Source organism: Pigmentiphaga daeguensis (assembly GCF_039523035.1).
Classification (GTDB): Bacteria; Pseudomonadota; Gammaproteobacteria; order Burkholderiales; family Burkholderiaceae_B; genus Pigmentiphaga; species Pigmentiphaga daeguensis.
In genome coordinates this window covers 112448-168644 of record NZ_BAAAEN010000010.1, presented here as the reverse complement: position 1 = coordinate 168644, position 56197 = coordinate 112448, and the positions used below count along the sequence as shown (strand labels likewise).

The 56197-nt window shown below is 65.7% G+C and carries 53 protein-coding genes (2 of these 53 cut by a window edge); 27 read left to right on the top strand and 26 right to left on the bottom strand.

Annotation, left to right across the window (positions count from 1 at the left end; translation table 11 throughout):
• The 6 genes from ABD104_RS14765 to ABD104_RS14740 all read right to left on the bottom strand — a co-directional run.
• Positions 1-505, bottom strand: the 5' portion of a protein-coding gene (locus ABD104_RS14765) for an MFS transporter (RefSeq protein WP_343927748.1). 572 nt of this gene lie to the left of the window's left edge; only the first 505 of its 1077 coding nucleotides appear in the window; its start codon is at positions 503-505; its stop codon lies beyond the left edge, outside the window.
• A gap of 50 nt (positions 506-555) precedes the next feature.
• Positions 556-1854: a M24 family metallopeptidase gene (locus ABD104_RS14760; RefSeq protein ID WP_343927732.1), complete on the bottom strand. Its 1299-nt coding sequence runs from the start codon at positions 1852-1854 to the stop codon at positions 556-558.
• A gap of 21 nt (positions 1855-1875) precedes the next feature.
• The gene (locus ABD104_RS14755; protein ID WP_343927731.1) at positions 1876-2670 is read right to left on the bottom strand and encodes a zinc-binding dehydrogenase; all 795 of its coding nucleotides are present in this window, start codon (positions 2668-2670) and stop codon (positions 1876-1878) included.
• A gap of 27 nt (positions 2671-2697) precedes the next feature.
• Positions 2698-2979 carry an alcohol dehydrogenase catalytic domain-containing protein gene (locus ABD104_RS14750; RefSeq protein WP_343927730.1) on the bottom strand — a complete coding sequence of 94 codons (282 nt, stop codon included), beginning with the start codon at positions 2977-2979 and terminating at the stop codon, positions 2698-2700.
• A 30-nt stretch (positions 2980-3009) separates the two neighbouring features.
• Entirely contained in the window at positions 3010-3990 is a 981-nt protein-coding gene (locus ABD104_RS14745) for a cupin domain-containing protein (RefSeq protein ID WP_343927729.1), read from the bottom strand.
• Positions 3991-4249: 259 nt separating this feature from the next.
• Positions 4250-5500: a LysR family transcriptional regulator gene (locus ABD104_RS14740; RefSeq protein WP_343927728.1), complete on the bottom strand. Its 1251-nt coding sequence runs from the start codon at positions 5498-5500 to the stop codon at positions 4250-4252.
• Positions 5501-5781: 281 nt separating this feature from the next.
• Between ABD104_RS14740 and ABD104_RS14735 the strand changes: the two genes are divergently transcribed.
• Together ABD104_RS14735 and ABD104_RS14730 are read left to right on the top strand one after the other, a co-directional pair.
• Positions 5782-6786 carry a Bug family tripartite tricarboxylate transporter substrate binding protein gene (locus tag ABD104_RS14735; protein ID WP_343927727.1) on the top strand — a complete coding sequence of 335 codons (1005 nt, stop codon included), beginning with the start codon at positions 5782-5784 and terminating at the stop codon, positions 6784-6786.
• Between the two features lie 144 nt (positions 6787-6930).
• On the top strand, positions 6931-7971 hold the full coding sequence (locus ABD104_RS14730) for a porin (RefSeq protein ID WP_176400739.1): 1041 nt from the start codon (positions 6931-6933) through the stop codon (positions 7969-7971).
• Between the two features lie 3 nt (positions 7972-7974).
• Here ABD104_RS14730 and ABD104_RS14725 read toward each other — a convergent pair whose 3' ends face one another.
• The 4 genes from ABD104_RS14725 to ABD104_RS14710 all read right to left on the bottom strand — a co-directional run bounded on the left by ABD104_RS14725 (position 7975) and on the right by ABD104_RS14710 (position 11882).
• Positions 7975-8970, bottom strand: coding sequence for a Bug family tripartite tricarboxylate transporter substrate binding protein (locus ABD104_RS14725; protein ID WP_087839014.1), 996 nt, complete (start codon positions 8968-8970; stop codon positions 7975-7977).
• Positions 8971-9031: 61 nt separating this feature from the next.
• Positions 9032-10030 carry a 2Fe-2S iron-sulfur cluster-binding protein gene (locus ABD104_RS14720; protein ID WP_343927726.1) on the bottom strand — a complete coding sequence of 333 codons (999 nt, stop codon included), beginning with the start codon at positions 10028-10030 and terminating at the stop codon, positions 9032-9034.
• 11 nt (positions 10031-10041) lie between these two features.
• Positions 10042-10539 (bottom strand): aromatic-ring-hydroxylating dioxygenase subunit beta, encoded by a 498-nt coding sequence (locus tag ABD104_RS14715; RefSeq protein WP_176400740.1) that lies wholly within the window; start codon positions 10537-10539, stop codon positions 10042-10044.
• The gene (locus ABD104_RS14710; RefSeq protein ID WP_087839017.1) at positions 10539-11882 is read right to left on the bottom strand and encodes an aromatic ring-hydroxylating oxygenase subunit alpha; all 1344 of its coding nucleotides are present in this window, start codon (positions 11880-11882) and stop codon (positions 10539-10541) included. Before ABD104_RS14710 ends, ABD104_RS14715 begins: the two co-directional genes overlap by 1 nt.
• Positions 11883-11985: 103 nt before the next feature.
• On the opposite strand from ABD104_RS14710, the gene ABD104_RS14705 reads away from it, so the two are divergent.
• The gene (locus ABD104_RS14705) at positions 11986-12951 is read left to right on the top strand and encodes a LysR family transcriptional regulator (protein WP_176400741.1); all 966 of its coding nucleotides are present in this window, start codon (positions 11986-11988) and stop codon (positions 12949-12951) included.
• Here the strand turns inward: ABD104_RS14705 and ABD104_RS14700 are convergent.
• From ABD104_RS14700 to ABD104_RS14690, 3 genes are read right to left on the bottom strand one after another with little or no spacing between them, the layout of a single operon-like run.
• Positions 12940-15162, bottom strand: coding sequence for a xanthine dehydrogenase family protein molybdopterin-binding subunit (locus ABD104_RS14700; protein WP_343927725.1), 2223 nt, complete (start codon positions 15160-15162; stop codon positions 12940-12942). The two genes, ABD104_RS14705 and ABD104_RS14700, sit on opposite strands and share 12 nt — an antisense overlap.
• 11 nt (positions 15163-15173) lie before the next feature.
• The gene (locus tag ABD104_RS14695; protein ID WP_087839020.1) at positions 15174-16175 is read right to left on the bottom strand and encodes an FAD binding domain-containing protein; all 1002 of its coding nucleotides are present in this window, start codon (positions 16173-16175) and stop codon (positions 15174-15176) included.
• 10 nt (positions 16176-16185) lie between these two features.
• Positions 16186-16689, bottom strand: a complete 504-nt coding sequence (locus tag ABD104_RS14690) for a (2Fe-2S)-binding protein (protein ID WP_243724602.1) — start codon at positions 16687-16689, stop codon at positions 16186-16188.
• A gap of 198 nt (positions 16690-16887) precedes the next feature.
• On the opposite strand from ABD104_RS14690, the gene ABD104_RS14685 reads away from it, so the two are divergent.
• Genes ABD104_RS14685 through ABD104_RS14665 form a run of 5 tightly spaced genes read left to right on the top strand, consistent with a single transcriptional unit; the run spans position 16888 to position 20846 of the window.
• Positions 16888-17859 (top strand): dipeptidase, encoded by a 972-nt coding sequence (locus ABD104_RS14685; protein WP_279820142.1) that lies wholly within the window; start codon positions 16888-16890, stop codon positions 17857-17859.
• Between the two features lie 15 nt (positions 17860-17874).
• Positions 17875-18639 carry an RraA family protein gene (locus ABD104_RS14680; RefSeq protein WP_087839023.1) on the top strand — a complete coding sequence of 255 codons (765 nt, stop codon included), beginning with the start codon at positions 17875-17877 and terminating at the stop codon, positions 18637-18639.
• Entirely contained in the window at positions 18636-19001 is a 366-nt protein-coding gene (locus ABD104_RS14675; protein ID WP_087839024.1) for an NIPSNAP family protein, read from the top strand. The genes ABD104_RS14680 and ABD104_RS14675 overlap by 4 nt, the downstream gene beginning before the upstream one ends.
• A 46-nt stretch (positions 19002-19047) precedes the next feature.
• Positions 19048-20025, top strand: a complete 978-nt coding sequence (locus tag ABD104_RS14670; protein ID WP_176400742.1) for a Bug family tripartite tricarboxylate transporter substrate binding protein — start codon at positions 19048-19050, stop codon at positions 20023-20025.
• Between the two features lie 29 nt (positions 20026-20054).
• Positions 20055-20846 (top strand): IclR family transcriptional regulator, encoded by a 792-nt coding sequence (locus ABD104_RS14665; RefSeq protein WP_165963252.1) that lies wholly within the window; start codon positions 20055-20057, stop codon positions 20844-20846.
• A 12-nt stretch (positions 20847-20858) separates the two neighbouring features.
• Here ABD104_RS14665 and ABD104_RS14660 read toward each other — a convergent pair whose 3' ends face one another.
• Both ABD104_RS14660 and ABD104_RS14655 read right to left on the bottom strand, forming a co-directional pair.
• The gene (locus tag ABD104_RS14660; protein ID WP_343927724.1) at positions 20859-21587 is read right to left on the bottom strand and encodes an ABC transporter substrate-binding protein; all 729 of its coding nucleotides are present in this window, start codon (positions 21585-21587) and stop codon (positions 20859-20861) included.
• 43 nt (positions 21588-21630) lie between these two features.
• Positions 21631-22278 carry a GntR family transcriptional regulator gene (locus tag ABD104_RS14655; protein ID WP_087839113.1) on the bottom strand — a complete coding sequence of 216 codons (648 nt, stop codon included), beginning with the start codon at positions 22276-22278 and terminating at the stop codon, positions 21631-21633.
• A gap of 347 nt (positions 22279-22625) precedes the next feature.
• Between ABD104_RS14655 and ABD104_RS14650 the strand changes: the two genes are divergently transcribed.
• From ABD104_RS14650 to ABD104_RS14625, 6 genes are all read left to right on the top strand, one after another.
• Complete coding sequence (locus ABD104_RS14650; RefSeq protein ID WP_087839031.1) at positions 22626-23552, top strand: fumarylacetoacetate hydrolase family protein; 927 nt, start codon at positions 22626-22628, stop codon at positions 23550-23552.
• A 14-nt stretch (positions 23553-23566) separates the two neighbouring features.
• A complete protein-coding gene (locus ABD104_RS14645) occupies positions 23567-24151 on the top strand; it encodes a VOC family protein (RefSeq protein ID WP_254914602.1) in 585 nt (194 codons plus the stop codon).
• A 204-nt stretch (positions 24152-24355) separates the two neighbouring features.
• Complete coding sequence (locus tag ABD104_RS14640) at positions 24356-25345, top strand: Bug family tripartite tricarboxylate transporter substrate binding protein (protein ID WP_087839032.1); 990 nt, start codon at positions 24356-24358, stop codon at positions 25343-25345.
• A gap of 182 nt (positions 25346-25527) precedes the next feature.
• Positions 25528-26313 (top strand): enoyl-CoA hydratase/isomerase family protein, encoded by a 786-nt coding sequence (locus ABD104_RS14635; protein ID WP_176400743.1) that lies wholly within the window; start codon positions 25528-25530, stop codon positions 26311-26313.
• Positions 26314-26325: 12 nt separating this feature from the next.
• The gene (locus tag ABD104_RS14630; RefSeq protein WP_087839034.1) at positions 26326-27525 is read left to right on the top strand and encodes a CaiB/BaiF CoA transferase family protein; all 1200 of its coding nucleotides are present in this window, start codon (positions 26326-26328) and stop codon (positions 27523-27525) included.
• A gap of 48 nt (positions 27526-27573) precedes the next feature.
• The gene (locus tag ABD104_RS14625; protein ID WP_087839035.1) at positions 27574-28542 is read left to right on the top strand and encodes a Bug family tripartite tricarboxylate transporter substrate binding protein; all 969 of its coding nucleotides are present in this window, start codon (positions 27574-27576) and stop codon (positions 28540-28542) included.
• A 34-nt stretch (positions 28543-28576) separates the two neighbouring features.
• Here the strand turns inward: ABD104_RS14625 and ABD104_RS14620 are convergent, their stop codons facing one another.
• Positions 28577-29350 carry an IclR family transcriptional regulator gene (locus tag ABD104_RS14620; protein WP_132980230.1) on the bottom strand — a complete coding sequence of 258 codons (774 nt, stop codon included), beginning with the start codon at positions 29348-29350 and terminating at the stop codon, positions 28577-28579.
• 53 nt (positions 29351-29403) lie between these two features.
• On the opposite strand from ABD104_RS14620, the gene ABD104_RS14615 reads away from it, so the two are divergent.
• Positions 29404-30333 (top strand): fumarylacetoacetate hydrolase family protein, encoded by a 930-nt coding sequence (locus tag ABD104_RS14615; protein WP_343927723.1) that lies wholly within the window; start codon positions 29404-29406, stop codon positions 30331-30333.
• Positions 30334-30364: 31 nt separating this feature from the next.
• Complete coding sequence (locus ABD104_RS14610; protein ID WP_087839038.1) at positions 30365-30640, top strand: DUF2164 domain-containing protein; 276 nt, start codon at positions 30365-30367, stop codon at positions 30638-30640.
• A 9-nt stretch (positions 30641-30649) separates the two neighbouring features.
• On the opposite strand, the gene ABD104_RS14605 is transcribed toward ABD104_RS14610, so the two are convergent.
• The 3 genes from ABD104_RS14605 to ABD104_RS14595 all read right to left on the bottom strand — a co-directional run bounded on the left by ABD104_RS14605 (position 30650) and on the right by ABD104_RS14595 (position 33450).
• The gene (locus ABD104_RS14605) at positions 30650-30901 is read right to left on the bottom strand and encodes a hypothetical protein (RefSeq protein ID WP_087839039.1); all 252 of its coding nucleotides are present in this window, start codon (positions 30899-30901) and stop codon (positions 30650-30652) included.
• A 109-nt stretch (positions 30902-31010) separates the two neighbouring features.
• On the bottom strand, positions 31011-32456 hold the full coding sequence (locus tag ABD104_RS14600; protein ID WP_132980229.1) for a sulfatase family protein: 1446 nt from the start codon (positions 32454-32456) through the stop codon (positions 31011-31013).
• 1 nt (position 32457) lies between these two features.
• Entirely contained in the window at positions 32458-33450 is a 993-nt protein-coding gene (locus tag ABD104_RS14595) for a Bug family tripartite tricarboxylate transporter substrate binding protein (protein WP_343927722.1), read from the bottom strand.
• A gap of 133 nt (positions 33451-33583) precedes the next feature.
• Between ABD104_RS14595 and ABD104_RS14590 the strand changes: the two genes are divergently transcribed.
• Positions 33584-34498: a LysR family transcriptional regulator gene (locus ABD104_RS14590; protein ID WP_279817129.1), complete on the top strand. Its 915-nt coding sequence runs from the start codon at positions 33584-33586 to the stop codon at positions 34496-34498.
• Between the two features lie 41 nt (positions 34499-34539).
• Here ABD104_RS14590 and ABD104_RS14585 read toward each other — a convergent pair whose 3' ends face one another.
• The 5 genes from ABD104_RS14585 to dnaA all read right to left on the bottom strand — a co-directional run bounded on the left by ABD104_RS14585 (position 34540) and on the right by dnaA (position 41935).
• Positions 34540-35037, bottom strand: coding sequence for a DUF4411 family protein (locus ABD104_RS14585; protein ID WP_087839042.1), 498 nt, complete (start codon positions 35035-35037; stop codon positions 34540-34542).
• Positions 35037-36158, bottom strand: a complete 1122-nt coding sequence (locus tag ABD104_RS14580) for an ImmA/IrrE family metallo-endopeptidase (protein WP_343927721.1) — start codon at positions 36156-36158, stop codon at positions 35037-35039. Before ABD104_RS14580 ends, ABD104_RS14585 begins: the two co-directional genes overlap by 1 nt.
• A gap of 175 nt (positions 36159-36333) precedes the next feature.
• Positions 36334-38841 (bottom strand): DNA topoisomerase (ATP-hydrolyzing) subunit B, encoded by a 2508-nt coding sequence (gyrB, locus tag ABD104_RS14575; RefSeq protein ID WP_343927720.1) that lies wholly within the window; start codon positions 38839-38841, stop codon positions 36334-36336.
• A 222-nt stretch (positions 38842-39063) separates the two neighbouring features.
• Positions 39064-40170 carry a DNA polymerase III subunit beta gene (dnaN, locus tag ABD104_RS14570; RefSeq protein WP_087839045.1) on the bottom strand — a complete coding sequence of 369 codons (1107 nt, stop codon included), beginning with the start codon at positions 40168-40170 and terminating at the stop codon, positions 39064-39066.
• 241 nt (positions 40171-40411) lie between these two features.
• The gene (gene dnaA, locus ABD104_RS14565) at positions 40412-41935 is read right to left on the bottom strand and encodes a chromosomal replication initiator protein DnaA (protein ID WP_132980227.1); all 1524 of its coding nucleotides are present in this window, start codon (positions 41933-41935) and stop codon (positions 40412-40414) included.
• 368 nt (positions 41936-42303) lie between these two features.
• On the opposite strand from dnaA, the gene rpmH reads away from it, so the two are divergent.
• The 10 genes from rpmH to ABD104_RS14515 all read left to right on the top strand — a co-directional run bounded on the left by rpmH (position 42304) and on the right by ABD104_RS14515 (position 51879).
• Complete coding sequence (gene rpmH, locus ABD104_RS14560) at positions 42304-42438, top strand: 50S ribosomal protein L34 (protein WP_008650850.1); 135 nt, start codon at positions 42304-42306, stop codon at positions 42436-42438.
• 46 nt (positions 42439-42484) lie between these two features.
• On the top strand, positions 42485-42853 hold the full coding sequence (locus ABD104_RS14555; RefSeq protein ID WP_087839047.1) for a ribonuclease P protein component: 369 nt from the start codon (positions 42485-42487) through the stop codon (positions 42851-42853).
• Positions 42854-42927: 74 nt separating this feature from the next.
• Entirely contained in the window at positions 42928-43281 is a 354-nt protein-coding gene (yidD, locus tag ABD104_RS14550; RefSeq protein ID WP_132980269.1) for a membrane protein insertion efficiency factor YidD, read from the top strand.
• A gap of 228 nt (positions 43282-43509) precedes the next feature.
• Positions 43510-45171 (top strand): membrane protein insertase YidC, encoded by a 1662-nt coding sequence (yidC, locus tag ABD104_RS14545; RefSeq protein WP_132980226.1) that lies wholly within the window; start codon positions 43510-43512, stop codon positions 45169-45171.
• Positions 45172-45273: 102 nt separating this feature from the next.
• Positions 45274-46644 (top strand): tRNA uridine-5-carboxymethylaminomethyl(34) synthesis GTPase MnmE, encoded by a 1371-nt coding sequence (gene mnmE / locus ABD104_RS14540; protein WP_338619237.1) that lies wholly within the window; start codon positions 45274-45276, stop codon positions 46642-46644.
• A 183-nt stretch (positions 46645-46827) separates the two neighbouring features.
• Positions 46828-48018: a tyrosine-type recombinase/integrase gene (locus ABD104_RS14535; protein ID WP_343927719.1), complete on the top strand. Its 1191-nt coding sequence runs from the start codon at positions 46828-46830 to the stop codon at positions 48016-48018.
• Between the two features lie 172 nt (positions 48019-48190).
• On the top strand, positions 48191-48730 hold the full coding sequence (locus ABD104_RS14530) for a hypothetical protein (protein WP_343927718.1): 540 nt from the start codon (positions 48191-48193) through the stop codon (positions 48728-48730).
• A complete protein-coding gene (locus tag ABD104_RS14525) occupies positions 48727-50100 on the top strand; it encodes a hypothetical protein (RefSeq protein WP_343927717.1) in 1374 nt (457 codons plus the stop codon). Before ABD104_RS14530 ends, ABD104_RS14525 begins: the two co-directional genes overlap by 4 nt.
• Positions 50097-51266 (top strand): ImmA/IrrE family metallo-endopeptidase, encoded by a 1170-nt coding sequence (locus ABD104_RS14520; RefSeq protein WP_343927716.1) that lies wholly within the window; start codon positions 50097-50099, stop codon positions 51264-51266. Before ABD104_RS14525 ends, ABD104_RS14520 begins: the two co-directional genes overlap by 4 nt.
• The gene (locus tag ABD104_RS14515; RefSeq protein ID WP_343927715.1) at positions 51241-51879 is read left to right on the top strand and encodes a PIN domain-containing protein; all 639 of its coding nucleotides are present in this window, start codon (positions 51241-51243) and stop codon (positions 51877-51879) included. Before ABD104_RS14520 ends, ABD104_RS14515 begins: the two co-directional genes overlap by 26 nt.
• A gap of 8 nt (positions 51880-51887) precedes the next feature.
• On the opposite strand, the gene brxL is transcribed toward ABD104_RS14515, so the two are convergent.
• Both brxL and pglZ read right to left on the bottom strand, forming a co-directional pair.
• Positions 51888-53966, bottom strand: coding sequence for a BREX system Lon protease-like protein BrxL (gene brxL, locus ABD104_RS14510; protein WP_343927714.1), 2079 nt, complete (start codon positions 53964-53966; stop codon positions 51888-51890).
• Between the two features lie 12 nt (positions 53967-53978).
• On the bottom strand, positions 53979-56197 hold the 3' portion of the coding sequence (gene pglZ, locus ABD104_RS14505; RefSeq protein WP_343927713.1) for a BREX-1 system phosphatase PglZ type A. Its footprint extends 289 nt past the window's final position; the window shows 2219 of its 2508 coding nt (coding positions 290-2508); its start codon lies off the right edge, out of view; its stop codon occupies positions 53979-53981.

Below are 56197 nucleotides of genomic sequence, written 5' to 3'. Positions count from 1 at the left end.
CGCGGCGATCCACCAGGGCCGGCCACATGGCGTGGTGGCTGCGCCCCGAACCGGCCAGCCGGTCCCGCGCCAGGTCTGCCTCAACGATCTCGCGCTCGCGCGGCGACAGCCACCTGGCGGTGGCCGGCCTGTCCGGCAGCGCGAACAGGACCACGATGCCGAGCACGCACGAGGGCAGTCCTTCCAGGATGAACAGCCATTGCCAGCCCTTGAGCCCCATCACGTCGTCCATGCCGACCAGCAGGCCCGAGATGGGCGAGCCGATCGCGCTGGCCAGCGGCACCGCCGCCATGAACAGGGCGATGAACTTCGCCCGGTGACGGGCCGGGAACCAGTAGGTCAGGTAGAGCAGCATGCCGGGCAGGAAGCCCGCCTCGGCGACGCCGAGCAGGAAGCGCAATGTAAGGAAGCTCGCGGTGCCGGACACGAAGGCCATGGCCGCCGAGATCAGGCCCCAGGTCACCATGATCCGCGCGATCCACAGCCGCGCGCCAACCTTCTCCAGGATGACGTTGCTGGGAATCTCGAACAGGAAGTAGCCGATGAAGAAGATGCCTACGCCCCCCCGCTCAGCACCGTGACGTCGGTGGGCCAGTCGGTGAACGACCCGGGTTCCGAGACCTGTACGCCGTGGGGCATCCTGCCCATGCGCCGCGCGCCGCGCGCCGTGACACGCACGGTGTCGCCCCAGGCGAACTGGAACACGCCGTCGGCGGTCGAGATCGCCGGCTTGCAGATATAGACGCCGTCCTCGGGGAACACCGCCTCCATGGCGCGTTCGGTCGCGCCGTAGAAGGGATCGCCGCCGAGCTTGGTCAGCACCAGCGGCCGGTCGTCGCCCAATCCCCGTCCGTGCAGGATAAGCGAGGCCTTCAGCCCGGCCAGCGGGCCGCTGCGCGGCGCGATGCGGCGCGTGATGTCCACCGTCGCGGCGATCGCCTCGCGTACGGTGGCACCGGCGCGCAGCACCTCGAGCAGTTCGGCGTACATGTCGCCATGGATGACCGACAGGTCGCGGATGACGGGCGGACAGCGGTTCACCGCCACCACGGGCAGGCGCTGGGCGCGGTAGCCGATGACCGAGGCCTCGATCTCGCCCAGGATCAGGTCGCCCTCGCGCAGCGGCCGGGCGGTGGGCCGCGTGAGCGTGCGGCCGGGATTATCGCCGCTGATCCAGTTGAAATGAACCGACAGTTCCGAGCCGCGCCGAAACATGGCGTGCATGGTCTCGGCCCAGACGACATAGTCCGGCACCCCAGGCTGCGCCGCGGCCAGTTGCGCCTCCAGCGCGCGCTCGACCAGGTCGATGGAGCATTGCAGGACGTCGATCTCTTCCTGGCTCTTGACCTCGCGCACGTCCTGCATCAGTTCGCCTGCCTCGACGAAGCTCGCGTTCGGCACCGCGCGGACCAGCGCCTCATAGGTGCCGTGCATGATGGTGCCTTCGGGGGTGCGAGTCCCACCGACCAGCCCGCTGATGCCAATGCGCTGCCCGTCCAGCCCCAGTTCCCGCAGCCGCTCGCCCATGGCGGCGCCGAACTGCCGGTTGACGGTGCGCACGTCCGCCACCCAGTCCTGTACCAGCGGCCCCCACCGCTCCTGCGCGGAGGTTGCGACGACGGTGACCTCGCCTTCCAGCGGGAAGACCACGCCTATGGACGTGTCGGCTCCGCCCCCGCAATGGGACAGATAGCGGGCATCGGCCTGCCAGTCGGTGGAGTTGCCCGGATTCGGCGGGGCAATGATGGCGGCAAGGTTTTCCTCGGCCATGCGCTGGCGTACCGCCTTCCAACGGCGGTCGCGTTCGGCCAGAGAAAAGCGGCGGTAGGGGTGCATCGTCGGTGTATCGGTCATGACGGTCGAAGGAAAAAGGGGTCACGCGGCATCCGGATGCACGATGGCCATCCAGATCGGTTCCTTGCGGCTGCCGGTGACCACCATGGCCTCGGCCAGCCGCGACAACGGGAAGCGGTGAGTGATGAGATCGTCGGCGGTGACCTGCCCCGAGGCCAGCAGGTTCAGCACCAGGTCCGTGTCCTTCTTCGTGCAGGAACGCGTGCCGACGAAGCGCCAGCAGTGATGCATCATGTCCCGGATCGAGAAGGGCAGCATCGACGTGTTGCCACCCATGTGGACCAGGGCGCCGCCCGTGCCCAGGGCCGCCATGGCCTGCGCGCTGCCCGGGCCCGAGGGAAAGAAATCCAGCACCGCGTCCGCCCCCTGGGGCAGCAGTTCGACCAGGCGCCGCGTCAGGCTCCCGTCCTCTTCCCAGCCCGGCAGATCCTCCAGGGCCACCGTTTTCACGGGCAGGCCGCCGGCCAACGGCCGCAGGGCCTCCAGGCGCGAGTCGGAGCGCCCGACCAGCACCAGTTCCCGCGCGCCGAAGAAACGGGCGAACTTGATCGAGGCCGTGCCCATGGTGCCGGTGGCCGCAGTGATGACCAGCCGGCCGGAGGCCGGCATGCCGGTCTGCCGCAGCGCGCGCACGGCATTGCCCAGGTCGTGCAGCTTGGCGCCCACGTCGAAGCTGACGTTGTCCGGCAGCGGATCGACGTGGCTGGCGGGCACGCGCACGTATTCCGCCAGGCCGCCGTCGTGGTAGCGCTCGTACAGCGGCATGGGGCCGGTGCCGAAGGCCGCGTGGCCGATCATCGCGGTGGACGGGCACATGGGCTCGCGCCCGCTCAGGCAGTATTCTCAGCGTCCGCAGGTCAGATTGGGCGAGACGCGCACGCGCCGGCCGGCCAGGGCCGGATCGACGCCGGCGCCGGTCTCGGCCACCGTGCCGGCGATTTCATGGCCGAGCGTGGTCGGCAGGTGGCGAAAGCGCCCCTTGGCCAGCAGCTTGGTGATGCCCGGCGCGATGCCCGCGCTGGCCACCCGCACCAGCACCTCGCCCGCTTCCGGCACGGGCACGTCCACCGTTTCCAGCTTGAGTTCGCCCGATGCATGGGCGCGGGCGGCGATCATCTGCTTCATGTTTCCCTGTCCTGTCGTTCTTCTTGCGGCTTAGCGCGCGCGCAGCCGTTCCACCGCCGCGGCATCGAGCCTGCCGCCTTGCTTGGTGCCCTGGGCCGATTGCGGGATCTCGTGGCGGGATGCCAGCATCAGGTACTCGACGGGTTCGTGGTGGATGCTGGTGAAGGCCACGCCCTGCGGGATGCGCACGAAGTCGCCGGGCTCGATCTCCAGGCAGCCGCGCTGCGTGACCAGCGTGCGGCGCCCGCTCACCTGGTACTGCACTTCGTCGGCGTTCAGGTGGCGCTGGTAGACGCGGCCGTCACTGGCCGGGCGGCGCGTGCGGCCTATCCAGACGTGGGTCGAGCGGTAGATCCAGCAGGCCCCCGCCGCCTCGTCACCGGGGTCGAGCACGGCCAGCCGGCGCGGATCGTTCAGGGCGTGGTCCAGCAGCAGGCGTTCGTCGGCCGGCGCGAGCACCAGGCACTGCCCTGGGCCCGCCAGGTCCTTGGACACCATCTCGTTGACCACCGCAGGCTGCCATTCGGGAAACGGCGTCTGGCGATGTTCCGAGGTCCGGCGCGCGGGCAGCAGTTCGGCCGCCGGGTCCGACACGTACAACAGCAGGTGGATGTCCTGCCTGCCGTAGTTGTCGTGCGCCACGCCGTTGGGCAGCCGCACGAACTCGCCCGGCACCAGGTCGACCGAACCCAGCTCGGTCATCAGCAGGCGCTGGCCGTCCACCTGGTAGGAAATCTCGTCCGCGCCGGTATTGCGGTGATAGAAGCGCTGCCGCCCGTGCGCCATGGAGTGGCGTTCGATGCGCAGGTAAGGGCTTTCGTAGACGTTGCGTTGAGGCCCCTTCTGCTCGGAGTAGCGCGGCGCATAGTGGATGGCCTCGATGGGCGGCGGCTCCGGCGCCTTCACCGTGGACGGCACGGGGTCGTCCAGCAGCAGCGCCTCGCGCCGCGTCAGTATCACGGGCGGCGTGTCGAACGGAAAGATGTCGAGATGTTCCTGGACGGTGCTCATGCTTGGTCTCGCGTGGTCGATGGGATGGCCGTGGCCTCCGGTGCGCGCATCATGGCGGCAAGCGGTGGGAAAGACAAGACGACGATAAGTTTTTTCGGCAGGGCGGAAATGCGGTTTCTGGACTGAATCCGAGGGCTCGAAAACCCCGATTCTCCAGCGGCCGGGCGGAGCCCGGCGAACAGGTTTGGCAGACCCATGCCGATAAATAAAATAGATGCCATGGCGGGCCAGATTGATCGGCTGGACCGGCCGATCCGACTCAGGTGGCCGCGGCGGCCATCTCGGCGACGACGCCTCGTATCGCTTCGATCAGCGTCCGCGCCGCCGGAGACGGCTCTCCCGTGGTGCGCAGGGTCAGGCCGATGTCCCGTTCCGTGCCCGGCAGGGCGATGTCCAGCACCGCCAGGCTGCCTGTCTGGCACTCGTAGTGCAGCTGTTGGGCCGGCAGGATCGCCAGCATGTCCGTGCGCAGCAGCAACCCCCGGATCATCGCGAGATCGGCGGTCTCCACCGCGGGCTCGGGCGTGCGCACCCGCGCCCGCGCAAAGACGTCGTCCAGTATCGTGCGGGCGGGTGTGTGGGCGCGGGGCAGTATCCATTGCTGCCGGCCCAGCCGGGCCAGGGCCAGCCCCCTGCTGGCGGCCAGCGGATGGTCGCTGCGCGCCAGCACCACCATGGCCTCGGACATCAGCCTTTCGCTGCGGAACCCACTGGCCATGTCGGCGGCCCTCAGGCCGCCAAAGATGAAATCGACGTCGCCGGCGCGCAGGTCCGCGGCCAGGATCTCGTAGGCGCTTTCGTCGGTCACCACGCGCACGCCGGGGTGGGAACGGCTGACCCGGGCCACGGCCTCGGGCAGGATACGGGTGCGCGCGAAGGGCAGCCCGCCGACCACCACCTGGCCGCGTATGCTGCCCTTCACCGCGGCGATGTCGTCGGGAATGTGGCGCAGTTCGTTCAACGCCCGGCGCACCTGCAGCACGAACTGTTCCCCCGCCTCGGTCGGCTGCAGGCCGCTGGTCGTGCGATCGAACAGCGGGAAGCCCGCCCCGCTTTCCAGGATGCGTATGGCCGCGCTGACCGCTGGCTGGCTGATGCCCAGGGCATGCGCGGCGGTGGGCATGTGGCGATGCCGGGCCAGCGCCACCAGCAGTTGCAGGCGGCGCGTGTTGAGCAAGTAGCTCGGCACCGTCGGTACCACGGCCGTGCGGGCGCGCGGTTGCCCTGCCGCGCACCACGACGCCAGGTCCTCCAGTTCGCCGAACACCCGCGCGTTGCGGTCGAGCACCGCCCGTCCGACCGCGGTGGGAACCATGCCCGTGGCGCGCCGCTCCAGCAGGGGCTCACCCAGTGCCTGCTCGATCTCGCGTATGGACCGGGTGACGGCCGACTGCGCGCGGAATAGGGCCGCCGCCGCGCGGGTAGCGCTGCCGTGCTGGGCCACAGCGGCCAGTACCCGTAAATGGGCCAGGCTGGGCAGGGAAGCGAGACGCTTTGGGGAAGTAGCCACGTTGCGGGTCCGGAAAAGATCCAGGTTGGGGCACGGCGCGCCGCACCGGCATACAAGCTTGTTCAAATGCCATCTTATTTTTTTATCGGCATTATGGCAGCCGCATGGATAATTTCTCCTCCTGACGCCTCGCCTGCTGGCGTCTCCTGGCACACTGCGGCCCCTGAAAGGCGATCGGATTGCCTTATGCCGGGCGCCCAATCTGTCTCAGAATGCGAGAACGCGCTTTGACGGCGCCGCGGCGGGTTGCGGACCATGGCCGCCAGGATCGAGGAGACGACATGAAATCCATCCCCAACATTTCCGTCGTGGCGGCGCGCCACGGCCTTCGCGCCCTGCACGTACTGGCGGCGGCCGTCCCCTTGGCCTGCGCCGTGGCGCAGCCCTCGGGCTTTCCGAACGGTCCGGTCAGGATCGTCGTGCCGGGCCCTGCCGGCAGCTCCATGGACCAGTCTGCGCGCACGTTGTCCGAACCCCTGAGCAAGGCCTGGGGCGTACCGGTCGTGGTGGAGAACCGACCCGGGGCCGGCACCACCATAGGCAGCGACGCCGTCGCGCGAGCCGCCCCGGACGGCCACACGCTGCTTTTCACCTCGACCGCGTTCGTGCAGGCACCCTCGCTCTACCGCAACCTGACCTACGATCCCATCAGCAGCTTCGTGCCCGTGGCCCAGGCCGCGGACGCACCGCTATGGCTGGCTGTGAACGCCGGCATCCCGGCCAGGACCGTGCGCGAATTCATCGCCCTGGCCAAGGCGGCGCCCGGCAAGTACACCTATGCCTCGCCCGGCGCCGGCACGACGCCCCACCTGCTGGGTGGCCTGCTGGCCAAGGAAGGCGGCGCCGACATGCTGCATGTGCCCTACAAAGGCACGCCGCCCGCCGTCATGGACGTGGTGGGCGGTCGTGTCTCGGCCGTCTTCGCCAGTTACTCCACGCTGGCCCCGCAGGTCGAGGCGGGCAAGCTGCGCGTGCTGGCCAGTACCGGACCCACGCGTTCTGCGCTGACGCCCAACGTGCCAACCATGAAAGAGGCGGGTTTCTCGAACTTCGACCTCGTGGGCTTCGAGGGCCTGCTGGCCCCGGCGGGAACGCCGGGGCCGGTCGTCCACGCCATCGCCCGCGCGGTGGCGCAGGTCGGCGCAACGCCCGACGTGAAGACCAAGTACGCCTCCGTCGGCCTGGTCCCGGTAGAAAGCTCGCCCGAGGCCTTCTCGCAACTGGTCCGCAACCAGCTCCAGGCCTGGAAGGCCATCATCGCCAACGCCGGCCTGCAGCCAGAATAACCAGCCTTCCCTCTGGCACGACCGCATCGCGCGCCGTCCCGACGGACGGCGCCGGCCCGCTTTGCGTCCGCGCAGCCCGGGCCCGCCCTCATGCGCCCACGCTTCCCACAACGAGCCAGCCACGACTGGCAACGGAGACACCCGATGAAGACACTCAAGCCCCTGCTGGCCATCGCCACCGCCGCGCTGGCGCCCGGTCTGGCCCACGCCCAGAGCAACGTCACCCTGTATGGCATCGTCGATGCCTCGATCGAGTACATCAAGTCCGGCGACAACAAGGCCACGCGGCTCCAGTCCGGCGGGCTGACGCAATCGCGCTGGGGCCTGCGCGGCACCGAGGACCTCGGCAACGGCAACCAGGCGCTGTTCGTGCTGGAAGGCCGCTTCAACGTCGACGACGGCACCCAGGTGGGCGGCCAGTTGTTCGGCGGCCGTTCGGTGGTGGGCCTGTCCGGCAAGTGGGGCACGCTCACGGCCGGCCGCGAGTACAGCCCCATCTACGACCTGAAGATCCGCTCGAACGCCTTCAACGTCGCGCCGTACAGCACCACGCAGGTGCTGATGACCGCCGGCGCCTCGCGCACCGACAATGCCGTCCGCTACGACAGTCCCGTCTGGAAGGGTCTGCGCGCAGGCCTGTTCTACAGCCTGGGGGCGGAAAGCACGGCCCAGGGCAAGATGGGCCGCCATACCGGCGTGGCCGGACAGTACCAGCAGGGTCCGCTGTATCTGGGCCTGGCCTGGAACCGCGTGGACGTGCTGAACGCCGGCGTGCACGCCACCAACGAATGGATGGCTGGCGGCAGCTACGCTTTGGGCCGCGCCAAGCTCTACCTGAGCTATTGGCAGTTCCGCACCGACAACGGCGCGGCCCCCGACGCCCGCGTCAGCCTGTGGACGCTGGGCGCGAGCTTCACCGTCACGCCCAACGGCCGCCTGCTGGGCAGCCTGGGCCTGCTCGACGCGTCGCGGCCGGCTGCCGCCTCGGGCAACGACGCGCGCCAGATCACGCTGGGCTACGAGTACGACATGTCCAAGCGGACGACGCTGTATGCCCAGTATTCGCATGTCACCAACAAGGCGGCCGCCAACTATCAGCTGAGCCGCTTCGCCAACAGCGGCGTGGGCACCGGCAACGTCTCGGACCCGACCGCCTTCCAGGTCGGCATGCGGCATTCGTTCTAGGCGCTAGCGCGTGATGCCCTTGCTCTCGATCAAGGCGCCCAGCATGTCGTAGTCCTTCCGGAGATTCCGCTTGAATTCCTCGGGCGAGGTCATGTAGGGCTCGGCCGACAGCTCCTTCAGGCGCGCACGCACGTCGGGCGCGTCGGCCGCCTTGGCGAAGGCCTGGTGGATACGGGCCACCAGCGCCGGCGGCGTGCCCGCCGGCACGAACAGGCCGGTCCATTGGTGCGGGTTGAACGTGGGATAGCCCGCCTCGGCGAAGGTGGGCACGTCCGGCAGCGCGTCCATGCGCTGGTCGCTGGTGACCGCCAGCGCGCGCACCTTGCCGCCCTGCGCCTGGGGCACCGCCAGGGTGGCCGAGATCAGCAGCGCCTGCACGTGCCCGCCGACCAGGTCGGTCATGGCGGGGCTGCCGCCCTTGTACGGCGCGTGCACCATGTCCATCCGGGTCATGTCCTTGAACACCTCGAAGAAGAGATGGTTGCTGGTTCCCGCGCCGGGGCTCGCATAGGAATACTTGCCCGGCGCGGCGGCGGCGAACGAGACGAGTTCCTTGACCGATTTCACCGGCAGGGAGGGATTGACCAGCATGACCAGGGGTATGCGAACCAGCTGGCTGACCGGCTGCAGGTCCCGGAACATGTCGTAGGACAGCCCCTTGTAGAGATGCGGATTGGCCGGCACGCCGTCGGCGGTCATCAGCAGGGTGTAGCCGTCCGGCTCGGCCCGCGCCACGGCGCCTTCGGCCACGGTGCCGCCGGCCGCGGGGCGGTTCTCGATGATGACCGGCTGGCCGAAGATCTCGGCCAGGCGCGGCTGGAAGGCACGGGCGATGATGTCGGTCAGCCCGCCGGGCGCGAAGGCCACGATGACGCGGATGGGCTTGGCGGGCCACGCTTCCTCTTTCGCGCCGGCGGCGGCGTGGGCGGACAGCAGGCTGCCGGCCACGAGCAGACAGGCGGCGCGCCGGGTACGGACGGACGGAATGGACTTGGGCATGCTTGTCTCCAGTAGGTATGGCACTGCGTGACACTGCGGTCACTTGCGATCCGGCCGGCGTTCAGGCCGAGGGAAGAAACTTCTCGGCCCGCACCCGGTGGCGGTCCACACCCCGCGCCGCCAGCCAGCCGGCGCAGGACTCGATCATGGGCGGCGGGCCGCACAGATAGACATCGGGCGCATCCCGCAGCATGTCGTCGTGCAGCAGTTGCGTGACGTGGCCGGTGGCGCCGGTCCATCCTTCGCTGGAGACCGCGATGCGCTCGATCTCGACAGGCAGGATGCCGGCCAGTCCGGCCAGTTGCTCGTGGGCGAAGAATTCCGCCGCCGCGTTGGCGCCGACCAGCAGCCGGATCGGCGGCGCCGCGCGCGGCGCGCGGGCCAGGTGGCCCAGCATGGACAGGAAGGGCGCCAGCCCCGTCCCGCCGGCGACCAGCAGCAGCGGGCGGCCATTCTCGCGCAGGTAGAAATGGCCGGACGGCGGCGTCAGCGTCAGTGCCTCGCCCACCTTGGCGCGCTGGGAGAGGTAGGCGCTCATGGCACCGTCCGGGACCAGCTTGTGGAAGAACTCCAGTTCGTCGCGCCCCGGCAGGTTCGCGAACGAATAGGCCCGCGACACGCCGGCGCCGGGCACCGACAGGTTGGCGTACTGGCCTGGCAGGAAATCCAGCGGACGGTCGGCATGCAGCCGCGTCCGCACGACCGTGGACGAGACGCGCTCGACCGCGGCCAGCCGCGCCGCGATGGCCGCCGGCGCATCGCCGGCCTGGAAACTGGAAGGATAGGGCAGCTCCACCACGCACGACGAACGCGGCAGCATCTTGCACAGCAGCGTCTGCCCCTGGTCGCGCTCGTCGCGCGACAAGGCTTCGTCGCTGTAGTCGTCCAGTTCGAACTCGCCCGCCGTGCACCAGGCCTTGCATTCGCCGCAGGCGCCTTCCAGGCAGTCGTGGGCCAGTTGTAGCGAGGCGCGATAGGCGGCCTGGTAGACCACCTCGCCGGGGCGGGCGGGAAACCGGACCGTCCGGCCGTCCTCGAAGATCGCGGTGATGTCATGCATGGGGCGCCCGCCTAGATGTGATAGACATCGACCGTGCCCTCGATCTTCTCGTCGATCATCACGATGCGCTTGCGGGCGATCTTCAGGCCGCCGTCCGTGCGCCGCAGCGTGTAGTCGTAGCGGCCGCCGCGCGTGGCCTGGCCGCGCGGCCCCACGCAATGCACCAGCCAGGACGCGCTGACCTCGACCTCGTCGCCGGACTGGCCGGTGATGAGGATGTTGCTCGTCTGGTGCGCGGTCCGGTCCAATGGCAGCGACGCGAACGAATCGCGGCTGCGGATCCGGAACACGCGCTCCTCCAGGCCCAACCGGGAATCCATGTGCATCAGGCACAACTGCGTGCGCGGGTCGGTGGTCAGGGTGTCCTCCGACAGCCAGGCGGGCACGAAATACTCCACGTCCGGCGCGAACAGGTCCAGCCAGGCGTCCCAGTTCTTCTCGTCCAGGTAGGTGGCCTCGCGGGCCAGCAACGTGGATACCTGCACGTGCAGGTCGGTATCGACGACCATCAGCCCCGCTCCTCGTTCATCACCCGCAGCCAGTGGCGGTAATAGCCCTGGTAGAAGACCTCGTGGTCCCAGTTGTCGGAGGCCGCGACCGCCTCGCAGCCTATGTCCATCAGCGGCCGGCATTGCGCGCCGGGCCGCATGGCCCGCTCCCCGCGGCCGTAGTCGTTCCACCGGCTCAGCCGGGCCTCGCCGCCAATGGCGGTGTCCTCCAGCGCGGCAATGTCGTCCGAGGTGGCCATGCCCGTGGGCAGGTAGAAGTCCACGAACTTGCGCAGCCGCGACGCCCGCGCCTCGGCGCTTTCGCCGCGCGGCGCGATGCACTGGATGCGCACCTCGGTACGGTCGGCCGACAGCGGACGCAGGATGCGGATCTGCGTGGAAGGCTGGTCGAACAGCAGCATGTTGGGGAACAGATAGAGATTGCGGCCCATGCCGACCATCCAGTCCACCTTGCGCTCGTCGAACTCGCCCAGCAGCCGCTCGCGGGCCTCGTACAGCGGCGCGGCCTCGGGCGTCGAGCGACGCGCCCAGATGCCGATGTGGCCGTTGCCGAAATCCGCGGTGCCCGATTCGACCCTGCCCACGATGCGGCCGGCCTCGGTCCGTTGCGTGCCGGCGCCGCCGCGCGCTTCCTCGCGCATCGCCATCGTGGCGGCGAAGACGCGGTGCACGGTGCTGACGTGATAGCCATCCACGCCGTTCTCGCCACCCATCTTCCAGTTGCCGCGGATGATGTAGGTGGAATCGCCCTCGACCACCTCCAGCCCCTCGGGCGATTGATCCACCATCAGGTCCATCCAGACCCGGGCCGGTCCCAGGTGATCGTGCAGTTCACCCACATCGGCGCACAGGCTGCCGAACACGAAGCCCCGGTAACTGTCGACCCGGGGCACCACCTTCAGCCCGAAGCCCTCGCGCAGGTTCTCGTCGCCCGCGTAGGCGCCGGTCTCCTGGTTCTTGATCTTGATGCAGCGCCCCGTCTCGGCATAGGTCCAGCCATGGAACCGGCAGGTGAAGCTCTTGGCCGACCCCTTGCGCAGCGGCGCGACCACGGTGCCCCGGTGCGCACAGGCATTGACGAAAGCGCCGATGCTGCCGTCCTTGCGGCGGTTGACCACCACGGGCTGGCGCCCCATGTATCGCGTCACGTAGTCGCCGTGCCGGGGCAGCTCGCTTTCATGGCACAGGTAGACCCAGCCGCCTTCGAAGATGCGGGCCATCTCGGCCTCGAACAGCGCCGGATCCCGGTAGATCCCGCGATCGACCAGGAACCTGCCGCCGTCCGCCTCGTCCAGCACATACCCGGAGAAAGCGGGCTTGCTGGTGGTTGTCGGTGTTGTCATCGTCTCGCTCCACTCGATGTGCAGCGAATCTTAGGTTTGGGGTAGATATATGTAAAATGAAATGATTGAATCTCACTCATTCTTCATGAGAATGACATTGGGCATGAACAAGCCGCTTTCGCGCAAGCTGGACCTGAACCTGCTGGACCTGTTCGATGCCATCTATCGCACGCGCAACCTCACGGCGGCGGGCAAGGCGCTGGGGCTGAGCCAGCCCGCGATGAGCCACGCGCTGGCCCGCCTGCGCGACATGTATGGCGATCCGCTGTTCGTGCGGCTGGCCAAGGGCGTCGAGCCCACTCCCTTCGCCGACGAACTGGTGGGCCCGGTGTCCCAGGCCTTGCAGATCCTGGCCCAGACGCTGGAGAAGGGTTCGTTCGTACCCGCGACCGCGCGACGCGTGTTCCGCCTGGCGATGACCGACATCGGCGAGCACACCTTCCTGCCCCGGCTGATCCGCCATCTCCAGCACCATGCGCCGCAGCTGTGCGTGGAGACCATCGCCACCAGCGCGAGCCCGGAGGAGCTGGCCCAGGAACTCTCGAAGGGGACCATCGACCTGGCGCTGGGCGCCATCAACCCCGACATCGCCGGCGTGCGCAGCCGGATCCTGTTCTCGGACGTCTATGCCTGCGTGGCGCGGCCATCCACGGTGCCGCGCGGCACGCTCAGCCTGGCCGAGTTCAAGCGGGCGCGACACGTGGTGCCGAACGTGGCGGGTACCAACCATTCGATACTGATCGACCGCATGCTGGTGGCCAACGGCATGAGCGACAGGGTGGTGGCGCGGGTGACGCACTTCCTGGCCATCGCCGAACTGGTGTCGGACACCGACGTGGTGGCCATCATGCCGCGCAACCTGGCGCTGTCGGTGGCCCGGCGCTGGGGCCTGTGCCACTTCGCTCCGCCGGTGCAGATGCCGGGCTACGACGTGATGGTGTACTGGCACAAGCGCCATGACCAGGAACCGGGCAACACCTGGCTGCGGCAGGTGATCGTGGAGCTGTTCCATGGCGGGCCGCATCCGGCCCGGACGAAGGCCAGGACACGGGGTGGGTCAATCCGCTGACCGCGCCTGCAGCAGCGTCTCGACCTTCACCGGCAGGTCCCGCACGCGCACGCCGGTGGCATGGTGGACAGCCGAGGTGATGGCAGCCGCCACCCCGGCCAGGCCGATCTCGCCGATGCCCCGCGCGCCCAGTTCGTTCAGCACGGTGTCCGGATGCTCGACGAAATGCACGTCGATGTCCGGCGCGTCGGCATGGGTGGCGACCATGTAGTCCGCGAGGTTGTTGTTGACGGGTGCGCCCTGGCGCGAATCGTAGGAAGTTTCTTCCAGCAGCGCCATGCCCACCCCCATCACGACGGCCCCCTCGATCTGGTTGCGGCCGGTGCGCGGATTGATGATGCGCCCGGCATCGATCACCGTCACGACGCGGGCCACGCGCAGCCGGGCGATGGCCGGCTCCCAGGTCACCTCGACGAAATGAGCGCCGAAGGAATGCATGGAATGGCGCTTGGCCCGGGGGTCGGCGTCGCTGCCCTCGGACTGGCCGTGGCCCTCGATCCGCTCGATGCCCGCCGCGCGCAGCACGTCCTGGAAAGGCACCCCGGACGATGGCGGGCGCCCCGCGCCATGCAGCCGGCCGCCGGTCAACCGCAAGTCGTCGGCGGCCACGCCGGCCAGTTGCGGCAGGCCGGCGCGCGCGGCGCAGGCGGCCAGCTGGCGGACCGCGTCGCGGGCGGCCGCCAGCACCGCGGGCACGAGCGAACCGGTGGCCATCGAGCCGCCGGAGGTGGGTCCCGGCGGCAGCGCCGTGTCTCCCAGCGCCACCTCGATGCGGTCGGGCGGCAGGCCCAGCACCGAGCCCGCCATCTGCGCCATCACGGTGTAGGTACCGGTGCCGATGTCCTGCGTGGCGCTGGCCACGCGCGCGGTACCGTCGGCCCGCAGCGCCACGCTGGCCTGTGCCTTCAGCCTGACCGCCATCCATGAACAGGCCGCCATGCCCCATCCCAGGACCAGGCCGTCGCGCCACATGGATCCGACGCGCGGATCGCGCCGTGCCCAGCCGAAGCGCTCCGCGCCTTGCAGCAGGCACTCGCGCAGGTGGCGGGACGAGAAGGGCAGGCCGGCCGCTTCGTCCTGCTCGGGTTCGTTGCGCAGCCGCAGTTCGACGGGGTCCATGCCCAGCTCGATGGCCAGCTCGTCCATGGCCGATTCGATCGCGTACAGGCCGGGAACGGCGCCCGGCCCGCGCATGGACGTAGTGGGCGCGATGTTCCGGCGCGCGGATCCGTAGGCGGCGCGCAGGTTGGGTGTGCTGTACAGGAAGCCGGTCGCCTCGCCGCAGTTTTCCTTGTGGTATTCATCCATCGCCACATGGAACAGGTAATCGTGCCGCAGCGAGGTCAGCTGGCCATCCCTGGTCGCGGACAGGCGCACGCGCTGGCTCGTGTTGGAGCGATGCCCGACGTTGTGGAACATCATCCGGCGGCTCAGCACCAGCTTGACCGGACTTCCCAGGTCGCGCGCCGCGGCCGCCGCCAGCAGCGAGTGTCCCCAGGGCCAGAGCTTGCTGCCGAAACCCGACCCTACGTGTTCGGTAACGACGCGGACGCTATCTTCCGGCACGTCCAGCATGCGCGCCATCGCCACGCGATGGTTCACGATGCCCTGCGAGCTTTCGTACAGCGTGAACGCGCGGCCGTCGTAGACCGCCACGGTGGCGTGCATCTCCAGGGGATTGTTGGTCTCGGGCGGCGTGGTGTAGGTATGGTCGATGCGGATCCCGGCTTGGGCGTATGCGCCCGGCGCATCGCCGCGCTCGGTATCCACCCGCGGTTCGTCATCGGGCGCCAGATCCATGGATACGTCCGGCGTCTGCGCGTCGTATTGCACGGCCACCGCCGCCGCCGCGGCCATCGCCTGCTCCAGCGTGTCGGCCACCACCAGCGCGACATACTGGCCGTAGTAGCGGATCTCGTCGTCCTCCATCGGCGGACGGTATTCGTCCAGCTTGGCCGCGCTCTCGTCCACGCGCGGAAAACGGCCGATGTTCTCGCGGGTGTAGACCTTGCGCACCCCGGGCATGCCGCGGGCGACGCCCGTCTCGATGCCCAGGATGCGCCCCTTTCCCACGGTGGCGCATACCGGTACGGCGTGCAGCATGCCGGGCAAGCCGTGGTCCGCCGCGTAGCGCGCGCGGCCCGTCACCTTGAGCGGCCCTTCCACGCGGATATGGCCGGCGCCGATGGAGGATTCGGTGTGCTGGGTCATTTCGCTCTCCGTCAGCCGGCCGCCGTCACGGTATCCAGGGCGTGGACCAGGCAGCGCCGCGCCAGCTCGATCTTGAACGCGTTCTGGCTTTGCGGCCGCGCCTCGCGCAGCAATTCCCGCGCCGCGGCATCGAATACCGCCGCCGAGGGCGCGCCGCCCGCCAGCAGGACTTCGGCCGGCGGCGAGCGCCAGGGCCGCGTGCCCACGCCGCCCATGGCGACCCGCGCGGCCTGGATGCTGCCGTTGGCCATGGTCACGACCACCGCGGCCGAGGCCAGGGCGAACTCATAGGACGCGCGATCCCGCAGCTTCAGGTAATGGGAGCGGGTGCCGGCTGGCAGCGCGGGCAGCGTCACGTGCGTGATCAGCTCGCCTTCCTCCAGCACCGTCTCGCGCTGCGGCGTATCGCCCGGCAGCACGAAGAAATCGTCGATGGCCACCGTGCGCGCGCCTCCGGGCCCCTGGATGTCTATCGTGGCGCCCAGCGCCATCAGTGCGACGTTCATGTCCGACGGATTGCTGGCGATGCATGCCTCGCTGGTCCCCAGCACCGCCAGGTTGCGGTTGTAGCCGCCGATGGCGGGACAGCCCGAACCAGGCTCGCGTTTGTTGCAGGGCATGGCCACGTCGCGGAAATACACGCAGCGGGTCCGCTGCAACAGGTTGCCGCCGGTCGTCGCCATGTTGCGCAACTGCGCCGAGGCTCCGGACAGCAGCGCCTGCGACAGCACCGGATAGCGTTCGCGGATCAACGGATCATGGGCCAGGTCCGAATTGCGCACCATCGCGCCTATGCGCACGCCGCCGCCGGGCGTGGCCTCGATGCGGTCGAGCGGCAGATGGCTGATATCGATCACCATGGCCGGCCGTTCCACGTCCAGCTTCATCAGGTCGATCAGCGTCGTGCCGCCCGCCAGGAACCGGACCGTCGAGCCTTGGCGGTCTTCGGCATAGGCGGCGGCACCCACCGCCTGGGCGACGTCTTCGGCTCGCCAGAGCTGGAATATTTCCATGGCCGCCCCGCTACGCGGTGCCGCGGCGCGCCTGCCGCACGGCCGCCAGGATGTTCTTGTATGCGCCGCAGCGGCAGAGGTTGCCGCTCATGGCCTCGCGGATATCGGCATCCGTCTCGCCGCAGGGTTCGGACAGCAGCGCCGCCGCCGACATGATCTGGCCCGCGGTGCAGTAGCCGCACTGGTAGGCATCCTGCTCCAGGAAGGCCGCCTGCACCGGATGCAGTCCGCCGTCCCGGGCCAGTCCTTCCACGGTGGTCACCTCGCGGCCGTCCAGCGTGGCCGCCAGCACCAGGCAGGCATTGACCCGCCGGCCATCCAGGTGGACGGTACAGGCGCCGCACTGCCCATGGTCGCAGCCCTTCTTGGTCCCGGTCAGGGCGAGGTGTTCGCGCAGGCAATCGAGCAGGGTGGTGCGAGGGTCCAGGCGCAACTCGTGGCGCACCCCGTTGACGGTCAGGCCCACTTTCGTGGACAGGAACATGGCGGGTTGCGAGGCGGGGGCAGGGCACATGGCGATCTCCGGAAGCCCCGGCGCCGCAGCAACTGCCGTTCCCGGCCCCGGCCCGGGCATGGGGACCGGCGCCGCCCGTTTTGCCCTTTTGGTCCATATATCGGACTACCTATATCGACACATTATTTCTATAAACAGAAAATCCTGCTCTCGCCGGTCCATATTACGGACCAGCAATCACCAGGAAAACTACCGAGCATGATCAAGGTATTCGACTTGCTGAACGGCGCGCGCATGACCGCCGCCTACGCCGAGGCCTGCCTGGCCCACGGCGTGGAAGCCGTCCACATCACGCTGAACAATTTTCGCGGCATCAACCCCATCCCCGACCTGCGCCATTCGCTGAACCAGCTGGCGGACTACCGCGCGCACCTCGCCACCCTGTCGGACCTGGTCCAGGTGGTCGAGGACGGCGACGGCTTCGAGCGAGCCAGGCAGGCGGGCAAGCTGGGCATCGTGCTGGGCTACCAGAACGTGCCGGGCGTGGCGCGTGACCTGAAGCTGATGGAGCTTTTCCACGCGCTGGGCGTGCGCGTGATCCAGGTCGCGCACAACATCCGCAACCTGTACGGCGACGGCTGCGCAGAACCGGCCGACGCCGGACTGTCCTCGCTGGGGCGCGAACTGGTGGGCGTGCTGAACGACCTGGGCATCGTCATCGACCTGTCGCACGTGGGCGACCGCAGCGGCCTGGACGTGCTGGCCCTCTCGCGCCATCCGGTGGCGGTGACCCATGCCAATGCCTACGCCCTGTGCCCCAACGCCCGCAACAAGAGCGACGCATTGCTGGACGCGCTCAAGGCCAACGGCGGCGTGCTGGGCATCACCTACCTGCCGCCGCTGGTGCGCATGCCGGGCGAAACCCCGGGCGCGCAGGACGTGGTGGCGCACATCCGCTATGCCGTCGACCGCATCGGCGTGGCGCACGTGGGCATAGGCTCGGATTTCATCACCGACCAGCCGGCCGAGCGCTACCAGGAATTCATGCGCAAACCCGAGGTCTACGGGACCTGGCCATGGCGCTATCCCATCAACGACCTGCAGGCCCAGCAGGACATGCTGGCCGGCCTGGCGGACATCGGCCTGGCGCGCCGCGACATCGACGCCATCGCCCGCGACAACTTCCTGCGGCTCTTCCGCATCGTGATGGCGGGCACGCCCGCCGCCTGACCACAAGGACATCCCATGACCAGCAAGACTCCCCTGGGCAAGCTGCCCGCCGCCGTCTTCGGCGACCTCGACATCCCCCGCTATCCGCAGGCCGTCATCGACGCCTTCCTGGCGCTGGAGGACCTGACCGGCACCGTCTCCGACGCCATGGACGAACTGGGCCTGTGCGGCGTGGTCCCGGGCTGCGACCTGCCTCCCACCCTGCCCGGGCGGCGCATGGCCGGCCCGGCGCTGACCCTGCGCAACGTCGAACAGCGCGATGACGCCTACAAGGGCGCCAAGGACCGCATCTCGAAGATGGCCGAGATCGAGGCCCACAACCTGGCCGAACCCGGCGACGTGCTCGTCATCGAAGGCGTGCCCGGCATCTCCAACATGGGCGGGCTGTCGGCCGCCATCGCCAAGCGCCAGGGCGAGGCGGGCGCCGTCATCGACGGCGCCATCCGCGACGTCGAGCAGTCGCGCTCGCAGGACTTCCCGATCTGGTCGCGCGGCGTCAGCTCCATCACGGGCAAGTGGCGGCTGGAGACCGTCGCCATCAACGGCATCGTGCACATACGCGGCGTGCAGGTGCGGCCCGGCGACCTGGTGGTGGCCGACGAAGGCGCCATCTGCTTCATCCCGCGCGAAGCCGTCGAGACGGTGCTCAAGCGCGCCCAGGAAATCGGCGAAGGCGAGGCCCGCCGCTACCGCGACATCCAGGACGGCATGCCCATTCCCGAACTGGCCAGGCGCACCCACGTCTACAAGTTCAGCCAGGACCAGCGGGAGGCGACATGATCGTCGAACAACGCCTCTATACCTTCCACCCGGGCAACCTCGACGCCTTCGTCGCGCTCTATAGGAAGGAAGGGATGGCCGCGCAGATGCGCCACCTGCCCGCGCTGCTGGGCTACTACGTGAGCGAGATCGGCGCCCTGAACCAGACCGTCACGCAATGGGGCTACCGCAGCCTGCAGCAGCGCATGGACTGCCGCGAGGCGCTGTTCGCCGACCCGGACTGGAAGGCTTTCCTGGTCCAGGCCCGGCCGCTGATGCTGGCGCAGGAGTGCCGCATCCTCAAGCCGGCGCCCTTCTTCCGCGAACGCCTGGCCCATCTCATCGACGACGCGCGCGGCCTCGACCTGTCCAGCCAACCCTGACGCGCCACGACACGGGCCGCGACAGGCCCGCACAATGGAGACATACATGTTCAAGCCCCTTATCCACTGGGCGGCCGCCTTCGCGCTGGCCGCCACCGCCTCCCTGCCGGCCCGCGCGGCCGACTTCCCCACCCGCCCCGTACGGCTGCTGGTACCGTTCTCCCCGGGGGGAGGCATCGACCAGCTGGCCCGTATCGCGGCGGTGAAGATGGCCGAGGACCTCAAGCAGCAGGTCGTCGTGGAAAACATGGCCGGCGCCGGCGGCGCCATCGCCGCCAAGACCGTGGCCAACGCGGCGCCGGACGGCTACACCCTGATCTTCAATTCCTCGTCCGCCGTCGCCACCGGCCTGCTGGGCAAGGAGCGGCTGGGCTTCGACCCGGTCAAGGACTTCGCGCCCGTGTCCCTGGTCGCCCAGTTCCCGCTGGTCATGGTCGTCAATCCCAAGGTGCCGGCGCGGAACATGAAGGAATTCGTCGAACTGCTCAGGAAGAATCCCGACAAGTACAACTACGGGTCTTCCGGCAACGGCACCGCCATCCACCTGGCCTCGGAGCTGTTCAAGACCCTGGCCGGCGTCAACATGCAGCACGTGCCCTACAAGGGCACGGCGGCGGCCATGCAGGACCTGCTGGGCGGGCGCATCCACATGATGCTGGACGGCGTGCCGCCGCAGATAGGCAACATCCATGAAGGACGGGTGCGCGCGTTGGGAGTGACCACCACCGAGCGCTCGGCCATGCTGCCCGACGTGCCCACCGTGGCCGAGGCGGTACCCGGCTACGCGTTCCCGTTCTGGGTCGCGATCTACGCGCCCGCCGGCACGCCCCAGCCCGTCCTGGACCGCCTGGCCGCGGCCGTCTCGGCCGCCGCGAAAGACCCGCAGTCGCGCCAGCGGTTCAAGGATGCCGGGTCCGACGCCGTCGGTTCCACGCCCGCGGAACTGGCCGCCTTCTGGAAGCAGCAGATCGACCTGTACAGCGGCATCGTCAGCAAGACCGGCATCAAGCTCGACGGCGAGTGACGGCCAACCCGCATGCTACGATGCGCGCCATGAACCGTCCCGACACCAGCGGCGCGCAGACCGTGGACCGGGCCGTCGCGGTGCTGCGGCTCCTGGCGTCGGCCGGCGAATCCGGCCTGCGCCTGATCGATCTCCAGCATGCCTCGGGCCTGTCCAAGCCCACCGTCCACCGGCTGCTGACTTCCCTGCTGCAACACGGCCTGGTGGAACAGGACGAGGACACCCGGCGCTACCGCCTGGGCATGGAAATGGCGGTGCTGGGCTGGTCCGTCTCCAGCGGCCGCGCCGACCTGCGCCAGCTGTGCGGGCCCGAGATGCAGGCGCTGGCCGACGAAACCGGCGACACCGCCTTCCTGGCGGTGCGCTCGGGCTACGACACCGTCTGCATCGAACGCAAGATGGGACCCTATCCCATCAAGGCCTTCACCGTCGACGTCGGCACGCGCCGGCCGCTGGGCGTGGGGGCGGGCGGCATCATCATGATCGCGGCGCTGCCCGAGGACGAGGCGGAACTGGTGTTCGAATCGATACGCGAACCGCTGCGGGCCTACCCCAACGTGTCGGAACCGTCGCTGCGCGAGGCGGTCTCACGGGCGCGCCGGGACGGCTACGCCTTGAGCGACGGATTGGTCATGACCGGCGTGCGCGGCCTGGCGGTGCTGGTATCGGACGCGCGCGGCGCCCCCACCGCGGCGCTGAGCCTGAGCGCGGTACAGGACCGCATACGGCCCGAGCGGGTGCCGGCGCTGGTCAAGGCACTGGAAGAAAGAAGGAAGCGGATCGAACGCAGCCTGGCGGGGCCGGGCCGGCGCTTGCGGTAGGCGGCGCGGGCCTTATGCCGAGGGCACCGCCGCGCCGGTGATCCCATGGCGCGCCAGCGCTTCCTGGACGAACCCCGAGGCCTTCATTTCCTCGACGAAGGCGCGCAGGTAATCCGCGGCGGCATCGCCGCGCGACTTGGGCACGCCCATGGCCTGCCGGATCAACATGAAATGACTGGGCAACAGATGCACGCCGCCCAGCCGCGCGGCATCGGCTTCGAGCTGCTGGCGCACGCCGGCCGCCACGTCCGCGCCGCTTTCCAGGAACACGTCGACCACGGCCGGCGACGTCGGCGCCCGCTCGACGCTGGCCTGCAGCAGGCTCCGGGTCAGGTAGAGATCGTAGGCGCTGCCCTTGCCGACCGTGACCCGCACGCCCGGCCGGTCCACGTCGGCATGGGCGGCGATGGGCGAGCCGTCGCGTACCAGGTAGGCTCCCTCGATCACCACGTAGGCGTCGGTGAAGGCGATGTGCTCGCCACGCTTGGGGTCGATGGCGAAGAAGCCGATGTCGGCCTGTTCGGCGGCCACGGCCTCGACCGATTCGCCGGCCGACGGGAAGACCACCAGTTCCAGCCCGACGCCCAGCCGTCTGGCAAGTTCCCGCGCCAGGTCCACCGATACGCCGCGCGCGCCGTGCTCGTCGTCACGGCTGGCGAGTATGGGATTGCCGACGTTGATGGAAGCGCGCAGGACCTGCTGGGGCGTGAAGGCGGCGCGAAGGGCTTCGGTCGGTTGCATGGCGAATCAGTTCCTTCAGTGGCCGACGCGCGAGGAATGGTCGCTAGCCGGCGCGTTGGGCCTCGATCTGCTCCATCACATGAAGCGTCAGCCGGGTGGTGTGGCTGCGCATGGCCAGGTAGGCCTGCTCGGGCTGGCCGGCCAGCACCGCTTCCACGATCTTCTCGTGTTCGCGATGGGAAGTTTCGAAGCGGCGTTCGACCCCGCTTTGCGCGGCGCGCACCGGCGCCAGCCGGTCGCGCAGGTTTTCGACCTGAGCGACCAGGGTCTGGTTCTGCGTACCCTGGCAGATGAGCTGGTGGAAGCGCGCGTTGATCTTGAGATAGGCATCGGCATCGCCGCGCTCGGAAACCTGCTGGGCCTGTTCGTGCAGCAGTTCGAGCTGGCGGCGCTGCATGGCGCTCATGCGCTGGGTGGCGATGCGGCAGCACAGCGACTCCAGTTCGCACAGCGCCTCGAGCATGTCGGCCAGTTGTTCGGCGCTGACGTTGGCCACCACGCCGCCACGGCGCGGCACCAGCTCGATCAGGCCGCGGGCATTGAGCAGGCGCAGCGCCTCGCGGATGGGTGTGCGCGATACCTGGAAGCGCTCGGCCAGCGAGGGCTCCTCGAGCTTCTCGCCCGGGGCCAGGGTACCCGCAATGATCTCGTCAGCCAGCGACTGGCTGATCCGAGCGGCAATGGTGGTCACGAAAGCATCCTTCAACATGGGCCAGCGAATGCCTGCGGATTATACGCGGCACCGCTTCGACCATGAACATGAGCGGCACCTGGATATGCCTGACCTCCCTTATTGAACACACTAGGACGATATTGCATACAAAAAACAGCCGCATTCGATGGCCTGACTCCTGCCCCGCCCAGCCATTCAGGGTTTGTCCCCCCCCTTTTTCTGGCACACACCTGGCAAAAAATTTATCTTAAAACGGTTGACGTGTATACACGACATGCTTAAAGTATCCCAAAGCATGGGGTAAAACTGGCGGTCCCGCCGGGTCGACGCCCCGGATCCAACACAGACAGCAACGAGGAGATTCCGTGAACTGGCACGGTCTGGCGACTTATCAGCGCAACGGCGGCAAGCATCCTGGCCTGGTGGTCAACGACACCCTGTATGACCTGGCGCAATTGGCGAAAGCCTGCGACGTGGACCCGGCCCGCGTGGCGGGGGGCATCGGCGCGCTGATCGCGGATTGGGCCGGCAGCGGCCCGCTGATCGCCACGATGGCCGATCGCGCCGTCCAACTCGCCGCAAGCGGCCGGCTGGCCGTGGTGGAAGACGCCACCTATGCGGTCCCCTACCAGCCCCGCCGCATCTTCGCGACGGCTTCCAATTTCTACGAACACGCCGACGAGATGGGCACCAAGCTGGCGGCGCGCAGCGAAAGCCAGCCCTACATCTTCATGAAGGCCGAGACCAGCGTGGTCGCCACCGGCGAAAACGTCCAGATGCCGCCCGAGACCAGTCGGCTCGACTGGGAAGTGGAACTGGGCGTGGTCATCGGCAAGACCTGCCGCCACGTACCGGTCGACGACGCCCTGTCGGCCATCGCCGCCTATACCGTATTCAACGACATCAGCGCGCGCGACCTCAACCGCCGCACCGACTATCCCTTCACCCACGACTGGTTCCGCGGCAAGAGCTTCGACACCTTCGGTCCCATGGGCCCGTGGCTGGTGCCGGCGGGCTGCATCGGCGACCCCCAGCAACTGCGCATGTCGCTGGCGGTCAACGGCGAGACCATGCAGGACGGCAGCACCTCGGAAATGATCTTCTCGGTGGCCGAGCAGATCGCCTACCTGTCGCGCATCCTGACCCTGCATCCCGGCGACTTCATCGCCACCGGTACGCCCGACGGCGTGGGCATGGGGCGCGGCGTCTACCTGAAGGCGGGGGACAGGATGGTGGCGCGCATCGAGAACATCGGCACGATCGAGAACACCGTCGTGCAGGAAAGCCGATAGGCAAGGAGGCAAACGTGACATCCGCTGACCAGCAACCGGTCGCTCCCATCCGTACGCGCAAACTGGGCCACCTGGTCCTGATGGTTCGCGACCTCGAAGCCTCCACCCGCTTCTATACCGAGGTCATGGGCCTGCGCGTGTCCGACCGCATCGGCGACCAGATGGTCTTCCTGCGGGCGGGTGAAGACCACCATGACCTGGCCCTGTCGCGCATCCCCGACGACGCCCCCGACCGCGACGATCTTCCGCGCTATACGCGCCCAGGGCTCGAGCACTTCTCGTACTACGTGGAATCGGTCGAGGAAATGCGCCGCGCCGTGGACGTGGCCCGCCAGTTGGGCGTGACGATCGAGCGCGGCATCGGCCAGCACGGCCCCGGCGCGAACTGGTTCCTGGTGTTCAAGGATCCGGACGGCAACAACGTCGAGATCTATACCGACATGGACCAGATTCCGATGGACGCCGACCACCAGCCGCAGACCTGGGAGCGCAACCTGGAATCGTTCGACCGGCACCGCCTCGCCCACTTCGTCGTCCAGCCGCCCGCCGCGGTGCTGGCCGCCAAGGACGGCAAGAAGGACACGGGAAAAAAAGACTGAGCACGAGCGCCGGCGGCCCCGGTGCCCGCCAGCCCGGCACATACGAACCCGGCACGCAAGGGGATTCTTTCCACAGGCATTGCCCCGGCGCGTTCGCGCGCGGGGAGGCCCCTTTCGCGCCCGTTTTCCGGCCGCCGGCGCGCTCGCACCGAACGGCGGCCTGCTCCACCGACGACAATGACGACCGATGAAGGAGACGACACCATGAACCCCCTCCAGCAATGGCTGCGCCGCATTCCCCTGGCCCTGGCGGCGGCCGCGATCGCCGCGGGCCCCGCCACCGCCCTGGCCGCCGATGCCTGGCCCAGCCGGCCGGTCACCATCGTGGTGCCGTTCGCCCCGGGCGGCAATACCGACATGATGGCCCGCATGATGGCCGAGCGCATGAGCAAGATCTTCGGCAAGCCCTTCATCGTGGACAACAAGGGCGGCGCGGCCGGCACCATCGCCGCCGAGCAGGTCGCGCGCGCCCAGCCCGACGGCTACACGCTGTTCATGGCGACCATGACGCAGATCGTCACGGCGCCCATGACCAACAAGATCCGCTACGACCCGATCCGCGACCTCGCCCCCATCGTCAACGTGGGCGGCAACCCCTTCGTGCTGGCGGTCAACCCCCAGCGCAACTTCCGCACCGTGACCGACCTCGTCAACTACGCCAAGGCCAATCCCGGCAAGCTGAACGTGGGCCACGGCGGCAACGGCACGCTGACCCACCTGTCGGCGCTGCTGTTCCTGAGCCGCGTCGGCGTGACCGCCACCACCGTTCCCTACCGCGGCGGCGCGCCGGCCCTGGCCGACGTGCTGGCCGGGCAGATCGACATGTACAGCGCCAGCGTCTCGGAAGTCATGTCCTACGCCAAGACGCCCGAGAAGCTCACGCTGCTGGCGGTTTCCAGCGACAAGCGCCTGCCGCAGCTGCCTTCGGTACCCACCATCGCGGAAACCTACCCGGGCCACGAGGTCGACACCTGGAACGGACTGATGGGCCCGACCGGCATGCCGGCGGACGTGGTCGCCAAGCTGGCCGAGGAAGGCCGCAAGATGATCAACGAACCGGCTTTCCGCGCACAGCTCGAGAACGCCGGCATCACGCCGCTGGGTGAAATGCCCGACGTGTTCGCCGCCCGCATCAAGGCCGAGACGGCCAAGTGGAAGCCGGTGATCCAGGCGGCGGGGATCGAACCTCAATAAGTCTCCCGCGTGTCCTTGAAGCGGTTCGCGCGGATCTGCGCGCGAACCGCTTCTGCGTTTTCCACATCACTGAATTTCACATTTGTGAAAACGCTTTCACACTGGTGAAAGCGACGTCTTCCCGGTGTCTTCCGTCGAGATAATCCGCCGCACCGATGCACGCGGCCACGACAGGAGACACCATGCCTCAGCACATCAGGATCGACCAACAAGGCCCCATCTGGCGGGTCGTCATCGATCGCCCCGACGCCAGGAACGCCCACGATCTCCAGACCTTCCAGGAACTGGTCGCCGCCTTCGACGAGGTCGAGGTCGACCCGGGTTGCCGCTGCGCCGTCCTGACCGGCGCGGGCGACATCTTCAGCGCCGGCCAGGACCTGCGTTTCACCGCCCAGGCAGATCCCCAGGCCATCGATGCCTACGGCCGCTGGAACGTCGCCGCGCGGCAGCGCATCCAGCGCAACGCCAAGCCAGTGGTCGCGGCCGTGAACGGCCCGGCCATCGGAGGCGGCGTCTACCTGGCCACGTCCTGCGACCTGGTGGTGGCCGTCGACACGGCCTTCTTCCAGATGCGCGAGATCCAGGCCGGCAACCATAGCGGCGGCGCCTTCCTGTTCACCATCGGACGCGCGCGCTCGCTGGAGCTGTCGCTGCTGGGCGGACGTCTGCAGGCGCCGCAGGCGCTGGAATGGGGCCTGATCAACCGCTGCGTGCCGGCGGCGGACTTCGACGCCGCCGTGGACGAACTGGCGGCCACGCTGGCCGAGCTACCGCCGCTGGCCATCCGCTATACCAAGAGCGCGACCAACCTGCTGCTGGACATGGCCGGCTTCAGCAACCACATGGAGGCCGGCGCGCCGATGCAGCGCTACCTGGGCCTGACCCCCGATGGCCGCGAGGCTAAGCGCGCCTTCAACGAACGCCGCAAGCCGGTCTTCACCGGCCAGTTCCCGCGCGTCGCCGACTAGGAGACACCGACCGTGCCCCAACCGTTGCAAGGCTACCGGATCGTCGACTTCACGCACGTGCTGTCGGGCCCCATCGCCACCAACTTCCTGCGCCTGCTGGGCGCCGAGGTCATCAAGGTCGAATCGGCCGCCGGCGACACCATGCGCAACTACGGCGGCATCCAGTATGCCGACGGCATGGGCCCGTCGTTCGCCTCGGTCAATTCGGGCAAGAAGTCCATCGTGCTCGATCTCAAGCGCGACGCCGACGTGGCGGTCGCGCGCGAGCTGATCGCCGGCGCCGACGTGGTGACCGAGAACTTCCGGCCCGGCGTCATGGACCGCCTGGGCCTGGGCTACGAAGCCTGCAAGGCCCTCAACCCTCGCATCGTCTTCTGCTCGATCTCGGGCTACGGCCAGCGTGGCGAGTTGCGTCACCAGCCCGCGATCGACCAGATCATCCAGAGCACCTCGGGCATGATGAGCCTGAGCGGTGAACCGGGCACCCCGCCCATCCGCATTGGCTATCCGGCGGTCGACACCTACTCGGGCCTGCTGGCCGCGTTCGCCATCGTCGCCGCCCTGCTGCAGCGTGGCCGCGACGGCCGGGCGCAGCAGGTGGACGTGGCCATGTACGACGCCGCGCTGGTGCTGATGATCTCGATGGCCGGCCCGCACCTGCTGACCGGCAAGCGTCCAGCCAAGCAGGGCAACCGCGGCTACAGCATGTCGCCCACCGCCGATACCTTCCCCACTGCGGCGGGGCACCTGACGCTGGGCGCGGTCCGCCAGGATCAGTTCGAGCGGCTGTGCCGCGTGATAGGACGCGAGGACCTGATCGCCGATCCGCGTTTCCAGGACCGGGGCACACGGGTCGCCCACGGCGAAGCCTTGCAGCATGAGGTGCGCCAGGCGCTGGCCGGCCGTGGCGCCGCCGAGTGGGCGGAGCTGCTCAACGCGGCCGGCGTGCCGGCCGGCGAAGTGCGCGAGCTGCCCGAGGCACTGGCGCAGCCGCACCTGGACGACAGGCGATTGCTGCTGTCGATCGCGGCTGGCGACCAGGCCCTGCGCGTGCTGAACGCCGGCTTCTGCTACGAGCACGACGGCCCGGGCCTGGACGCACCGCCGCCGGCGCTGGGCCAGCACACGGCCGAGATCCTGGCCGGCCTGGGCCGCACGCCCGAACAGATCGCGGCCTTCCTTCATCGCGAGGACACCCAGGCGAGATCCTGACCCCCGGGGCGCCAACCCGGGTACGACAACATTCCAAGGAGACACCCCATGAAGATCATGCACCTTGCCGGCGCCCTGTGCGCGCTGGCCATCTCGGCCCCGGCCGCGCAGGCGCGCGAGGCGGCCTATCCCGCCCAGCCTATCCGCCTGATCGTGCCCTTCGCGCCCGGCAGCACCAGCGACACCTCGGGCCGCGTCATCGCGCAACAGCTCGCCAGCCGGCTGGGCCAGGCGGTCACCGTGGATAACATGCCCGGGGCCGACGGCCGCATCGGCATCATGGCGGCCAAGAACGCGCCGGCCGACGGCTACACCCTGGTGCTGGGCAGCTGGACCAACCTGTCGGTCAACCCCATCGTCGTCAAGGACCTGCCCTACGATCCGCTCAAGGACTTCAAGCCCATCTCGGGCGTCACCCGCAGCATGTTGGGCATCGCCGTGCCGGCCAACTCGCCGTACAAGACGCTGGCCGACCTCGTCGCCGCGGCCAAGGCGCAGCCCGAGAGGCTGAACTTCGGCAACTTCGCCTGGGGCTATCGCCTGGCCACCGAATGGTTCTCCAGCATCGCCGGCATCCGCTTCACGCCCATCTCGTACAAATCGACCAGCCAGATGAACACCGACCTGATCGGCGGGCAGATCGACGTGGCGATGGACGGCGTGGCCTCGCTGGCGCCCTCGGCCAAGGCAGCCAAGCTGCGCATCCTCGCCGTCACCGGCGAAAAGCGTCACGTCGAGTTCCCGGACGTACCCACCATCCGGGAAAGCGGCTATCCCGGCTACGTCATCTATGGCTGGTCGGCATTGATGGCGCGCGCGGAGGTCAGCGACGCGATCACCCGGCGCCTGGCCGACACCATGAAAGAGGTGCTGGAATCCCGGTCGGTGCAGGAGTTCGCCGAAAAGGGAGGCTCCGAGCTGCTCAAGCGCGATCCGGAGCAGATGCGCGCCTTCAACGTCAAGGAAATCGAAACACTGCGCACCGTTGCCGACAAGGCCGGCCTGGTCGCGCAATGAATACGGCCGGCCCGCTGCGGCACGCGCGTCCCGCTCAGTGCCCGAACTTGTCCGGCAAGGCCTCCATATGCTTGCGATGAAGCTCCACCACCCGCTGCAGCGCCTTCAGGAAATCGAGCTTCTTGGCGCGCAGCGCCGCGAGGCTCGCGCCTATGCCCAGGGCCATCGGCGGCTGGTGGGCCGGCGCGGCCAGCAGCGTCGTGATGATGCCGGCTCCCGGCGTCGACACGCCTTCGCTGTAGGCATAGCCGCTTTCGCGGTACTGCTGGATACGCTTGCCCAGTTCGGCCATCGACACCCGGTGCTCCGGCGACTCGTGCGCGTTGATCCGGTTGACCAGCGCCCACAGCTCGGAAGGCGGCTTGAGCGACAGCAGCACCGTCCCCATGGCCGAGCGCAGCAGCGGCCGCAGCGTGCCCGGCGCCACGTCGCGCCGGTGCAGGGCGTCCGGGCCGCGCACCACGTGTATGTACTGCACGTGGTGGCCACTTTGTATCCCCAGCGTGGGCGTCCCGCCCGTCTCCTCGCGCATCTGGTACATCAGGCGGGCGATCGTGCCGTCGGCCATCAACGCGTCGTTGACCCAGATGCCCAACAGCGCTGCCTTCACCGTCGGCACGAAGGTCCGCTCGCTGGACGAATGGTCGAGATAGCCCATTTCGCTCAGCGTGCGCAGCAGGGCCAGCGTGCTCGAGGCCGGATAGTTCAGCGCCGCGGCAATCTCGCTCAGCGTCGCGGGCGCCTTGCGCCGCGCGAAGAATTCCAGGATCTCTATGGCCCGTTGGGCCGACTTGACCTTGGGCGCCATGTCCTTGCCTCCACCGTTGCGCCTATCCGCTTTCTTTCAGCCAGGAACGAACCATGAAACTCGCCACCATTGAACTGGGCGGCCGCCAGCTGCCCGCACTCTTCCTGGACGACGGCCGCGTCTGCGACCTCCAGGCCTTCGCCCAGGCCGCTCCGCCCGCCACGCTGCCCTTCCCGTGGCCCGAGACCGGCCGCCTGACCATGGTCGACCTAGCCGCCGGCGGCGCCTGCACCTGGGCCTGGTGCCGCGACATCGCCGCCGTCGCCGACGCCCACCTGGTTTCGCCCGGCAGCTACCGCCTGCTGGCACCCATTCCGCGTCCGCCCAAGAACATCTTCTGCCTGGGCCGCAATTATAGGGAGCACATCCAGGAAGATAACGCCTCGCGCAATCTCGATACCCAGGAGCCCGAGCATCCGCAGTTCTTCACCAAGCCCTGGACCGCGATCGTCCCGCACGAGGGCGCCATCCGCTACGACCAGCGCGTCACCCGCCGCCTGGATTACGAGGTCGAACTCGCCGTCGTCATCGGCCAGGGCGGCCGCGACATCGCCGAAGGCGACGCCCCCGGCCACATCTTCGGCTACACGATCCTCAACGACATCAGCGCCCGCGACCTGCAGAAACGCCACGACCAGTGGTTCAAGGGCAAGGCCATCGACGGCAGTTGCCCCCTCGGCCCGTGGATCGTCTCGCCCGAAGCCGTCGGCGATCCCCATGCGCTGCGGATCTCCCTCAAGGTCAACGGCGAACAGCGCCAGAACGCCAGCACCGGCGCGATGATCTTCTCCATCCCGCGCACCATCGCGTCGCTGTCGTCGGGGCTGACGCTGGAGCCGGGCGACGTGATCGCCACCGGCACGCCCTCGGGCGTCGGCTATGCGATGAACCCGCGCCAGTGGCTGAAGGACGGCGACGTGATCGAATGCGAGATCGAGAAGATCGGGAAATTGGTGAACCGGGTGGAGGAGGTGATAAATTGAACGGCCCGGCGCCCCTCGCCAGAAAGCCGACATGACCATCGAACTCGACAAGCAAGTCCGCACCACTGCCATCGCCTCGATCCAGCGCTACTTCGACCAGAACATGGAGGAGCCCATCGGCAACGTCGCCGCCGGCGGGCTGCTCGCCTTCTTCGTCGAAGAGATCGGGCCCGCGATCTACAACCAGGCGGTCGCGGACGTGCAGGAGCGGTTGCAGTTGCGCCTATCGGAGATCGACCTCGAGGTCCACGAGGAAGAGTTTGCCTACTGGCGCAAGTACGACCAGGCGAGCAAGGGGCGCCGCTAGGCTCGCGCCTTACCCACGGCGCGCCCACCACCACAGGCCCCATGCGACCAGCGCCGGGATGCCGAACAGCGCCGCATGGATGGGCAGTTCCTCGGCCAGGGTATAGCCGTGGGAAAGGCCGGTGCGCAGGTTCCATGCGCACGCCGCCAGCCAGGCCAGCGTGAAGAGCCCGGCGGCCCAGGTGCGATGGGGCGCGGGGACCACGCGCAGCAGCGCGATGGCCAGGACCAGTCCGATGGCGATGATGATCAGGGTACGCATGGTGGCCTCACTTGGGAGCTTCAGCTTAGGGCAGCCGGCCGGGGCCGATAAGTCCCCGGCTTCTGGATGGATTATCCAGCATGGCGATCCAATCCACGAGTCCCGGCTGCTATGCGAACTTCGCCTCCACGCCCGGCGCCGGCGTGGCGCCGAATCCCCCGCGCCGGACCACCGCCTCGCGGCCGCCGTGGGCTTCGATCAGTGCGTGCTGGTCGGCCTTGGCGATGCGATCCTGCGCGTCGGGATCGACGATCCGCCGCAACGCCGCGGTCAGTTCGTCCACCACCTGCGCATGCCGCCCGCCCGGGACGAGATCGATCCGCTCCTCTGGATCCGCGACCAGGTCGAACAACTGGGGCGCCATGTCCACGTAGTGGATCAGCTTCCACCGGTCCTGCCGCAGCATGTAGGCGCCGGTAGCCGCGCCCGCCGCATGGTATTCCGAGAACACCGGGCGCGCCGGGTCGTCCGGTGCCTGCGCCAGGTCGACCAGCGACCGCCCCGGCAGGTCGGCGGGCGCCTCCACGCCCATCCAGGCCAGCAGGGTCGCTCCCACGTCCACCAGGGAGACGTGCGTGCCGACGATCTTGCGCGTCGAATGGCCCGGCGCCCTCAGCAGCATGGGCACGCGCGCCGCCTCCTCGTACAGCGTGGACTTGCCCCACAAGGCCCGCGTGCCCATGTTGTCGCCATGGTCGCTGGTGTAGATGACCAGCGCCTCGTCGGCCAGCCCGGATTCGTCGATGGCCTGGCAGATCTGGGCGAAGTGCCAGTCCATGAAGGAACACAGGCCGCCGTAGCTCAACAGGGCACGGCGCCGCAGTTCGTCGTCGAAGAAGCTGTCGTGCGGAAAGCAGGTTCGCAGTGCGGCGATCCAGGGATGGTCGATCCGGTCTGCCGCCCGCGAGAGCTTGGGCAGCGGGATGTCGTCCAGCCGGTAGGCCGAGGCGAATTCTTCCGGGGCGATCAGCGGAAAATGAGGCGCCACGAACGAGGCGAACAGGACCCAGCCGTCATCCCGGGCGTGTTCGCGTATCCATTGCGTCGATGCCTGCGCGATGGCGCGATCGTACCGGGTATAACTGCTTTCGCCGATGCCGACTTCCTCGGCCAGCGCGCGCGTCTTGTGCCGCACGGGCAGCGGGTCTCGCACCGCGCCCAGCAGGTCCCCGATACCGTCCACCACGTGCATGGGCAGGATCTGGCGGGTGAAGCCGGTGTCGTCGGTCTCGTTGCGGAAGTGCAGCTTGCCGATGGACGTGACGTCCACGCCGGCATCGCGCAGCCGATGGGTCCAGCCCGGCAACTGGCCGGTATAGGGCAGGGCGTTGTCCCAGTTGCGCGTCTCGTGGGTATAGCGGCCGGTGGTGAACGAGGCGCGCGCGGGTATGCAGATGGGCGAGTTGGTGTAGGCCGACGCGAACCGGGTGTTGGCGGCCGCGAAGCGGTCCAGGTGCGGCGTGCGTATCCAGGGATGGCCCGCGCACGACAGCGCGACCCCGGAATGTTCGTCGGACATGACGACGATGGCGATACGGCGGGATCCCGGCTTCATCTCATGTCTCCTGCAACCCGCGTTCCTTGACGATCGTGCGCCACCGGGCCAGGTCGGCGGCGACGTAGGCGGAGAAATCCTGCTGCGACATGGGCATGACGCGTATGCCTTCGCCGGCGAGCTTGTCCGCCGTTTCCTTGCGGCCCAGTACCTGCGCCACGGCGGCCGACAGATCCTGCACCACGGCCGGCGGCAGATGGGCCGGCCCCATGATGCCCACCCACTGCACGGCCTCGAAATGGGGAATGCCGATTTCCTTCAGCGTGCGTACCTCGGGCAGGAGCGGATGACGATCCGGCCCGGTCACGGCCAGCGCGCGCAGCTTGCCCGCGCGGATGTAGGGCAGCACACCCGCCAGGCCCGGCATCGCGTATTGCACCTGGCCCGCCACCATATCGTTGATGCCCGGCGCGATGCCGCGATAGGGCACGTGCAGGACCGAGGTGTTCGTGGCCAGCTTGAGCCCCTCGAACACCAGGTGGGTGATGGTACCCACGCCGGCCGACGCATAGCTCGCCTTGCCCGGATGCGTGCGTACCTCGGCCAGGAAATCCTCGAAGCTGGCGGGGCCCGACGGCTGGGCGACCAGCACGTTGGGCGCGCCGCCTATCATCGCGATGTGCGTGAAATCGCGGATCGGGTCATAAGGCACCTTACGCACCGCCGGCAGGGTGCCGTGGGTGCTGACATAGCCGATCATCAGGTTGTAGCCGTCGGGCTCGGCCCGCGCCGTGGCCTGGCTGGCGATCTGCCCGCCCGCTCCGCCCTGGTTCTCGACCACCCACGGCTGCTTCATGCCCCGCGACAACTGGTCCGCCACGACGCGCGCGATCATGTCGGTGCCGCCGCCCGCGCTGACCGGCACCAGCAGGCGCACCGGACGCGAGGGATAGGATTGCGCCAGCGCGCAGGCCGGAACCAGCCCGGCCACCGCGGCGGATCGAGCGGCCGTGGCCAGGACGCGGCGCCGGCCCCGATCGATATCCTGAATCATCTCCTCCTCCCACCGCGGCCTGACATGCCCCGGGATGCCGGGCAGTCTAATCAGCGCGGCGAAGGCGCGGAAGTACAATTCCTTTAGAGCTTTTCTAAAAAAAATGGATAGCGGCCAGGCCTGGAGACGCTGCGTGGCACTCAATCTCGATCATCTGCGCGCGTTCCTGGTGGTGGTGGAAGAAGGCAGCATCAATCGCGCGGCCGCGCGCCTGCTGCGGGCGCAGCCCGCGGTGGGCCGGCAGATCCGGCTGCTGGAAGAATCGCTGGGCACGCCGCTGCTGGAGCGCTCGTCCAGCGGCGTGCAACCCACCACCGCGGGCGAACAGCTCATCGCCCATGCGCGGCGCATCTTCCGCGACGTGGCCGAGGCCGAAGCCGCCATGGCGCGCGTCGCCACGGAACCGGCCGGCGACCTGATCGTGGCGATCCCGACCTCGCTGGCCGACCAGCTCGGCCCCGTCCTGTTCGGCGCGATGCGCGACCGCCATCCGCGGGTGCGCCTGACGCTGCTGGAAGGAGACAGCCACGCCATCACCAGATGGATGGCGGGCAACGAGGCCGACATAGGCGTGCTGCCCGAAGGCAGCTCGGACACCAGCCTGCATGCGATCGAGTGCGGCCGGCAGGTGTTCTGCTTCTGCGGCCCCGCGGACGGTTTCCCCGTGCTGCCGGCGTCCATGCCGCTGGGGGATGCCTTGTCCTACCCACTGGCCCTGTCCATCCCGCCGAACCGGCTGCGGCGGCTGGTCGACAGCGCCGCGGCCGGCATAGGCCGCGAGGTGCGCCCGGTGCTGAACGCCAGTTCCAGCCACTTGATCACCGCGCTGATGCGGCAGGGCGAGCTATATACGATCCGCCCCCGCATCGGCCCGGTGCCGGCCGTGGTGGACGGCATTGCCTTCATCCCCATTGCCGAGCCCGCCATCCAGCGTGGCATCAGCGTCGTGTGGAGTACCGCGCGGCCGTTGAGTCCGGCGGGGGAGGCGGCGCGCGCCACGCTTGAGGAACTGCTGCGCGGCATGGACGGCGCGCAGGCGCCGGGCTGAAAGCGCTAGATGCTCGATGAGCCACGATCCGGCGCCTAGCCTCAAGTCGGCGTTGGCCCCAAGACGAATCTAGCCTGCTCCCTGCGCAGCATTTGGTAGGGAGACATGAAGTCCACCCCTAGTCCAATGCACACATTGGGAATCTTGATTTTCTTGACGGATGCTGACGCCACTTCATGCGTCACCAGCGTATGATGGCCGGTCAACGCGGTTGCAACCAACCAGAAGTCCGCTACCTGCATAAAGGTATTCACAGCCGCAGGCTCATACCCTTGTTGGACTACCCATGCGCTTACGTGCTGGGCGGCAGTCAGCACAGCGGCGTCCGGGGCCAGGAAGAATCCGTCCTCCCTACCCAGTGCCCACTCGGCCAATTCGTCCCCACCACCAGTCAGTTCATCACCCACTTGGCGAATGCTGCAGAGTCGCCCGGCGTCATATGCCTGGTCAAGCCAAGACCAAAATGCGGGGCAAAAGTCGAACCCGTACTGTAGGTTCTTGGCCTGAATGAAGACGTTGGCATCCAGCAGGTAGGCCATCAGGTCGGAAATCCCAGTATTCGCCCCAGCTCGTTGAACGTGCCCGACTTTGCGATGCCAAGCATGCGAAACGCATCCCGGTACAAAGTTCGCCCTTCAAGGGTGCTTGCAACCAAGGACTGAGCAAATCGCTTGCTGACGCGAGCGACAGTGGTTCGATAGAAATCGCCGCCTCCTGCATTGCGCTCAGCCAAACTCCTCAAACGCGCCTCTTCATCCCGATAAGCCCGCCAGAACGCCGCTCTATCGAGATATCCCACGTCCCACATCCGTCGCAGAAGCACCAAGGTGCTTACCTTGAAATGTCGTGCCAGCCGCTTCAATGCGGCATCCAGCGGCTCATCGGCGCGAAGCGCATCAAGAAAGTCCGCCCGGGGAACAAGCAGTTCGGCTGCTACCTGGTTGCACCATACTTCCACGGCGTAATCGGAAACTTCCGATATCCGAGCATCCGACAAAGCCGACTGCCCCAGCCACAAATGCGCAAGTTCGTGCGCCAACGTAAACATCTGGGCAGCCTTGCTATCCGCCCCGTTGATGAACACCAAGGGTGCCAGCTTATCCGCAAGGGCAAAACCTCTAAATTCACGGGGGTTCAGCTGCCGGGTGTTGTTGTTCATCACCACCCCACTGACCATCACCATCACACCTGCTTGCTCGGCCTGCGCAATAAACAGGCGCAATGCCTCAGCCCACGTGGGACATTCAGAACGAGCCTCCACGCTGAACCCGAGCACTTCGCGGATTCGTTGCGCCACTTCCATCGGCGGCGTTTCCATCGTCACGCAGGCGACGAAGGGCAGTGGCTTCTCGCCGTTAACCAGGGCTTCGTCCCGATACCAAGTTTGTCGCGTTTGACAGGTGAAAATCACATCCAGCAGATCGGCAGTCAGGCGTGGCGAATCTCGGCCCATTGTCCGAAAATCGGGAATCGGCAAGTCCTCTCGCGGAGGCTCGGGAAGGAAGAAATACCCCAACGGCGCGTGCGTAGCCTGCGCGAACTGTTCGAGTTGGCGCAAAGTGGGCTGGATAGCGCCGGACTCCCACTCCATAAGGCGAGGAAAACGCGCCAGCAGCACAGCCTCATCCATCTGGGCGCGCTGGCGGGCCCAGATGAACATGATTGGTTGTATGGAGACGCGAGTCATGCCTGGAGTTTATATCGCAGCAATGTTTCGCACATCAATTGGCCGGTCACTGGAGTGTCCTGAAACGAAACACAAAAACGAACGACCACCAAAGGTGGCCGTCGAATTGTCTTGCTGGACGGTCGATGCGCCGTAAGTCAGCCGTGCCTCAAACGTCAATATTCCCCGCCATCAACGCATGCGTCTCGATGAACGCGCGGCGCGGCTCGACGTGGTCGCCCATCAGCGTCGTGAAGATCTCGTCCGCCGAAATCGCGTCCTCGATCTGCACCCGCAGCAGGCGGCGCACGGTGGGATCCATGGTGGTTTCCCACAGCTGCCCGGGGTTCATCTCGCCCAGGCCCTTGTAGCGCTGCTTGGACAGCGAGCGTTCGGCCTCGGCGCGCATCCATTGCATGGCTTCGCGGAAGTCGGCCACCGGCAGTTCCCGGCGCTTGTCGCCTTCGCCGCGCTCGATCTTCGCGCCCGGGCCGATCAGGCCCTGGAAGGTCTGGGCGGCGTTGCGCAGCACGCTGTAGTCGGGGCCGTCGACGAAATGCTGGTCGATCACGCTGACGCGGATATTGCCGTGGTGGTTGCGATGGATCTCCAGCCTGGACTGCTGGGTTTCCTCGTCCACCGAGACCTTGACCTGCACCACGCCGGGCATGGACGGGTCTTCCAGTTCGGCCTGCAGGCGCTGGCGCGACAGCTCGGCCTGGTCCACGGACGACAGGTCCGCCTCGAAGCCGCGCACGATGGCCGACAGCGTGGCAAGGTCCACGAAACGCGACAGGCGCTCGATCACGGCGTCGACCAGGTTGTACTGGCGCGCCAGTTCCTTCAACGCGTCGCCGGCGATGGGCTGGGCGTCGGCGGAGGGGAACAGCCGGGCATCCTTGAGCGACAGCTCGAGCATGAAGGCGGCCTCTTCGGCGTCGTCCTTCAGGTAGCGCTCGTCGCGGCCGACCTTGACCTTGTACAGCGGCGGCTGGGCGATGTAGACATAGCCATGCTCGATCAGCTGCGGCATCTGGCGATAGAACAGCGTCAGCAGCAGCGTGCGAATGTGCGCGCCGTCCACGTCCGCGTCGGTCATGATGATGATGCGGTGGTAGCGCAGCTTGTCGATGTTGAAGTCGGGTCCGATGCTGGTGCCCAGCGCGGTGATCAGGGTGGCGATCTGCTCGCTGCTGATCAGCTTGTCGAAACGCGCCTTCTCGACGTTCAGCACCTTGCCGCGCAGCGGCAGGATGGCCTGGAACTTGCGGTCGCGGCCCTGCTTGGCCGAGCCGCCGGCGGAATCGCCCTCGACGATGTAGATCTCGGACTTGGACGGATCCTTTTCCTGGCAGTCGGCCAGCTTGCCGGGCAGCCCGGCGCCTTCCAGCACGCCCTTGCGGCGCGTCATCTCGCGCGCCTTGCGCGCGGCCTCGCGGGCGCGGGCGGCCTCGACGATCTTGCCGCACAAGGCCTTGGCGTCGATGGGGTTCTCGAGCAGCCAGCTCTCCAGGCTGCGCGCCACGGCGTCTTCCACGGCGGGGCGCACTTCGCTGGATACCAGTTTGTCCTTGGTCTGGCTGCTGAACTTGGGCTCGGGCACCTTCACCGACAACACGCAGGTCAGGCCCTCGCGCATGTCGTCGCCGGTGGTCTCGACCTTGGCCTTCTTGGCCAGTTCGTTCTCGTCGATGTACTTGTTGATGATGCGCGTCATCGCCGCGCGCAGGCCGGTCAGGTGCGTGCCGCCGTCGCGCTGCGGGATGTTGTTGGTGAAGCACAGCACGCTTTCGGTGTAGCTGTCGTTCCACTGCATCGCCACTTCCACGCCCACCGGCACGCCGCCGGCCGACGACTCGGTGGCCACCGCGAAGACGTTGGGATGCAGCACGGTCTTGGCGCGGTTGATGTACTCGACGAAGCCCTTGACGCCGCCGCTGAAAGCGAAGTCTTCTTCCTTGCCCTGGCGCTCGTCCACCAGCTTGATGCGCACGCCGTTGTTCAGGAACGAGAGCTCGCGCAGCCGCTTGGACAGAATCTCGTAGTGGTATTCGACGTTGGTGAAGATTTGCGAATCCGCCAGGTACTGCACCCGGGTACCGCGCTTGTCGGTCTTGCCGGTGACCTTCAGCGGCTCGACGCGTTCACCGCGGCGGAACTCCATCTGGTGCAGCTCGCCGTTGCGCCGGATGCTGAGACGGAGCCATTCGGACAGCGCGTTCACGCAGGATACGCCCACGCCGTGCAGGCCGCCCGAGACCTTGTACGAGTTCTGGTCGAACTTGCCGCCCGCGTGCAGCTCGGTCATGACGATCTCCGCGGCGCTGCGCTGGAATTCGTCGTCCTTGTGCACGGCGGTCGGAATGCCGCGGCCGTTGTCGGACACCGAGATGGAGTTGTCGGCATGGATGGTGACGATGATCTCGTCGCAATAGCCGGCCAGCGCTTCGTCGATGGCGTTGTCCACGACCTCGAACACCATGTGGTGCAGGCCCGTGCCATCGGACGTATCGCCGATGTACATGCCCGGCCGCTTGCGCACGGCCTCCAGCCCCTTCAGCATCTTGATGGAGTCGGCGCCGTAGCTGTCCACCACAGGGGCAGCGGCCACCACGGGCGTCCCGTCAAGGCTGTTATCGATCTCGCCCGACTCGGGCGTAGTGTTCTGTTCGGTCATAGATTTCCAACCATCCACTCTGCACAGGCAATACCCCACCCGCCAGAAAAAACAAAAGTGGGCGCCCACTCAGGCCACCCACGGTTGCCCCCCAAAGGAACAACCTAAAAAACCACCGCCCCACCCCAAGACATCCTCCCCAGACCCAGGGCACAGCGGATCCGGCTTTGCCGGTCCGCCAGTGCCGCCCCTGGGGGCGCGCGTAAGCGCGTAGGGGGGGCCTTAAATGCGCATAGGCATCACGACATACTTGAAGTCCGTGTCGTCGGGCAAGGTGATCAGCGCCGAGGAGTTGGCGTCGCCCACGCTCCACTGCACCGTCTCGGCCTTCAGGTTGCCCAGCACGTCCAGCAGGTAGCTGACGTTGAAACCGATGTCCAGGGGCTCGAAGCCGAAGTCGATCTCGAGTTCTTCCTGGGCCTCTTCCTGTTCCGCGTTGCTGGCGGAAATCTTCAGGACATGATCGGCCATCTGCATCCGCACACCCTTGAACTTGTCGGTGGTCAGGATGGCGGCGCGCTGCAAGCTGCGCTGCAGGGCTTCGCGGGCGATCGGGAAATGCTTGGTGTAGCCGTTCGGGATCACGCGCTGGTAGTCGGGGAACTTGCCTTCGACCAGCTTGGAGATCAGCTCGACGTCGCCGAAGCGGAAACGGATCTGATTGGCTGCCACCGAGATCTCGATGGGCTCCTCGCTGTCGTCCAGGAGGCGCAGCAGTTCCAGCACCGTCTTGCGCGGGACGATCACTTCCTGCTTGGGGGCATCGGCATCGATGGCGACCGCGCAATAGGCCAGGCGGTGGCCGTCGGTGGCGACGCAGCGCACGTTGTTGCCGTCCAGCACCAGCAGCATGCCGTTCAGGTAGTAGCGGATGTCCTGCTGCGCCATCGCGAAGTGCACCATGTTCATCAGGTGCTTGAACGACTTCTGCGTCATGGTCAGCGAAGCGTTCCACGAGGCCGGCTGGGCCACGGTGGGGAACTCCTCGGCCGCCAGGGTCTGCAGCGCGAAGCGGCTCTTGCCGGACTGGACCGACAGCTTCTTGTTGGCCAGGGAAAGGGACACGTCGCCGGTGTCGGGAAGGGCGCGCAGGATGTCGAGCAGCTTGCGGGCTGCCACCGTGGTGGACTCAGACGCATCACCCACGCCGAAATCGGCATGGGTGGTGATCTGAACCTCGATGTCGGTGGACACGAACGACACGCGGCTGCCTTCCTTGCGCAACAGGATGTTGGCCAGGATGGGCAGGGTGTGCCGCCGTTCCACGATGCCTGAAACGGTCGCGAGCGGCTTCAGCAATGCATCGCGTGAGGCTTTGACCAATTGCATATCCAATCCTTCTTTGGGTTGGTAGTTAATAGGACCCTGTGAATAACTGGAATTTCTTCAAAAAACTATTATAAATCAAGAACTTGTCCAGTTTTTAGCGAGTGGGGAACCGGCCTGGAGAATAGCGCACAACCATGAACAACTTTCGATCGAAAAAAACGGCGTCGGGTTGTCCAGAAATGCTCCACGGTTTTTCCACACTCCAACTCACAGGGTCCCGGATGGGGTTCGTCGCGGTTCGTCATCCTTTCAGGGTTTGTTCGAGCACGTGCAGCGAATGGTTCAGTTCCGCCTGCTTGGCCCGGGATTCCGAAATCTTGCGCACCGCGTGCAGCACCGTGGTGTGGTCGCGGCCCCCGAAGAGCTCGCCGATCTCGGGCAGGCTCTTCTGGGTGAGCTCCTTGGCCAGATACATGGCGATCTGGCGCGGCAGGGCAATGTTGGCGGGCCGCCGCTTGGAATACATGTCGGCGACCTTGATCTTGTAGAAGTCCGCCACGGTCTTCTGGATGTTCTCGACGGTGATCTGGCCGTTGGACACGGACAGCAGATCCTTCAGGGCGTCCTTGCAGACGTCCACCGTGATGGCGCGGCCGTGGAACTTGGCGTAGGCCAGGACCTTGCGCAGCGCGCCCTCCAGCTCGCGCACGTTGCTGCGCAGGTGCTTGGCGATGAAGAAGGCCACTTCCTCGGGCAGGTGCACGCCCTCGGTCTCCGCCTTCTTCAGCAGGATCGCGACGCGCATTTCCAGCTCGGGCGGCTCGATGGCGCAGGTCAGGCCCGAGTCGAAACGCGAGATCAGCCGGTCGTCGATGCCGGACAGCTCCTTCGGGTAGGTATCGCTGGTGATGATGATCTGCTTGCGCAGCGCCACCAGGGCCTCGAAGGCGTAGAAGAATTCTTCCTGGGTGCGGTTCTTGCCCGAGAAGAACTGGATGTCGTCGATCAGCAGCAGGTCCAGCGAATGGTAGTAGCGCTTGAAATCGTCGAAGGCCTTGCGCTGGTAGGACTTGACCACGTCGGACACGAACTGCTCGGCGTGGATGTAGCGGACCCGCGCGGCGGCGTTCTCGGCCATCATGGAATTGCCGATGGCATGAATCAGGTGGGTCTTGCCCAGGCCCACGCCGCCATACAGGAACAGCGGGTTGTACGAGGTGCCGGGGTTCTCGGCCACCTGCAGCGCGGCGGCGCGGGCCAACTGGTTGGCCTTGCCGGTGACGAAGTTCTCGAAGGTGAGCTCGACGTTCAGGCGCGACCGTTCGTAGATGCCCGTGGCTTCGCTGGCTTCGGCCTTGGCCGGGGCGGCGGGACGCGGCGCGGGACGAGGCGCCTCGGTTGCCCGCTGCGCCGCCCGGGCCGCCGCGGAATTGACCGCGGCGACCGGATCGCCGGGAAAGCCCAGCGGCGCCTGCGAAGCCTGGCGCGGCGCGGCATGGCCGTTGCCGGCGTGGCCGTTCCCGTTGGCGGCAACGGCAGCGGGGCTGGGCGCGGGCGGCCGCAGTGGGGCCACCATGCGGGGGGTATCCAGTTCGAACTTGACTTGCACGGGGCGCTGGAACCACTGCGCCGCCAGAGATTCGATACGGCCGGAGAAATTGCTGCGCACCCAGTCGAGCTTGAAACGATTGGGCGCCGCGACCCGCAGCACCGCCTCGGCTTCATCGAAGGCGAGCGGGACGAGGGGACGTATCCAGGCGCTGTACTGCTGAGGAGTGAGTTCCTGCTCTAGCGTCTGGGCGCAGGTTTGCCAAAAATCTTCCATGAATCTCGCTAATAGGACCGGTGCGCCCACGCAGGACAGGGGGCGCGAAGGATGTTCTAGTGGCCGATCCCGAAACCTCCGATTCTACTCCTCCGGGCGGAAGTTATCCACAGGCGCGCCCGCTCCATCCCGGCTGCGCCGCGCCTAACTGATTGACAACATTGGATTTATTTGACACCATGGAGGGCTTTCCGAATTTCACGAAGAGATTCGGGCTGAATCCAAGACCCTGGGTTGGCAGTCTTTCCAAGGATGCATGCCGGGCTTCGCGCGCGCTTAACTTCAAGCTTTGCCGGGCCGCACGCAGGCCGGGACTGCGCAAGCTTCCGGGGCGGCTTTCATACCCATACCGGAACTCAGGAACTGTCATGAAACGTACTTACCAACCTTCCGTCACCCGCCGCAAGCGTACCCACGGTTTCCGCGTGCGCATGAAGACCCGTGGCGGCCGCGCCGTCATCAACGCCCGCCGCGCCAAGGGCCGCAAACGCCTGGCCATCTGACGGCAGTGCCGGCCGTCGTACAGGCCGGCCACGCAGCGTTACAGCATTGAATCCGCGCGCGTCGTTTCCCGGCACCGCGCGGTTGCGCAGCCCGGCGGAATTCGCTCCTGCGCTGAAAGGGCGCCGCCTTGCAAGAGGGGCGCTTTTTGTTTTGAGCATGGCGCCGTCGGCCCAGCCCCGGCTGGGCCTGGTGGTGGGCAAGCGCTACGCCCCGCTGTCGGTCAGCCGCGCCGCCCTGAAACGCGTCGCGCGCGAGGCCTTCCGGCTGCGACGCGCGGAACTGCCGGCCGGCGATTATGTCTTCAGATTGCACGCCCGCATTCCTTCGTGCTCGCTGACCGAACTCAAGCGCCAGGCCAGGCAGGAAATCGACGCTCACCTGGCCCGGGCAATGAAGGCGAACCGCCCCGGCTAGACCGGACGGACGGCCGAAGGCGGGCGTATTTCCCGCAACAGGGGCCCATCGTGACGGAAACCCATAGCAACGCGCTGCCAACCGGCTCGACGCTCCCGCGCCGCCTGCTGATCTGGCCCATCCGTTTCTACCGGTACTTCCTGAGCCCCTGGATCGGCCAGTCCTGCCGCTTCACCCCCACCTGCTCCGCCTACACGATGGAAGCCATCGACCGCCATGGCCCTATCCACGGCACCTATCTGGGCCTGCGCCGCATCTGCCGCTGCCACCCCTACGCCCAAGGCGGACTGGACATGGTCCCCCCCCTACGCGCTGACGCGCGCCCCCCAGGGGGCGGCACTGGCGGACCGGCAAAGCCGGATCCGCTGTGCCCTGGGGTAAAACCAGGCTGGCGACGACTGGCGTTTTGGATAAGAGGAAACCGGTAGGAAGAAACGAAACAGACCCAGGATGCGGTGGATCCGGCTTTGCCGGTCCACCCGCATCGCCCCCACGGGACCCGGCGCCGGGCCGCCCCAAGGCGGGTCCCGGCCCCCTCGGGGGGCTGCCGCGTAGCGGCTTGGGGGGCCCACCATTCGGGGCGCGCGTAAGCGCGTAGGGGGGGGCCTTGCTACACTAGCGGACTTTGCCGCGACGACGATTGGAACTATCCGTCCATGGACATGCAACGCACCATCCTCTGGATGATCTTCTCGCTATCCCTGCTTTTCCTGTGGGATGGCTGGCAGAAGTACAACGGACATCCCTCGATGTTCGGCTCCACCCCCGCCAAGACGGCGACCGCGCAGGCTCCGCAGGCCCAGCCCGACCAGGCCGGCGTGCCGTCCGCGACGCCGGCGGCCACGCCCGCGGCCGGCACAGACGCCGTTCCCGGTAGCGCGCCGCAGGCCCAGCAGCCCGCGCCCGCCGAGAAAATCGTCGTCACCACCGACGTGCTGCGCCTGACCTTCGACACCGTTGGCGCGCAGATCGTCAAGGCCGAACTGCTCAAGCACGCCGACATCGAAGACCACGAGCACCCCACCGTGCTGCTGGACGATTCCGCGCAGCGCGTCTACCTCGCGCAAAGCGGCGTGGTCGGCGCGGCCAACGGCGCGTCGTTCCCGACGCACCGCACGCCCTTCCACGTCACCACCCCGGCGCGCGAACTGGCCGGCGACAAGCTGGAGATCTCGTTCGAGGCCGAGAGCGGCGGCGTCAAGCTGATCAAGACCTTCACCCTGCACAAGGGCCAGTACGCCATCGACGTGCGCCACAACCTGGCCAACGTCGGTACCGAGCCCGTCTCGCCCTCGCTCTACTTCCAGCTGACCCGCGACGGCAACAAGCCGCCCGGCGAAAGCCATTTCTACAGCACCTTCACCGGCCCGGCCATCTATACCGCCGAGCACAAGTTCCAGAAGGTCACGTTCTCGGACATCGAGAAGGGCAAGGCATCGTTCAACAAGTCGGCCAACGACGGCTGGCTGGGCATGATCCAGCACTACTTCGCCGTGGCCTGGGTGCCGCCCGAAGGCGTGGCCCGCACCTACGACATGTCCAAGGTCGGCAATAACCTGTACGCCGTGCGCGCCATCGAACCCGTCGGCACGCTGGCTCCCGGCACCGGCAACACCGTCGACGCCAAGCTGTGGATCGGCCCGCAGGACCAGTCCGCCATGGCCGCCGTGGCCCAGGGCCTGGACCTGGTGGTGGACTACGGCTGGCTGACCATCATCGCCAAGCCGCTGTTCCTGCTGATGACCTGGCTGCACAAGCTGTTGGGCAACTGGGGCTGGACCATCGTCGCGCTGACCGTCATCATCAAGGCGGTGTTCTTCCCGCTATCGGCCGCCGGCTACAAGTCCATGGCGCGGATGAAGAAGGTCGCCCCGCGCATGCAGGCGCTGAAAGAGAAGTTCGGCGACGACCGCCAGAAGCTCAACATGGCGATGATGGAGCTGTACCGCACCGAGAAGATCAACCCGGTGGGCGGCTGCCTGCCGATGATCGTCCAGGTGCCGGTGTTCATCGCGCTGTACTGGGTGCTGCTGGCCAGCGTGGAAATGCGCAGCGCGCCCTGGATCCTGTGGGTGCATGACCTGGCCTCGCCCGACCCGTGGTTCATCCTGCCGGCGCTGATGATGGCCACCATGTTCCTGCAGATGAAGCTCAACCCCACGCCGCCCGATCCCGTGCAGGCCAAGGTCATGATGATCATGCCCCTGGTGTTCGGCGGCATGATGTTCTTCTTCCCCGCGGGCCTGGTGCTGTACTGGGTGGTGAACAACTGCCTGTCGATCGCGCAGCAGTGGTTCATCACAAAAAACAATCGGTAGGAGTCTCCTGCGCGCTTGTCGGGCCGTTCCGGGAAACCGGGACGGCCTTTTGTTTTACAGTGCGGGGACGGGCTTCGCCGCCTTTTCCGAACTTCGCCCATGATTTCCGACCAGGATCCCATTGTCGCCATCGCCACCGCCGCCGGACGCGGCGGGATCGGTGTCGTGCGCGTGTCGGCGCGCCAGCCGCTCGATGGACTGATACAGGCGCTGCTGGGCCGCGCGCTGGTGCCGCGCCATGCGCACTACCTGCCTTTTCGCGATGCCGACGGCGGGATCATCGATGAAGGCATCGCGCTGTCCTTTCCCGCGCCGCATTCCTACACCGGCGAACACGTGCTGGAACTGCAGGGCCATGGCGGGCCGGTGGTGCTGCGGCGCCTGCTGGCGCGCTGCCTGCAGGCGGGCATGGAGATGGGCATGCGGCTGGCCGAACCCGGCGAGTTCACCCGTCGCGCCTTCCTGAACGACCGCATGGACCTGGCCCAGGCCGAGGCCGTGGCCGACCTGATCGACGCGTCGTCCGAGGCAGCCGCCCGCAGCGCGGCGGCTTCGATGACGGGCGTGTTCTCGGCCGAGGTCAACGGCCTGGCCGACCGCATCGTGCACCTGCGCATGCTGGTCGAGGCCACGCTGGACTTCCCCGAGGAAGAGATCGAGTTCCTGGAGAAATACCAGGCCCGCGAAACCCTGGCCGCGATCCAGGCCGACCTGGCCCGGCTACTGTCGCAGGCGCGCCAGGGCGCCATCCTGCGCGAAGGGCTGCACGTCGTGCTGGCCGGCCAGCCCAACGTCGGCAAGTCCAGCCTGCTCAACGCGCTGGCCGGCTTCGACGCCGCCATCGTCACCCCCATCGCCGGCACCACGCGCGACAAGGTCGTGCAACAGATCGACATCGACGGCGTGCCCCTGCACGTGGTCGACACCGCCGGCCTGCGCGAGACCGAGGACACCGTCGAGCGCATCGGCATCGAACGCACCTGGGCCGAGATCGGCAAGGCCGACGTCATCGTGCACCTGCTCGATGCCACGCGCCCGGGCCCCGAACTCGACGCCGCCATCACCTCGCGGCTGCCGCCGCGCACCCCGGTGCTGGAAGTGGTGAACAAAATCGACCTGGTCGAGGACGGACAGATCGGACAGGCCCAGGCCGCGGGCGCCAAGCGGCTGCCCGTGTCGGCCAGGACCGGGCAGGGCCTGGACGCATTGAAGCGCGAACTGCTGGCGATCGCCGGATGGAATCCCTCGGCGGAATCACCTTATCTGGCGCGCGAGCGGCATATCCATGCGCTGCTGACGGCGGCGAATCATCTGGAACTGGCGGCCGGGCATGCGGCGCAAAGCGATCGGGTGCTGGATCTGTTCGCCGAGGAATTGCGGTTGGCGCACGAGGCGTTGACCTCGATTACCGGGGAGTTCAGCAGCGATGATCTGCTGGGCGTGATTTTTTCGCGGTTCTGCATCGGGAAGTGAGGTGGGGTCCAAGGACGTCCACTGAAGTCTGCCGATGTGCCTGTAAGCCGCATAAATTAAGGTATTATTGTCTACTAACGGATTCGGTGATACAGTCAAAGCCACTCACTTTTATGTCCAAGTTTAGTTCCAAGTAGCTGGATGATTGCTTTCTTCCTCCTACTTGGACATACGGAGGATGAGATGGCGCTGACCGACACCGCACTCAAGGCGCTCAAGCCCAAGGACAAGACCTACACGGTCACCGACGACCGGGGGCTTCATGTGGAAGTGTTCCCGACCGGGGGCATCGTCTGGCGCTATCGCTATCGGCTGAATGGCAAGTACGAGAAGCTGACGCTGGGCAAGTACCCCGCGCTGACGCTGAAGAACGCTCGCCTGAAGCGGGATGAGGCAGCCCAGCAAGTGACGATGGGAGAGTCGCCGGCAAAGAAGAAGCAGCAGGAGAAAGTGGCTAGAGCAGAAGACGCCACCGTGGCCGAGTTCGCCGAGCGCTTCTTCAGGGACATCCAAGCACGCGACCGTAAGGACGTGACCATGCCCCAGCGCTACCTGGAGAAGGACATCCTGCCGCACATCGGCAGCAAGCCGGTCCGGGACATTACCGCCGAGGACGTGCGCAGCGTCATCTGGCGCAAGAAGGAGCAAGGCTTCGACGCCGCTGCTGGTCAGGTGCGTGGCCTGCTCAAGCGCATGTTCGACTACGCACTGACCTGCGGCCTGATCCAGGCCAACCCGGTCATGGCCTTGCCGATGCGGCACGTCTACCGCGCCGCCGCCCGCGACCGGGCGCTGAAGCCGGACGAAATCCGGCAGTTCCTGCGCGCCATGCAGACCTCCAACATCCGCCGCCAATTCAAGATCGCCTTCCAACTGATCCTGATGACCCTGGTGCGCAAGTCCGAGCTGATGCTGGCACAGTGGAAAGACGTGCATGTGGACGTAGGCGAATGGCACATCCCGGTCGAGAACTCCAAGACCGGCAAGCCGCACATCGTCTACCTGTCCACCCAGGCGCAGACGCTGTTCAAGGAACTCAAGCCGCTGGCCAGCAGCAGCGACTGGGTGTTGCCGGGGCGCGGCACTCTGGCCAAGCCCTTCGCCAACAATGCGCTGAACCAGGCGCTGAAGGTGTCATTGCAGGGGCAGGAGATCCCCGCCTTCACCATCCACGACCTGCGGCGCACGGCATCGACATTGCTGCACGAACAGGGCTGGCCTTCGGATGTGGTGGAAAAGGCGCTGAACCACACCATCGGCGGCGTGCGCGGTGTCTACAACCGCGCCGAGTACGCCGAACAGCGGCGGGAGATGTTGCAGGCGTGGGCGGATTACATTGACGGGTTGGCGCCGTCGGCAAATCTGGTGGTGTGAGTCCATCCGGGGCGTTGGCAGCCTTTTCCTTTTCTGAATAGCGCCGTTGACCCTTGAGTCCATTCCCTTGCCCTTCGTCTCAGCCGGATTTGACATTGTCTGATTTTTATCATTATAATCTGACAAACCGGAGGTCAGATCTATGAGCGATGGGCCACACAGAAGTTTGCCGATGCGAAAGCCATGGAAAGCGCTGGCTATGCGGGGAGATCAGCATGTCTATGCTGACGAGCAGGTTGCGGAGGCTGCAACGAATGCGCTCGCGAGCGATTTCAAGAATGAGGTCAAGTGGTCGTTGATAGATGCTTTGAAGGCTGTTTTCACTGGCCGCGACAACTCTTTGGGACTTCGAGAGATCGCCCTGCAGGAGCTAGAGGAGGCAAGGGCCTTGGCGGCTGGATCCGTGTTTGGACGGGATGCAGTGGAATGGGGCGTTGTACTGATCAAAGAGGGCAAATTTGGGCTTGACGCTTTTCATGAGGTCGTAGGACTTGCGGCCAAAATGAGAGGATTCGCAAATGCAAGATCTGTTGAAGAGCACTACCTTCGGGAATCAAATCAACGACGAGCTAGTCATGTAAGCAAGCGGATCCATAGTGCAATCTCCAGCCTGTCAGAAATCCAATTGGGTTCAATGCTTGCGTCCCCTGGATCTGCCAAAACGCAACATCTGAAGAAGCATACGCAAATCGATGAAGGAGTTCCGCTATGACGAGCGCATTGCCACTCAAGGAACTCGTTGTCGACGTGGTCGAACCTGGTTCCCGTCGGTGTAAAGGTGCGGTTGCCTGTCGGATCGATCAGAACATCAAGTTCGATCTCGATATCCTCGAGTCATTTTCGTCACGCAAATGGCAATCTACTGTTTACGACGCCCTCGTTGTAGCTGCAGCAGTGGAGTTTTGCGATCGAAGCCTCGCCCGCAGCTCAATGAATTGGGGGCGAAAATTCTTGGTCCATATCCCTGTTCATGACCCATGCAGATGGTCTGATAAATCAGTAGGGCGGGCGCTGATAGACGCATTGAACCTCCTTACCGGGGACGATTGGCAATTCGATTTTCGTACGCGCAAAGTGTCTGCGGAGCCCCCACGCCAAGACCGAATGATATTTCCTGCCAACGCGGAAGCTGTTATCGCGTACAGCGAAGGAATGGATTCATGCGCAGTCGCCGGGCTGGAAGGAAAGCGTCTTGGGAACCGTTTGGTACGTTTACGCGTGGGAGGCAGCCAACAAGATATTTCAAAAAAAGAGCGCCTTAGGATTCCTTTCATGGCGCTTCCCTATGCCGTGAAGATCGACGGCGGGAGAAACTCAGAAAACAGCGCGCGCAGTCGGGGCTTCAAATTTAGCGTGGTATCAGCACTCGCGGCCTATTTGATTGATGCGCCATCGGCCATCGTCCCAGAAAGCGGGCAGGGCGCTCTCGCCCCCGTCCTTCTGCCTGTTGCTCATGGCCATGAGGATTATCGGAGCCATCCAGTTTTCACGGCATTGATGGAGCGTTTCATCCACGCTTTGCTGGGCTACAAGCTGAAGTATGAATTTCCTCGCTTGTGGGCGACGAAAGGGGAAACACTCCGCGAATTTGTCGACAACTGTGGTGCCGATGCACGCTGGGAGGCGACCAGGTCGTGCTGGCAGCAGTCTCGGCAGGTGGCTGTCTTGGGCAAAAGGCGTCAATGTGGTGTATGCGCGGCATGTACGCTACGTCGTTTGAGCGTTCACGCAGCCGGTTTGATCGAGGCACCGGAAACCTATGTGTGGGAATCGTTACAAGCTGCCACCTGGGAGGCCGGCGCAGTTGAAAGCTTTAAGGCCTTCACGCCAGCTCTGCGAGAGTACTCGATCGCAGGAGTACTGCATTTTGAACACCTTGCGGAACTTAGAAGCTCTATGCAATACGAATTAGTCAAGCGCCGAAGAACGAGTGAATTGGCGCTTTCTCTGGAAATTTCACCGGTGTCCGTGCAGCAGAACCTTGATCGTTTTTTGCAACAACATGCTATGGAATGGTCGGCATTCACTGACGATCTCGGGCCAACGTCGTTCGTGAGGCAATGGATAGATAAAGCATCATGAATAAACCAAACCATGAACTAAGCCCGCTAGAGCTGGGCGAACGATTGAAGATTGCACGAGAGACGGCAAACATCACTCAAGATGCTGCTGCCAAAGCTGTGGGTGTCGCCCGCACCACGCTTGTCTCCATTGAAAAAGGGCAGCGTTCGGCCAGACTCGAAGAAATTCAGGCACTAAGCCGTTGTTACGGTATCTCCGCCAATTCCCTGTTGCGCCGAGAAGCTGTGCACGTAGATCTGGTCCCGCGCTTTCGATCCCTTCCTGAGACGAATGATGCGGGCATCGAGAACGCAGCACAGGTTCTAAACGATCTGGTGAAAGCCGAAGTAGAGCTTGAAAACATTCTGGGTATCCAGAAGCCTTACAACTATCCAGTAGAAAAAGTTATTCTTCCCGGTGACGTTCGCAAGCAAGCAGAGCACGACGCACAAAGTTTACGAACCTGGCTGGGACTAGGCGAAGGACCAGTACAGAACCTATTGGCAATTCTGGAGTTACAACTGGGATTGCGCGTTTATGCAAGAAAACTTGATCCAAAGGTGTCAGGCTTGTTTGCTTTTGACACTGCTGTGGGTGCCTGCATGCTGATCAACGCCGGCCACCGGAAAGACCGCCGGACCCTGACTGGTGCCCATGAACTTGGCCATTTCGTCGCAACGCGTCGTCGGCCAGAGGTTTATCAGGATGAGAAGTACGAAAACTCTCGTGAGGAGCGATACGCGAATGCCTTCGCCAGCGCATTCATGATGCCGGCTCGTGCCGTTATGGAGAAGTTCAAAGAGTTGACCATTGGCTCAACGCATCTGACGCGCAGGCACATCATTTTATTAGCCAATTTCTTCGGCGTCTCTCGGCAAGCAATAGTGCTACGTCTTGAAGAACTCGCATTGACGAAAAAGGGCACCTGGGATTGGTTCATGGATAACGGTGGCATCACCGACGATCAGGCTCGGCAAGTCCTCGGCTCGCAGGCACATGATCCCGTGCCGACGGATGGAACGCAATCGTCTCGGCTTTTCCTATTGGCCATCGAGGCGTGGAAAAAGGATCTGATTAGTGAGGGGCAGATGGCAGAAATGCTGAAGCTCGATCGAAGAAAGGTTCGGGAGCTACTTGATGAGGCCGAAGAGGATGAGATAGATGACCTTTTCAAGTTGCCTCAATGATCGGGATGAGGCTGTCGTCCTAGACGCCAGTGTCATCATCAACCTATTGGCCACTGGGAATGCAAGTGCAATCTTGCAAGCCCTACCTGCCGTTCCTTTCGTGACGGGAAATGTCGTACGGGAGATTGGCCAAGGTGTTGCCAACGACCGCTCAGAACCCGCTTTACTAGCTAAGTTGATCAGTGATCAAGTGCTGAGGGTGGAGGAACTCTCCGGCCCGTCGCTGCAGCACTTTTTCGATATGGTCGCTGGCCATACTTCAACCTCTCTAGGGGATGGCGAGGCAGCTACACTCGCATATGCATATAGCAAAGGCTTCCCAGTTGCTATCGACGAGAAGAAAGCAACGCGGATCGCTTACGAGCGCTTTAAACAGTTGAAGCTGGTGACTACCATCGATATTCTTGCTTATCAAGCGGTAAACACCTTGCTAGGTCATGACGCGTTGGCACATGCAACGCTACAGGCACTGCGACTTGCAAGGATGCAGGTATGGGATCACCAGTTCGAGTGGGTGATCCAACTCATCGGACCAGAACATGCGGCAGCATGCTCAAGCCTGAAGCGACATATGCGGCGCAAGTCGGCCATGCTCGATCTTAAGCAGGCGTGATCAATCCATCAAAGACGCACATAGGTGACGTTGAACTCCTTGCATTGCCTATGTTGCTGAAGCCGGTTAGCAAAATTGAAAGTGTCGTTCAGTTCGAAGCGCTGGAATACATCCAGGCCGCGGCTGAGAACGATTTTCCACCCATGGTCCGTGGTGATGTCCCGGTCATGTTTGGTGCCGCTGGTATCGTAGGCCCAAGTGAATTGAATGCCGACAGTCGCGCAGGCATCCGCGATCTTCTGCAGATTTTCCGTCTGGCGATCCCCGTTGAATTCGTCTTCGACGGTGACGACATGCACAGCGACTTCATCCTCGGGGCCATGAAGTTTGCTGACGGTTTCCATCAGTTCCATCAGGTTGCGGAGCTGGTGGAACATGCGTAAGTAAGGGTCGGTCACGACGATCCGCTTGGCTCCAGCCAGATACGCGCCGAACAAGCTGTCAAAGCTCACGCCACGCTGGTTCTCCTGAAAAACCAGGTGCTGCTCTTTCAAGGGGTTGTCAGTGGTCTTTGAGCGAGGTGGCTGCTCGACTGCCGGCACGCCTTGAGATGGCTCGACCGCTGCTGAAGCGCCCTGCGCGCCGGCTATTGCCTCGGCCGAATCATCGACCGCCACACGGCGGTGATACTGGTGTGGGTACTCGTCTTCCTCCAGCGTATGCACCAGGCGTTGCTGCCCAGCCGCATCCGAATAGGCAAAACGCACTTCTGGATAGGTCGCATCGATGCGCAGCAATTGGTCCTTGACCCGCTTTCGCCCTTCGATGGCACAACGCAAGACCTCTTCGATCTCGGCATCGCCCGCCTGCCCGTCAGGGAACAAGAGCTTCATCAGTCCTGAGAAGGTCTTGTTGATGCCGTCGCGGTCTCGCGTGGAGATATCGTCACCCAGCGTAAACAGCGCCTTGTAGCGGTCCGAATAATCGTGGCTGCGCAGCGAGCGCAGGATCTCGGCCAGATAGTCGACCACGAACCCATAGCCCGCAGAGAACATCTCTGCACGAATCACGTCTACCTCCCAGCCCGGGATGTAGCTGTGGATGCGATCGAGGAAGGCGGAATCGTGGAATTTCTCAGGCAACGGATCGAACAGATCGCTGTGCTTGAGCATGTAAGGCACGGTATGGTCGGTGTTGCCGACGAACACCATGCTCGCTTCGGCCCCGAGCGTTTCCACGCCACGAGAGAACGACTTGTTCGCCATGTAGTTCTTCATGATGTCCACCAGCGCCTTGTCCACGCGCTTCTGCTTTCCGGCGAACTCGTCGAAGGCCACTACGTCCCAGTAACCCACCAGCCCGAGCTTGCCGGTGCCGTTGTGTACGAACAGCTTGGGAACCGTGACCTCGCCTCCCGAGATCAGGATGCCGTGTGGTGAGAACTCGGAGTACACGTGCGACTTGCCCGTGCCTTTGGGCCCCAGTTCGATCAGGTTGTAGTTGCGTTCGCAGAACGGGATCAGGCGAATCAGTTGCAGCAGCTTGTTGCGCTTGCCGAACATCTGCGGGTTGAAGCCGATGCTCTGGATCAGCAGGTCGATCCACTCGTCCGTGCTGAACTGCCGGCGAGCTTCCAGGTACCCGTCCAGATCAAAGCGCGATATCTGGATGGGCTTGAGCGAGGCCAGTATCCAGGGCGAGGCGGACTTGTCCTCGGTGTATTCGTATTCGAGATCGGCAATGCACCAGACGCCACCCACCAGCAATTTCTGGTGCGATTTCACCGTACCTGAGTCGATCAATACCTTCTTGATGCCGAGGTTGGCGAACTCGGCCTCATAGACGTCATCTTTGTCGTTGAGCGAGACGCTGATGCGGTCGATCACCTTGTGCCGGCCCTTTTCCTTGATCGTTGAGCGCACCAGGCCAGCCTCATTGCGGTGCACATAGTGCTTGCGCAGGATCTCCCGGACCGTATCGATGCCTGTCTGGATGGTTGCCTCGTCATTGGTGGCGCAGTACTGACCCAGCAGGTACTCCAGCACGTAAGTTGGCACGATGGCATTGCCTTTGACGGCCTTCACCAAATCCTTGCGCACCACCAGGCTGGCGAAATGCTGGTTGATCTTGTCATCGAGCAGGGTCATGGCCGTTCTCGCCTAGAAATCGAATTCGCTGGTGAAGGATCGGCGAATGGTGTAGCGCACCGCCTTGTACTTGGTGTAATGCGAAGTACCCTCGACGGGTTCTTCGAGCCGCAGCTCAACCTGTTGGTTGTTCGCTGCATCCGCCTTGCGGCTGAGCAGAAGGCGTACCGGCAACTCCCGCTCGCGCGGATTATCCGAGGCGAAGTCGAACAACAGCTCATGCTGATCGGAGATCAACTCACCCGCGAGCGTGTACAGGCCTGCACGCAGACGCCGGGGCTGGCGTTTCTCCGTGATGGCTTCACGCTGGTACAGCACCACGGCCAACTGTCCCGTGGTGATGGTCTTGCCCCCATCACCGATGAAATCCACCTCCACGCGCCCGACATCGCTCTGGCGCTTCTTGTTGATATGCAGCAGCGGGATCACCACCTCTTGCAAGGTGGCCCCACCATGCACGAACCGGCTGCCGGAACCTTTGAGCCGCAGGCGGTTGATGGATTTTGGAATCTGGACTTCCAACGTGCCGTCCAGTCCCAACTGCGCGGGCTGGAAGGTCTTGAAACCCGCACCCTCGCGCAGCCCCTTGCCCAGCACGAATCGCCGGTCGCGATAGAGAATCTGTTCACCCTCTGGTTCGCTGCTGAGGAAGTCGCTTTCCTGCAGAGGGTGGTGCTGATAGATGAACCCGTGATCGGCAGTCAGCAGAAGATTGCTGGCATTGGCGTTGAACAGCTTCTTGATCACCCGGATCAGCTCTTCCAGCGTCCCCTGTGCAGCGGCGAACACGCGCTCTTCGGTATCACGTGTGTCGCCGGTCTTGTCGATCAGGTTGTGATAGACATAGACGACATCATGGTCGCGTACCAATGCACGCGACTCCTCCTTGCCCATGGCCAGCACGTCCTTGGCCAGCACCACCGTTGAGCTTGGTATGGCAGCGGCCAGTATCTTGCGCCGGTTGGCAGAACCCTGTGCGCTCTGGCCATCGACCAGTGCATCACCGCTGTCGCCATCGGCCAATTCAAGGCATGTGTTGGGTAACAGTGCCGCCATGCCCAGTTGCGTGTAGCTGGGCAACATGGACAGCATCGGCTCCAGGTCGGCCTCGTACTTGTCTTCCTGCCGGATCAGGCTTTGTAGTTCTTCGCCCACCTCGTAGCGGAAGGCATCGGAAATCAGCACGCAAACCTTGGCTTTGCGTTCCAGGAAAGACTGGACATGGCGTTTGGCGAAGTCGCGTTGCAGGGGTACCGAATCCACCTTCCAATGCTGCGCGACATCCACATGCTGTTGCCACTGATTGTTGAGGCGGGTCAGATAGTTGGTGCTGTACAGGTTCTCGACACGCGTCGCCAGCTGTCCAAGCAGCGACGCCTGGCCGGACTCGCGCAAGTGATAGATGAACTTGCGATAGCGCTGATCCAGCCTGAACCAGGTGGCCGCGTACTTGCGCACACCGTCGGCCAATGACGTCATGTCCAGTTGTGTCATGTCCAGCAGATGCATGAACTGGGCGGCGTGTTCCAGCGCCAGATACACATGTTCGAAGTTCTCGAACCAATGGCTCTGTCGGCGCTGGCGCACCCATCGCTCCACATCGGCGGCCGTGATGGTGCGGGCCACCACCGCATGCACCAACTCGCTGAGAATCTTGCAGTCGATCAGCTCGAAGTAATCCAGATCTGCCAACTGGCGATAGTCCAGCGCCTGCAGTTTCTCGTCGATTTGCAGGATCTCGGCACACCGCCCGGACAGCGCCTCGAAACTGGCCTTGTGCGAGCGGCTGTCTTTCCAGCGGCGCAGGAACACCAGCGACTCGGCGGACAAGGTGCTGGCGCAGGAAGAATCAATACCGGTCAGGAAGCTGTTCTTGAACAGCTCGATGACAAAGTCCTGCAGGCCCGGCTGCTGCGAGTCGTAGCCATAGGCGCGCTTCATCTGCTCCCAAAGGTAGCCCTTCAGGCTGGAGTGTTCGACCAGCTTGATGCGTGCATCGCCCTCCTGGGCCAATTCGGCCAGCAGGGTTTCCAGGATGACATCCAGACGGGGCTCGCAGCCCGCGCACACGGCCAGCATCTTGCGCTGCAACTGCGGCTGCGAATCGCCCGGCTGCAGCAGCTTCAGCAAGGCTTCGCGCCGCTTGGCGGACTCGAAGAAAGCCTTGTGTTCCTCCAGCAGTGCGTAATCGTTCGGCCCCAGCCCCAACTCCGCCAGCCACAAGGCCACCT

What these genes read in the sequence shown, in the direction of transcription:
- ABD104_RS14760 (WP_343927732.1), bottom strand. Translation starts at nt 1,854, where the DNA reads ATGACCGATACACCGACGATGCACCCCTACCGCCGCTTTTCTCTGGCC.
- ABD104_RS14755 (WP_343927731.1), bottom strand. Translation starts at nt 2,670, where the DNA reads ATGTGCCCGTCCACCGCGATGATCGGCCACGCGGCCTTCGGCACCGGC.
- ABD104_RS14750 (WP_343927730.1), bottom strand. Translation starts at nt 2,979, where the DNA reads ATGAAGCAGATGATCGCCGCCCGCGCCCATGCATCGGGCGAACTCAAG.
- ABD104_RS14745 (WP_343927729.1), bottom strand. Translation starts at nt 3,990, where the DNA reads ATGAGCACCGTCCAGGAACATCTCGACATCTTTCCGTTCGACACGCCG.
- ABD104_RS14735 (WP_343927727.1), top strand. Translation starts at nt 5,782, where the DNA reads ATGAAATCCATCCCCAACATTTCCGTCGTGGCGGCGCGCCACGGCCTT.
- ABD104_RS14730 (WP_176400739.1), top strand. Translation starts at nt 6,931, where the DNA reads ATGAAGACACTCAAGCCCCTGCTGGCCATCGCCACCGCCGCGCTGGCG.
- ABD104_RS14725 (WP_087839014.1), bottom strand. Translation starts at nt 8,970, where the DNA reads ATGCCCAAGTCCATTCCGTCCGTCCGTACCCGGCGCGCCGCCTGTCTG.
- ABD104_RS14720 (WP_343927726.1), bottom strand. Translation starts at nt 10,030, where the DNA reads ATGCATGACATCACCGCGATCTTCGAGGACGGCCGGACGGTCCGGTTT.
- ABD104_RS14715 (WP_176400740.1), bottom strand. Translation starts at nt 10,539, where the DNA reads ATGGTCGTCGATACCGACCTGCACGTGCAGGTATCCACGTTGCTGGCC.
- ABD104_RS14710 (WP_087839017.1), bottom strand. Translation starts at nt 11,882, where the DNA reads ATGACAACACCGACAACCACCAGCAAGCCCGCTTTCTCCGGGTATGTG.
- ABD104_RS14705 (WP_176400741.1), top strand. Translation starts at nt 11,986, where the DNA reads ATGAACAAGCCGCTTTCGCGCAAGCTGGACCTGAACCTGCTGGACCTG.
- ABD104_RS14700 (WP_343927725.1), bottom strand. Translation starts at nt 15,162, where the DNA reads ATGACCCAGCACACCGAATCCTCCATCGGCGCCGGCCATATCCGCGTG.
- ABD104_RS14695 (WP_087839020.1), bottom strand. Translation starts at nt 16,175, where the DNA reads ATGGAAATATTCCAGCTCTGGCGAGCCGAAGACGTCGCCCAGGCGGTG.
- ABD104_RS14690 (WP_243724602.1), bottom strand. Translation starts at nt 16,689, where the DNA reads ATGTGCCCTGCCCCCGCCTCGCAACCCGCCATGTTCCTGTCCACGAAA.
- ABD104_RS14685 (WP_279820142.1), top strand. Translation starts at nt 16,888, where the DNA reads ATGATCAAGGTATTCGACTTGCTGAACGGCGCGCGCATGACCGCCGCC.
- ABD104_RS14680 (WP_087839023.1), top strand. Translation starts at nt 17,875, where the DNA reads ATGACCAGCAAGACTCCCCTGGGCAAGCTGCCCGCCGCCGTCTTCGGC.
- ABD104_RS14675 (WP_087839024.1), top strand. Translation starts at nt 18,636, where the DNA reads ATGATCGTCGAACAACGCCTCTATACCTTCCACCCGGGCAACCTCGAC.
- ABD104_RS14670 (WP_176400742.1), top strand. Translation starts at nt 19,048, where the DNA reads ATGTTCAAGCCCCTTATCCACTGGGCGGCCGCCTTCGCGCTGGCCGCC.
- ABD104_RS14665 (WP_165963252.1), top strand. Translation starts at nt 20,055, where the DNA reads ATGAACCGTCCCGACACCAGCGGCGCGCAGACCGTGGACCGGGCCGTC.
- ABD104_RS14660 (WP_343927724.1), bottom strand. Translation starts at nt 21,587, where the DNA reads ATGCAACCGACCGAAGCCCTTCGCGCCGCCTTCACGCCCCAGCAGGTC.
- ABD104_RS14640 (WP_087839032.1), top strand. Translation starts at nt 24,356, where the DNA reads ATGAACCCCCTCCAGCAATGGCTGCGCCGCATTCCCCTGGCCCTGGCG.
- ABD104_RS14635 (WP_176400743.1), top strand. Translation starts at nt 25,528, where the DNA reads ATGCCTCAGCACATCAGGATCGACCAACAAGGCCCCATCTGGCGGGTC.
- ABD104_RS14625 (WP_087839035.1), top strand. Translation starts at nt 27,574, where the DNA reads ATGAAGATCATGCACCTTGCCGGCGCCCTGTGCGCGCTGGCCATCTCG.
- ABD104_RS14620 (WP_132980230.1), bottom strand. Translation starts at nt 29,350, where the DNA reads ATGGCGCCCAAGGTCAAGTCGGCCCAACGGGCCATAGAGATCCTGGAA.
- ABD104_RS14615 (WP_343927723.1), top strand. Translation starts at nt 29,404, where the DNA reads ATGAAACTCGCCACCATTGAACTGGGCGGCCGCCAGCTGCCCGCACTC.
- ABD104_RS14610 (WP_087839038.1), top strand. Translation starts at nt 30,365, where the DNA reads ATGACCATCGAACTCGACAAGCAAGTCCGCACCACTGCCATCGCCTCG.
- ABD104_RS14605 (WP_087839039.1), bottom strand. Translation starts at nt 30,901, where the DNA reads ATGCGTACCCTGATCATCATCGCCATCGGACTGGTCCTGGCCATCGCG.
- ABD104_RS14600 (WP_132980229.1), bottom strand. Translation starts at nt 32,456, where the DNA reads ATGAAGCCGGGATCCCGCCGTATCGCCATCGTCGTCATGTCCGACGAA.
- ABD104_RS14595 (WP_343927722.1), bottom strand. Translation starts at nt 33,450, where the DNA reads ATGATTCAGGATATCGATCGGGGCCGGCGCCGCGTCCTGGCCACGGCC.
- ABD104_RS14585 (WP_087839042.1), bottom strand. Translation starts at nt 35,037, where the DNA reads ATGGCCTACCTGCTGGATGCCAACGTCTTCATTCAGGCCAAGAACCTA.
- ABD104_RS14580 (WP_343927721.1), bottom strand. Translation starts at nt 36,158, where the DNA reads ATGTTCATCTGGGCCCGCCAGCGCGCCCAGATGGATGAGGCTGTGCTG.
- gyrB (WP_343927720.1), bottom strand. Translation starts at nt 38,841, where the DNA reads ATGACCGAACAGAACACTACGCCCGAGTCGGGCGAGATCGATAACAGC.
- dnaN (WP_087839045.1), bottom strand. Translation starts at nt 40,170, where the DNA reads ATGCAATTGGTCAAAGCCTCACGCGATGCATTGCTGAAGCCGCTCGCG.
- dnaA (WP_132980227.1), bottom strand. Translation starts at nt 41,935, where the DNA reads ATGGAAGATTTTTGGCAAACCTGCGCCCAGACGCTAGAGCAGGAACTC.
- rpmH (WP_008650850.1), top strand. Translation starts at nt 42,304, where the DNA reads ATGAAACGTACTTACCAACCTTCCGTCACCCGCCGCAAGCGTACCCAC.
- yidC (WP_132980226.1), top strand. Translation starts at nt 43,510, where the DNA reads ATGGACATGCAACGCACCATCCTCTGGATGATCTTCTCGCTATCCCTG.
- ABD104_RS14535 (WP_343927719.1), top strand. Translation starts at nt 46,828, where the DNA reads ATGGCGCTGACCGACACCGCACTCAAGGCGCTCAAGCCCAAGGACAAG.
- ABD104_RS14530 (WP_343927718.1), top strand. Translation starts at nt 48,191, where the DNA reads ATGCGAAAGCCATGGAAAGCGCTGGCTATGCGGGGAGATCAGCATGTC.
- ABD104_RS14525 (WP_343927717.1), top strand. Translation starts at nt 48,727, where the DNA reads ATGACGAGCGCATTGCCACTCAAGGAACTCGTTGTCGACGTGGTCGAA.
- ABD104_RS14520 (WP_343927716.1), top strand. Translation starts at nt 50,097, where the DNA reads ATGAATAAACCAAACCATGAACTAAGCCCGCTAGAGCTGGGCGAACGA.
- ABD104_RS14515 (WP_343927715.1), top strand. Translation starts at nt 51,241, where the DNA reads ATGACCTTTTCAAGTTGCCTCAATGATCGGGATGAGGCTGTCGTCCTA.
- brxL (WP_343927714.1), bottom strand. Translation starts at nt 53,966, where the DNA reads ATGACCCTGCTCGATGACAAGATCAACCAGCATTTCGCCAGCCTGGTG.